The sequence below is a fragment of the Pseudonocardia sp. DxW genome (assembly GCF_058448985.1).
Window position 1 is genome coordinate 1 of record NZ_JBZFLK010000006.1, and the last position, 55133, is coordinate 55133.

At 73.8% G+C, this 55133-nt stretch carries 61 protein-coding genes and 2 pseudogenes (1 of these 63 running past the window's edge); 17 read left to right on the forward strand and 46 right to left on the reverse strand.

Going from position 1 to position 55133, the window contains the following annotated elements; translation table 11 throughout:
• Positions 1 to 348: 348 nt before the first annotated feature.
• The 11 genes from ACVJO7_RS10605 to ACVJO7_RS10655 are packed head-to-tail and all read right to left on the reverse strand — an operon-like array spanning position 349 to position 11865.
• Positions 349 to 1353: an amidohydrolase family protein gene (locus ACVJO7_RS10605; RefSeq protein WP_491672714.1), complete on the reverse strand. Its 1005-nt coding sequence runs from the start codon at positions 1351 to 1353 to the stop codon at positions 349 to 351.
• A 9-nt stretch (positions 1354 to 1362) separates the two neighbouring features.
• On the reverse strand, positions 1363 to 2472 hold the full coding sequence (locus ACVJO7_RS10610; RefSeq protein WP_491672715.1) for a zinc-dependent alcohol dehydrogenase: 1110 nt from the start codon (positions 2470 to 2472) through the stop codon (positions 1363 to 1365).
• Positions 2469 to 3332 carry an SDR family NAD(P)-dependent oxidoreductase gene (locus tag ACVJO7_RS10615; protein ID WP_491672716.1) on the reverse strand — a complete coding sequence of 288 codons (864 nt, stop codon included), beginning with the start codon at positions 3330 to 3332 and terminating at the stop codon, positions 2469 to 2471. Before ACVJO7_RS10615 ends, ACVJO7_RS10610 begins: the two co-directional genes overlap by 4 nt.
• A complete protein-coding gene (locus ACVJO7_RS10620; protein ID WP_491672717.1) occupies positions 3329 to 4189 on the reverse strand; it encodes an SDR family NAD(P)-dependent oxidoreductase in 861 nt (286 codons plus the stop codon). Before ACVJO7_RS10620 ends, ACVJO7_RS10615 begins: the two co-directional genes overlap by 4 nt.
• Positions 4186 to 5238, reverse strand: a complete 1053-nt coding sequence (locus ACVJO7_RS10625) for a hypothetical protein (RefSeq protein WP_491672718.1) — start codon at positions 5236 to 5238, stop codon at positions 4186 to 4188. The genes ACVJO7_RS10620 and ACVJO7_RS10625 overlap by 4 nt, the downstream gene beginning before the upstream one ends.
• A complete protein-coding gene (locus ACVJO7_RS10630; RefSeq protein WP_491672719.1) occupies positions 5235 to 5798 on the reverse strand; it encodes a UGSC family (seleno)protein in 564 nt (187 codons plus the stop codon). Before ACVJO7_RS10630 ends, ACVJO7_RS10625 begins: the two co-directional genes overlap by 4 nt.
• A gap of 15 nt (positions 5799 to 5813) precedes the next feature.
• Positions 5814 to 7112, reverse strand: coding sequence for a phenylacetate--CoA ligase family protein (locus ACVJO7_RS10635; RefSeq protein WP_491672720.1), 1299 nt, complete (start codon positions 7110 to 7112; stop codon positions 5814 to 5816).
• A gap of 26 nt (positions 7113 to 7138) precedes the next feature.
• On the reverse strand, positions 7139 to 8263 hold the full coding sequence (locus ACVJO7_RS10640; protein ID WP_491672980.1) for an NDMA-dependent alcohol dehydrogenase: 1125 nt from the start codon (positions 8261 to 8263) through the stop codon (positions 7139 to 7141).
• 47 nt (positions 8264 to 8310) lie between these two features.
• Positions 8311 to 9252, reverse strand: a complete 942-nt coding sequence (locus tag ACVJO7_RS10645) for a TIGR03560 family F420-dependent LLM class oxidoreductase (protein WP_491672981.1) — start codon at positions 9250 to 9252, stop codon at positions 8311 to 8313.
• A 40-nt stretch (positions 9253 to 9292) separates the two neighbouring features.
• Positions 9293 to 10744, reverse strand: a complete 1452-nt coding sequence (locus ACVJO7_RS10650) for an aldehyde dehydrogenase family protein (RefSeq protein WP_491672721.1) — start codon at positions 10742 to 10744, stop codon at positions 9293 to 9295.
• Positions 10745 to 10755: 11 nt separating this feature from the next.
• The gene (locus ACVJO7_RS10655) at positions 10756 to 11865 is read right to left on the reverse strand and encodes an NDMA-dependent alcohol dehydrogenase (RefSeq protein ID WP_491672722.1); all 1110 of its coding nucleotides are present in this window, start codon (positions 11863 to 11865) and stop codon (positions 10756 to 10758) included.
• 281 nt (positions 11866 to 12146) lie between these two features.
• Here ACVJO7_RS10655 and ACVJO7_RS10660 point away from each other — a divergent pair, with 281 nt between their 5' ends.
• The 5 genes from ACVJO7_RS10660 (at position 12147) to ACVJO7_RS10680 (ending at position 13803) form a co-directional block, all read left to right on the forward strand.
• Entirely contained in the window at positions 12147 to 12431 is a 285-nt protein-coding gene (locus ACVJO7_RS10660) for an AbrB/MazE/SpoVT family DNA-binding domain-containing protein (protein WP_491672723.1), read from the forward strand.
• Positions 12428 to 12814 (forward strand): type II toxin-antitoxin system VapC family toxin, encoded by a 387-nt coding sequence (locus tag ACVJO7_RS10665; RefSeq protein ID WP_491672724.1) that lies wholly within the window; start codon positions 12428 to 12430, stop codon positions 12812 to 12814. Before ACVJO7_RS10660 ends, ACVJO7_RS10665 begins: the two co-directional genes overlap by 4 nt.
• A 140-nt stretch (positions 12815 to 12954) precedes the next feature.
• Entirely contained in the window at positions 12955 to 13089 is a 135-nt protein-coding gene (locus ACVJO7_RS10670) for a hypothetical protein (protein ID WP_491672725.1), read from the forward strand.
• Positions 13073 to 13651 (forward strand): phosphotransferase, encoded by a 579-nt coding sequence (locus ACVJO7_RS10675; protein ID WP_491672726.1) that lies wholly within the window; start codon positions 13073 to 13075, stop codon positions 13649 to 13651. The genes ACVJO7_RS10670 and ACVJO7_RS10675 overlap by 17 nt, the downstream gene beginning before the upstream one ends.
• Positions 13648 to 13803 carry a hypothetical protein gene (locus ACVJO7_RS10680; RefSeq protein WP_491672727.1) on the forward strand — a complete coding sequence of 52 codons (156 nt, stop codon included), beginning with the start codon at positions 13648 to 13650 and terminating at the stop codon, positions 13801 to 13803. The genes ACVJO7_RS10675 and ACVJO7_RS10680 overlap by 4 nt, the downstream gene beginning before the upstream one ends.
• A 41-nt stretch (positions 13804 to 13844) precedes the next feature.
• Here the strand turns inward: ACVJO7_RS10680 and ACVJO7_RS10685 are convergent, their stop codons facing one another.
• The 14 genes and pseudogenes from ACVJO7_RS10685 to ACVJO7_RS10750 all read right to left on the reverse strand — a co-directional run bounded on the left by ACVJO7_RS10685 (position 13845) and on the right by ACVJO7_RS10750 (position 25421).
• Positions 13845 to 14360 carry an RDD family protein gene (locus ACVJO7_RS10685; protein ID WP_491672728.1) on the reverse strand — a complete coding sequence of 172 codons (516 nt, stop codon included), beginning with the start codon at positions 14358 to 14360 and terminating at the stop codon, positions 13845 to 13847.
• 238 nt (positions 14361 to 14598) lie between these two features.
• Complete coding sequence (locus ACVJO7_RS10690; protein WP_491672729.1) at positions 14599 to 14997, reverse strand: integrase core domain-containing protein; 399 nt, start codon at positions 14995 to 14997, stop codon at positions 14599 to 14601.
• Positions 14936 to 15307, reverse strand: coding sequence for an IS3 family transposase (locus ACVJO7_RS10695; RefSeq protein ID WP_491672730.1), 372 nt, complete (start codon positions 15305 to 15307; stop codon positions 14936 to 14938). Before ACVJO7_RS10695 ends, ACVJO7_RS10690 begins: the two co-directional genes overlap by 62 nt.
• A 20-nt stretch (positions 15308 to 15327) precedes the next feature.
• The gene (locus tag ACVJO7_RS10700) at positions 15328 to 15639 is read right to left on the reverse strand and encodes a transposase (protein WP_491672731.1); all 312 of its coding nucleotides are present in this window, start codon (positions 15637 to 15639) and stop codon (positions 15328 to 15330) included.
• 86 nt (positions 15640 to 15725) lie between these two features.
• The gene (locus tag ACVJO7_RS10705) at positions 15726 to 16052 is read right to left on the reverse strand and encodes a hypothetical protein (RefSeq protein WP_491672990.1); all 327 of its coding nucleotides are present in this window, start codon (positions 16050 to 16052) and stop codon (positions 15726 to 15728) included.
• A 26-nt stretch (positions 16053 to 16078) separates the two neighbouring features.
• Positions 16079 to 16327, reverse strand: a pseudogene (locus tag ACVJO7_RS10710) (helix-turn-helix domain-containing protein); the annotation flags it as partial.
• 77 nt (positions 16328 to 16404) lie between these two features.
• A complete protein-coding gene (locus ACVJO7_RS10715) occupies positions 16405 to 17355 on the reverse strand; it encodes an NAD(P)/FAD-dependent oxidoreductase (RefSeq protein ID WP_491672732.1) in 951 nt (316 codons plus the stop codon).
• Positions 17352 to 19028, reverse strand: coding sequence for a UGSC family (seleno)protein (locus tag ACVJO7_RS10720; RefSeq protein WP_491672733.1), 1677 nt, complete (start codon positions 19026 to 19028; stop codon positions 17352 to 17354). Before ACVJO7_RS10720 ends, ACVJO7_RS10715 begins: the two co-directional genes overlap by 4 nt.
• Entirely contained in the window at positions 19025 to 19981 is a 957-nt protein-coding gene (gene trxB, locus ACVJO7_RS10725) for a thioredoxin-disulfide reductase (RefSeq protein ID WP_491672982.1), read from the reverse strand. The genes ACVJO7_RS10720 and trxB overlap by 4 nt, the downstream gene beginning before the upstream one ends.
• A complete protein-coding gene (locus tag ACVJO7_RS10730) occupies positions 19975 to 21567 on the reverse strand; it encodes an ABC transporter substrate-binding protein (RefSeq protein WP_491672734.1) in 1593 nt (530 codons plus the stop codon). The genes trxB and ACVJO7_RS10730 overlap by 7 nt, the downstream gene beginning before the upstream one ends.
• On the reverse strand, positions 21564 to 22490 hold the full coding sequence (locus tag ACVJO7_RS10735) for an SDR family NAD(P)-dependent oxidoreductase (RefSeq protein WP_491672735.1): 927 nt from the start codon (positions 22488 to 22490) through the stop codon (positions 21564 to 21566). Before ACVJO7_RS10735 ends, ACVJO7_RS10730 begins: the two co-directional genes overlap by 4 nt.
• Positions 22491 to 22501: 11 nt before the next feature.
• Positions 22502 to 23488, reverse strand: coding sequence for an ABC transporter permease (locus ACVJO7_RS10740; protein ID WP_491672736.1), 987 nt, complete (start codon positions 23486 to 23488; stop codon positions 22502 to 22504).
• The gene (locus tag ACVJO7_RS10745; protein WP_491672737.1) at positions 23485 to 24447 is read right to left on the reverse strand and encodes an ABC transporter permease; all 963 of its coding nucleotides are present in this window, start codon (positions 24445 to 24447) and stop codon (positions 23485 to 23487) included. Before ACVJO7_RS10745 ends, ACVJO7_RS10740 begins: the two co-directional genes overlap by 4 nt.
• Positions 24444 to 25421 carry an ABC transporter ATP-binding protein gene (locus ACVJO7_RS10750; RefSeq protein ID WP_491672983.1) on the reverse strand — a complete coding sequence of 326 codons (978 nt, stop codon included), beginning with the start codon at positions 25419 to 25421 and terminating at the stop codon, positions 24444 to 24446. The genes ACVJO7_RS10745 and ACVJO7_RS10750 overlap by 4 nt, the downstream gene beginning before the upstream one ends.
• A gap of 565 nt (positions 25422 to 25986) precedes the next feature.
• Here ACVJO7_RS10750 and ACVJO7_RS10755 point away from each other — a divergent pair.
• The gene (locus ACVJO7_RS10755; RefSeq protein WP_491672738.1) at positions 25987 to 26505 is read left to right on the forward strand and encodes a hypothetical protein; all 519 of its coding nucleotides are present in this window, start codon (positions 25987 to 25989) and stop codon (positions 26503 to 26505) included.
• Positions 26489 to 27070, forward strand: coding sequence for a hypothetical protein (locus tag ACVJO7_RS10760; RefSeq protein WP_491672739.1), 582 nt, complete (start codon positions 26489 to 26491; stop codon positions 27068 to 27070). Before ACVJO7_RS10755 ends, ACVJO7_RS10760 begins: the two co-directional genes overlap by 17 nt.
• 397 nt (positions 27071 to 27467) lie before the next feature.
• On the opposite strand, the gene ACVJO7_RS10765 is transcribed toward ACVJO7_RS10760, so the two are convergent.
• From ACVJO7_RS10765 to ACVJO7_RS10780, 4 genes are read right to left on the reverse strand one after another with little or no spacing between them, the layout of a single operon-like run.
• Entirely contained in the window at positions 27468 to 27806 is a 339-nt protein-coding gene (locus ACVJO7_RS10765) for a hypothetical protein (RefSeq protein WP_491672740.1), read from the reverse strand.
• A gap of 4 nt (positions 27807 to 27810) precedes the next feature.
• Positions 27811 to 28818, reverse strand: coding sequence for an ABC transporter ATP-binding protein (locus ACVJO7_RS10770; RefSeq protein WP_491672741.1), 1008 nt, complete (start codon positions 28816 to 28818; stop codon positions 27811 to 27813).
• The gene (locus ACVJO7_RS10775; RefSeq protein ID WP_491672742.1) at positions 28815 to 29867 is read right to left on the reverse strand and encodes a hypothetical protein; all 1053 of its coding nucleotides are present in this window, start codon (positions 29865 to 29867) and stop codon (positions 28815 to 28817) included. The genes ACVJO7_RS10770 and ACVJO7_RS10775 overlap by 4 nt, the downstream gene beginning before the upstream one ends.
• Positions 29864 to 30412, reverse strand: a complete 549-nt coding sequence (locus tag ACVJO7_RS10780) for a UGSC family (seleno)protein (RefSeq protein ID WP_491672743.1) — start codon at positions 30410 to 30412, stop codon at positions 29864 to 29866. Before ACVJO7_RS10780 ends, ACVJO7_RS10775 begins: the two co-directional genes overlap by 4 nt.
• Positions 30413 to 30588: 176 nt before the next feature.
• On the opposite strand from ACVJO7_RS10780, the gene ACVJO7_RS10785 reads away from it, so the two are divergent.
• Genes ACVJO7_RS10785 through ACVJO7_RS10800 form a run of 4 tightly spaced genes read left to right on the forward strand, consistent with a single transcriptional unit; the run spans position 30589 to position 32991 of the window.
• On the forward strand, positions 30589 to 31317 hold the full coding sequence (locus ACVJO7_RS10785; RefSeq protein ID WP_491672744.1) for a PIG-L deacetylase family protein: 729 nt from the start codon (positions 30589 to 30591) through the stop codon (positions 31315 to 31317).
• Positions 31314 to 32015 carry a 4-carboxy-4-hydroxy-2-oxoadipate aldolase/oxaloacetate decarboxylase gene (locus tag ACVJO7_RS10790; RefSeq protein WP_491672745.1) on the forward strand — a complete coding sequence of 234 codons (702 nt, stop codon included), beginning with the start codon at positions 31314 to 31316 and terminating at the stop codon, positions 32013 to 32015. The genes ACVJO7_RS10785 and ACVJO7_RS10790 overlap by 4 nt, the downstream gene beginning before the upstream one ends.
• Positions 32012 to 32716 (forward strand): alpha/beta hydrolase, encoded by a 705-nt coding sequence (locus ACVJO7_RS10795; protein WP_491672746.1) that lies wholly within the window; start codon positions 32012 to 32014, stop codon positions 32714 to 32716. The genes ACVJO7_RS10790 and ACVJO7_RS10795 overlap by 4 nt, the downstream gene beginning before the upstream one ends.
• A complete protein-coding gene (locus tag ACVJO7_RS10800) occupies positions 32716 to 32991 on the forward strand; it encodes a muconolactone Delta-isomerase family protein (RefSeq protein WP_491672747.1) in 276 nt (91 codons plus the stop codon). The genes ACVJO7_RS10795 and ACVJO7_RS10800 overlap by 1 nt, the downstream gene beginning before the upstream one ends.
• A gap of 8 nt (positions 32992 to 32999) precedes the next feature.
• On the opposite strand, the gene ACVJO7_RS10805 is transcribed toward ACVJO7_RS10800, so the two are convergent.
• The 6 genes from ACVJO7_RS10805 to ACVJO7_RS10830 form a co-directional block, all read right to left on the reverse strand.
• Positions 33000 to 33380, reverse strand: a complete 381-nt coding sequence (locus tag ACVJO7_RS10805) for a MerR family transcriptional regulator (protein WP_491672748.1) — start codon at positions 33378 to 33380, stop codon at positions 33000 to 33002.
• Between the two features lie 84 nt (positions 33381 to 33464).
• The gene (gene purU, locus ACVJO7_RS10810; protein ID WP_491672749.1) at positions 33465 to 34337 is read right to left on the reverse strand and encodes a formyltetrahydrofolate deformylase; all 873 of its coding nucleotides are present in this window, start codon (positions 34335 to 34337) and stop codon (positions 33465 to 33467) included.
• Complete coding sequence (locus ACVJO7_RS10815; RefSeq protein ID WP_491672750.1) at positions 34334 to 35260, reverse strand: bifunctional 5,10-methylenetetrahydrofolate dehydrogenase/5,10-methenyltetrahydrofolate cyclohydrolase; 927 nt, start codon at positions 35258 to 35260, stop codon at positions 34334 to 34336. The genes purU and ACVJO7_RS10815 overlap by 4 nt, the downstream gene beginning before the upstream one ends.
• Complete coding sequence (locus ACVJO7_RS10820) at positions 35257 to 36147, reverse strand: methylenetetrahydrofolate reductase (RefSeq protein ID WP_491672751.1); 891 nt, start codon at positions 36145 to 36147, stop codon at positions 35257 to 35259. The genes ACVJO7_RS10815 and ACVJO7_RS10820 overlap by 4 nt, the downstream gene beginning before the upstream one ends.
• On the reverse strand, positions 36144 to 36995 hold the full coding sequence (locus tag ACVJO7_RS10825) for a class III extradiol dioxygenase subunit beta (protein ID WP_491672752.1): 852 nt from the start codon (positions 36993 to 36995) through the stop codon (positions 36144 to 36146). Before ACVJO7_RS10825 ends, ACVJO7_RS10820 begins: the two co-directional genes overlap by 4 nt.
• On the reverse strand, positions 36988 to 37341 hold the full coding sequence (locus ACVJO7_RS10830; protein WP_344020505.1) for a protocatechuate 3,4-dioxygenase: 354 nt from the start codon (positions 37339 to 37341) through the stop codon (positions 36988 to 36990). The genes ACVJO7_RS10825 and ACVJO7_RS10830 overlap by 8 nt, the downstream gene beginning before the upstream one ends.
• Positions 37342 to 37597: 256 nt before the next feature.
• Between ACVJO7_RS10830 and ligM the strand changes: the two genes are divergently transcribed.
• The gene (gene ligM, locus ACVJO7_RS10835; RefSeq protein ID WP_491672753.1) at positions 37598 to 38992 is read left to right on the forward strand and encodes a vanillate/3-O-methylgallate O-demethylase; all 1395 of its coding nucleotides are present in this window, start codon (positions 37598 to 37600) and stop codon (positions 38990 to 38992) included.
• Between the two features lie 51 nt (positions 38993 to 39043).
• On the opposite strand, the gene ACVJO7_RS10840 is transcribed toward ligM, so the two are convergent.
• The 3 genes from ACVJO7_RS10840 to ACVJO7_RS10850 all read right to left on the reverse strand — a co-directional run bounded on the left by ACVJO7_RS10840 (position 39044) and on the right by ACVJO7_RS10850 (position 41251).
• Positions 39044 to 39508, reverse strand: a complete 465-nt coding sequence (locus ACVJO7_RS10840; RefSeq protein ID WP_491672754.1) for a MaoC family dehydratase — start codon at positions 39506 to 39508, stop codon at positions 39044 to 39046.
• Positions 39505 to 40407: an SDR family NAD(P)-dependent oxidoreductase gene (locus tag ACVJO7_RS10845; RefSeq protein WP_344020511.1), complete on the reverse strand. Its 903-nt coding sequence runs from the start codon at positions 40405 to 40407 to the stop codon at positions 39505 to 39507. Before ACVJO7_RS10845 ends, ACVJO7_RS10840 begins: the two co-directional genes overlap by 4 nt.
• Before the next feature lie 157 nt (positions 40408 to 40564).
• Positions 40565 to 41251 carry a response regulator gene (locus ACVJO7_RS10850; protein WP_491672755.1) on the reverse strand — a complete coding sequence of 229 codons (687 nt, stop codon included), beginning with the start codon at positions 41249 to 41251 and terminating at the stop codon, positions 40565 to 40567.
• Positions 41252 to 41430: 179 nt separating this feature from the next.
• Between ACVJO7_RS10850 and ACVJO7_RS10855 the strand changes: the two genes are divergently transcribed.
• Positions 41431 to 43062, forward strand: coding sequence for an AMP-binding protein (locus ACVJO7_RS10855; RefSeq protein ID WP_491672756.1), 1632 nt, complete (start codon positions 41431 to 41433; stop codon positions 43060 to 43062).
• A 337-nt stretch (positions 43063 to 43399) separates the two neighbouring features.
• On the opposite strand, the gene ACVJO7_RS10860 is transcribed toward ACVJO7_RS10855, so the two are convergent.
• Positions 43400 to 44113 (reverse strand): Fe(II)-2OG oxygenase family protein, encoded by a 714-nt coding sequence (locus ACVJO7_RS10860; protein ID WP_491672757.1) that lies wholly within the window; start codon positions 44111 to 44113, stop codon positions 43400 to 43402.
• Positions 44114 to 44454: 341 nt separating this feature from the next.
• Between ACVJO7_RS10860 and ACVJO7_RS10865 the strand changes: the two are divergent.
• The 3 genes and pseudogenes from ACVJO7_RS10865 to ACVJO7_RS10875 all read left to right on the forward strand — a co-directional run.
• Positions 44455 to 44679: pseudogene (locus ACVJO7_RS10865) on the forward strand (helix-turn-helix transcriptional regulator); the annotation flags it as partial.
• A gap of 127 nt (positions 44680 to 44806) precedes the next feature.
• Positions 44807 to 45598, forward strand: coding sequence for a hypothetical protein (locus tag ACVJO7_RS10870; protein ID WP_491672991.1), 792 nt, complete (start codon positions 44807 to 44809; stop codon positions 45596 to 45598).
• A gap of 384 nt (positions 45599 to 45982) precedes the next feature.
• Positions 45983 to 46195: a hypothetical protein gene (locus ACVJO7_RS10875; protein WP_491672758.1), complete on the forward strand. Its 213-nt coding sequence runs from the start codon at positions 45983 to 45985 to the stop codon at positions 46193 to 46195.
• Between the two features lie 212 nt (positions 46196 to 46407).
• Here ACVJO7_RS10875 and ACVJO7_RS10880 read toward each other — a convergent pair whose 3' ends face one another.
• Both ACVJO7_RS10880 and ACVJO7_RS10885 read right to left on the reverse strand, forming a co-directional pair.
• Complete coding sequence (locus ACVJO7_RS10880; RefSeq protein ID WP_491672759.1) at positions 46408 to 47265, reverse strand: alpha/beta fold hydrolase; 858 nt, start codon at positions 47263 to 47265, stop codon at positions 46408 to 46410.
• Positions 47262 to 47660: a DUF6463 family protein gene (locus tag ACVJO7_RS10885; RefSeq protein ID WP_491672760.1), complete on the reverse strand. Its 399-nt coding sequence runs from the start codon at positions 47658 to 47660 to the stop codon at positions 47262 to 47264. Before ACVJO7_RS10885 ends, ACVJO7_RS10880 begins: the two co-directional genes overlap by 4 nt.
• 87 nt (positions 47661 to 47747) lie before the next feature.
• Here ACVJO7_RS10885 and ACVJO7_RS10890 point away from each other — a divergent pair, with 87 nt between their 5' ends.
• The gene (locus ACVJO7_RS10890) at positions 47748 to 48299 is read left to right on the forward strand and encodes a TetR/AcrR family transcriptional regulator (RefSeq protein ID WP_491672761.1); all 552 of its coding nucleotides are present in this window, start codon (positions 47748 to 47750) and stop codon (positions 48297 to 48299) included.
• Between the two features lie 7 nt (positions 48300 to 48306).
• On the opposite strand, the gene proB is transcribed toward ACVJO7_RS10890, so the two are convergent.
• The 5 genes from proB to ACVJO7_RS10915 all read right to left on the reverse strand — a co-directional run.
• Positions 48307 to 49425 carry a glutamate 5-kinase gene (gene proB / locus ACVJO7_RS10895; protein WP_491672762.1) on the reverse strand — a complete coding sequence of 373 codons (1119 nt, stop codon included), beginning with the start codon at positions 49423 to 49425 and terminating at the stop codon, positions 48307 to 48309.
• Positions 49426 to 49432: 7 nt separating this feature from the next.
• Positions 49433 to 50932, reverse strand: coding sequence for a GTPase ObgE (gene obgE / locus ACVJO7_RS10900; protein ID WP_491672763.1), 1500 nt, complete (start codon positions 50930 to 50932; stop codon positions 49433 to 49435).
• Between the two features lie 98 nt (positions 50933 to 51030).
• Entirely contained in the window at positions 51031 to 51288 is a 258-nt protein-coding gene (gene rpmA / locus ACVJO7_RS10905; RefSeq protein ID WP_344020530.1) for a 50S ribosomal protein L27, read from the reverse strand.
• A 12-nt stretch (positions 51289 to 51300) separates the two neighbouring features.
• Positions 51301 to 51606 (reverse strand): 50S ribosomal protein L21, encoded by a 306-nt coding sequence (gene rplU / locus ACVJO7_RS10910; protein ID WP_085913209.1) that lies wholly within the window; start codon positions 51604 to 51606, stop codon positions 51301 to 51303.
• A gap of 175 nt (positions 51607 to 51781) precedes the next feature.
• Positions 51782 to 55133 carry the 3' portion of a translation initiation factor IF-2 N-terminal domain-containing protein gene (locus ACVJO7_RS10915; RefSeq protein WP_491672764.1) on the reverse strand. The gene runs 338 nt beyond the window's last position, so 3352 of the gene's 3690 nt are visible here — the last part of the coding sequence; its start codon lies beyond the right edge, outside the window — the gene reads right to left on this strand; the stop codon is at positions 51782 to 51784.

Sequence of the window (55133 nt, forward strand, 5' to 3'; positions counted from 1 at the left end):
TTGCCTCAAGACCCGAACCGTCTACGACGAAACCACCGCCTGGGCCCACCGCGACACCGCTGCCGCTTGACACCACTACGGCATGGGATGTCTGACCCGCCCCGCCCGCCGCGCGCCGCGCACCCCGCCGCACCGCGCGCTCCGCCGTGCCGGCCCGGCACACCCCGCCATGCCGGCACGCCGCGCCGCACCGGCACGCACGTCGCGCCGGCACACCGCGTCGCACCCCCGTGCCCCGCCGAGATGCAGCTCAGCGGGAATTGTCGATCTCCACAGCCCGCTGAGCTGCATCTCGGCATCTCGGCGACGGGAGGGGTGCGACAGCCGGGCCGGGCCGGACCGGGCGGGTCAGGGCGGCGGGTCGACCCCGAGCCAGCGGAAGGTGTTGTGCCACAGGATGTCGTCCAGCTCGGCCGGGGGCAGGTCCAGCGAGCGCAGGGTCCGCCCGCAGGGCTCCTCCCGGGGCATCGCCGGGAAGTCGGAGCCGGCCAGCAGCCGGTCGTGGCCGAGCAGGTCGACCAAGTAGCGCAGGGCGCGGTGGTCGAAGACCATCGTGTCGTAGAAGAAACGGCGGGCGTAGTCCAGCGGGGACGGGCCGTCGTCGTGCGCGAAGGCCCGCTCCGGCACCGCGGGCTCCTCGTTCCAGGTGCCGCTCCAGAAGTACTGCGCCCGCGGCAGGACGAGCGGGAACCCGCCGGCCGCGTGCGAGAACGACAGCCGCAGGTCCGGGCACTCGGCCGCGGTCCCGCCGGTGATCATCGAGGCGGCCGCGGTGGCGCCCTGCAGGCCGACCACGTGGGTGCCCATCGCGGAGGCCGGGAGCTGGTCGGTCGGGGCGGGCATGGCGTGCACGAAGACCGGCAGCCCGAGCCGCTCAGCCTCGGCGAAGAACGGCCGGAACCGCTCGTCGCCGATCGGCCGGCCGAGCACGCCGGAGGCGATCTCGACGCCGTGCAGGCCGGCGTCGCGGATCTGCTTCAGCTCGGCGGTGGCGGTGTCCGGGTCCTGCAGCGGGACGATGCCGAAGCCGTAGAGCCGGCCCGGGGCGGCGGCGCACAGCGTCGTGGTGAACTCGTTGACGTGCCGGGCGAGCGACAGCCCGTCGGCGACGGGCAGGTCGTAGCGCAGCAGCGGCGGCATCGGGGTGATCACCTCGGCGTCCACACCGGACGCGTCCTGCGCCTCGATCCGCTTCTCGGCGTCGAAGAAGGCGGCCTTCGCGGTGAACCGCAGCGCACCGAACACCAGCAGCCGGGCGTCGGTGCCGTCGACCGGCTCCATCCGCGGGAAGCAGTCCGGGGCGTCGTCGGGGTAGTCGTGCGGCAGCAGGTGGGCGTGCGCGTCGATCAGCACGGCGGCTCCTCAGGGCAGGTGGGGATGGACCGACACGTGCACCGCGCGCTCGCCGGGCTCGTCCCCGGCGAGGGTGCGCAGCGCGAGCGCGGTGTCGTCGAGCCCGAACGTGTGGGTGTGCAGCTTCGCCAGCGGGAACCGGCCGGACTCGATGATCGCGATCGCCTCGGCGTAGCCGCGGGCGTCGACGCCGAACGCGCCGCGCACGGTCAGCGCCCGGTTGATGATCAGGTCGGTGTTCAGCGGGTTCTCCCGGCCGCCCTTGAGCCCGGCGAGCACCACGGTGCCGCCGTGCTTCGCGGCGCGCAGCGCCTGGGTGAGCGGGGCGGCGGCCATCGGGGTCAGCTCCAGGACGACGTCGGCCCCGGCCCCGCCGGTCAGGTCGAGCACCGTCTCGACCGGGTCCTCGGCGCCGTCCCCGTCGACGACGACGGTGTGGTCGGCGCCGAACTCCCTGGCCAGTTCCAGCTTGTGCACGTCGGACTCCAGGCCGGTGACGACGATCGTCCCGGCCCCCGCCGCGCGGGCGGCGATCACCGAGGCGATCCCGCGCTGGCCGGCGCCGAGCACCAGCACGGTGTCGCCGAGCCCGACGCCGCCCAGGTGCACCGCCCACCGGACGCCCGCGCCGAGCGGATTGAACATCACCGCCAGCTCGGCGGGCAGGTTCCGGTCGACCTTGTGCAGCACCGCGTTCGGTGACAGGTAGAGGTGTTCGGCCATCCCGCCGAACAGCGACGGCGCGACGTCGGTCCCGGTGACTCCGTGCGCGTTGCCGCGGTTGCGGCACGACTGGTAGCGGCCGGTGAGGCAGTCGTGGCAGGCCCGGCAGGGCACGATCACCTCGAGCGCGACCCGGTCGCCCGGCTCGACGCCCCAGCGGGCGGCGGCCCGCTCGCCGACCTCCTCGATGATCCCGAGCGGCTCGTGCCCGGGGATCACCGGTCCGCCCGAGCCCATCCGCATGTGGCCGCGGAACATCTCGACGTCGCTGCCGCAGATGCCGTTCGCCTCGACCCGCAGCAGGCCGTCGTCGGCGCCGATCGGCGGGCGCGGGAACTCGCGCAGCTCGATGGTGCCGGGTGCGGTCTGCACGGCGGCGCGTACCTGGTCGGTCATCGGGTGTCTCCTTCGTCGGCGGGTCGGGGCAGCGGGAACGGGCTGAGCCCGCCGCCGTCGAGGACGAGGGTCTGGGCGGTGACGTAGCCGGCGTCCTCGGCGGCGAGGTAGGCGACGGCCGCGGCGACGTCGTCGGGCCGGCCGGCCCGGCCGACCGGGATCGACCGCCCGCGGGCGGCGACCGCGGCGGCGGCGGCCTCGTCGTCCAGCGTGGGATCGAGCACCGCGCGGCTGGTGGCGAGCAGACCGGGGCAGATCGCGTTCACCGTGATCCCCCACCCGGCGACGTCCATCGCGAGCGCCCGGGTCAGGCCGATCACCCCCGCCTTGGACGCCGAGTAGGCGGCCGAGCGCGGCGCCGCGGACAGCCCGGCCATCGACGAGATGTTGACGATGCGGCCGTGCCGCTGCCCGCGCATCACCGGCACCGCCTCCCGGCACATCAGGAAGGTGCCGGTCAGGTTGGTGTGCAGCAGCTCCTGCCACACCTGCAGCGAGGTCTCGCAGATGTCGGCGCGGTCGGCGCCCTGCGGTGCGGCGGCGTTGTTGACCAGCACGTCGAGCCTGCCGAACCCGTCGACGGCGGTGCCGACCATCCGGGCGGCGTCGTCCGGGTGGCCGATGTCGCCGAGCGCGGCGACGGCGCGACCGCCGGTGCCGGTGAGCTCGGCGACGAGCGTCGCGAGCCCGTCGTGGGTCCCGGTTCCGGTGTGGGCCGCCTGCCGGGCGTTGGGCACGCCGCCGGGCACCCGGTCGGTGACGACGACGGCGTACCCGGCCCCGGCGAGCCGGCGGGCGATCCCCTGCCCGGCGCCGTCCGGCTTGCCGCAGCCGGTGACCAGCGCGACCCGCGCGCTCACCGGGCGCCTCCCGCGGACCGGGTGGCGCCGTGCCCGGCGACCGAACGGACCGGCGGCCCGGCCGGGAACCGGTGCGGCGGCCCGCCCTCCACCGCGAGGGTGTGCCCGGAGATCCAGCGGGCGTGCGCGCCGAGCAGGAACGCGGCTGCGGCGGCGACGTCCCAGGCGGTGCCCTCGGTCCTCAGCGCGGTCGAGTCCCGGCGCGCGGCGCGCAGGTCCTCGCTCATGTTCGCGGCGGCGAACGACCCCCAGATCGCGCCGACCTGCACGCAGTTGACCCGGATGCCCTGCGGTCCCAGCGTCGTCGCGGCGCCCTCGGTGAGGTTCTCCAGGCCCGCCTTGGCGACGCAGTAGACCATCCCGGGCCCGCGCATCCGGACCCCGACCGAAGACACGTTGACGATCGACGAGCCGGGCGGCAGCAGCGGCACGGCGTGCCGGGTGACCTGCCAGGCGGAGGTGAGGTTGATCCGGAGCAACTCGTCGAACCGCTCCGGGGTGACGTCGAACAGTCCGGCCCGGTCCCCGACGGCGACGTTGTTGACCAGCCCGTCGAGCCCGCCGAGCAGGTCGGCGGCCCGGGCGACGGCGGTGCCGCACTCCTGGTCGGTGGTGACGTCGGCGACGACCGGGACGGCCCGCCCGCCGTCGGCGGTGATCCGCTCGACGGTGCGGCCCGCGGCGGCCGGATCGCGGTCGAGCACCGCGACCCGGGCGCCCTGGGCGGCCGCCAGCCGGGCCGTCGCGTAGCCGACGCCGGGCAGTCCGCCGTTCTGCCCGGCGCCGGTGACGAGCACGGCGCGCCCGTCCATCGGCCGGTCGCCGGCGGCGAACGGGTTCTCCAGCGGGCCGGTCACCGGGTCACCCCGGCCACCGGGACCGCGGTACCGGACCAGTCGGAGAACAGCCGCACCACCATCGAGATGCCGGCGTTGCGGGCACCGGCGACGGCCAGCAGCAGGTTCTCCCGGCCGGAACCGGCGAGCAGCGGATCGAAGCCGTCGGCGCGGGTGCCGTCGGCGAACCGGACCTGACCGTCCAGCCCGTCCTTCCCGGCCCGGGCCAGGTCGGCGACGCTGCGCCCGCAGCGCTCGGCGAGCCAGGCCCGCACCTGCGCGCGGCCGAACCCGGCGGCGGCGAGCTGCTGGGCGTGCTCGGGGCAGAACACGATCCCCGCGCTCGCGTGCCGGAAGATCCAGGCCCCGGTGCGGGAGATCGTGTCGGCGACGTCGGCGAGCAGCTGCTCGGCCGAGCCGGTGTGCCGGTTGTCGACGTACTCGCAGGTCCGCAGCAGGGTCGCGGACACCGCGGACTCCCCCGACGCGACGCCGGCCTCGACCGACAGCGGCTCCCAGGGGCTCTCCTCCTCGTTCTCGGCGATGCAGATCTGCCAGCGTCCGGGCAGTCCCTGGGTGGCCTGCTCCAGGGCGTGCGGGTGCACGCCGTAGACGTTGCGCACGATCAGCCCGATCGTCCGGGCGACGGTGGCGTTCGGCCGGAAGCCCGGCCCGAACACGCCGCCGGTGGCGTTGAAACCGAGGGCCTCGCGGACCGGGCCGTTGACCACGATCAGCGGGGCCGGGCCGCTGGTCGACTGCCAGCCCCCGCCGCCGGTGGCGCGCTCGGCGGTCAGCGCCGCCCAGGCCGCGAGGACGACCGGGAAGTACTCGGGGCGGCAGCCCGCCAGCACCGCGTTGATCGCGGCCAGCTCGACGGTGACCGCCCGGTCGAGCTGCGGCAGCCTGCCGATCTCGGTGTCCGGGGCGAGATCGGTGGTGGCCAGGAAGCGGTCGACCAGCGCACGAGATGCGGGCACCACCGGCAGCCCGTCGGTCCAGCCCTGCTCGTAGCAGTGTTCGACGGCCGCGGCGGCGAGATCCGGGTCCGGGTCGGTCCCGGCGGTCACCGCTGCGCCCCGGTGAGCAGAGCGGCGGCGTCGGCGGCGAGCCGCGCGGCCCGTTCCCGGACCTGGTCCGGTTCGAGGATCGCGACCGGGTGCGGGGTGATCAGGTAGCGGTAGCCGGTGGCGCCGCGCAGCGCCGCCATCGTGTCGGCGGTGGCGGCGAAGGCGTCGCTGCAGATCACCGCCGCGGGCACCCCGGCACGCTCGAACAGCACGCCGTCGGCGACCGCGGACGCGCTGCACGAGCCGCAGTCCCCGACCCCGGTGACGACGACGTCGCAGCCGTGGGCGTACTCGTCGATCAGCTCGTCGGGCGCCGGGACGGCGAACTGCCGTTTCGTCCGCGCCACGGTGACCCCGGCGGCGCCGTGCTCGGCGACGAGCAACCGGGCCAGCTCGGTGAGCAGCAGGTCGGCGTTCTTCTTGGTGTTCTCCAGGACGCCGATCCGCAGGCCGGTCAGGTCCGGGCGGCGCGGCGCGAGCAGCGCGGCGCCCGGCCCCGGCTCGGTCGCGGCGGCACCCCGGCCGGTCGGGTCGAGGATGGGATTGGACTGTTCAGGCACGTGTCGTCTCCTCCGTCAGCCCGCGAGCCGGGTCAGCCGGGACTTCATCTCGGCGCGTTCCAGCGAGCCGGGCGGCACCAGGGTCACCGCGGCCTTCACCGACAGCCGGGTGCGGATCACGGTCTCGATCTCCCGGCCGAGCTGTTCGGTGTCGCCTGCGGCCTCGCCCCACTCGGCCTCGATCCGCAGCGGCGGATCGACCCGCGGGCCGTGTTCGGGCAGCACGATCTGCACGGCGCCGGTGGTGCGCGGGTGCATCGCGACCACCAGGTCGCGCACCGCGGACGGGAACACGTTGACGCCGAGCACGATCAGCATGTCGTCGGTCCGCCCGATGCACCGGATCAGCGGGGCGTCGTCGGCCGCCCGCCCGGTGACGACCACCCGGTCCCGGGTGCGGAAGCGCACCAGCGCGCAGCACTCGCGGTCCACCGAGGTGTAGACGAGCTCGCCCTCGGCGCCGGGTTCGGCGGTCACCGGTTCCCCGGAGTCCGGATCGATCAGCTCGGCGATCACGTGCCGGCCGCCGGTGAAGCGCATCCCACCACTGCCGGGCTGCTCGGCGAACAGCACCGGGGCCATGTCGGCGTTGCCGAGGCCCTCGGTGACCGGGGCGCCCCACTCCTGCTCGACCTGCCTGCGGAACGCGGGCTCCCCGCCACCGGGCTCACCCCCGACGAAGATCTTCCGCAGACCGAACTCACGCGGGTCGCGACCGGCGGACCGCAGGTACTCGGCCAGGTAGCGGGCGTACGACGGCGTCGAGTGCAGGGCGGTGACGCCGAGCGTCTCCAGCGCCAGCAGTGCCTTCTCCGACGCGCCGGTGCCGATCGGGACCATCGTGCTGCCGATCCGCTCCAGGGCGTCGCGGATCGGGAGGCCGCCGACGAACAGGGTCAGCCCGGCGCCGTGCAGCACGACGTCGTCGCGGGTGGCGCCCATCGTCCGGAACGCCCTGGCGACCAGGTCGGTCCAGGCTCCCGCGTCGCGCCGGGTCACCCCGACCCAGCTGGGCCGCCCGGTGGTGCCGGTGGAGGCGTGCACCCGCACGACCTCCGACATGGCGACGCCGGCGTGCCGGCCCAGCGGCGGCTGCGCGGCCTGCGAGTCGCGCAGCATCTGCTTGCCGGTGAAGGGGAAGCGGGCCAGGTCGGCGAGCGAGCCGAACGCGGACGCGTCGATCCCGTGCTCGGCGAACAGGTCGGCGTAGAGCGGAGAGCGGGCGGGCAGGCCCTCCAGCTGGGCCCGCAGCAGGTCGGTGACGGCCTCGGCGTCGGCGGGCGCGACGAAGCCGGGCACGGGTGCAGGGGACACGGTGGCTCCTCGGATCGCGGCGGGCGTCAGACGTCGTGCACGATCACGCCGCGGATGGTGCGTCCGTCAGTCATGTCGGCGTAGCCCTGGTTGACCTCGTCCAGCCGGTACCGGCGGGTGATCAGCTCGTCGAGCTTGAGATCACCGGCCCGGTAGAGGCCGAGCAGGCGGGGGATGTCGTGCAGCGGGTTGCAGCCGCCGAACAGGGCGCCCCGGATCTGGCGCTGGTAGCTGATCATCATCCCGGCGTGCACGTCGACGGTGTTCTCGCCGAGCCGTCCGACCGCGGTGACGGTGACCTTGCCGCCCTTCCCGACGACCGCGACAGCGTCGTTCACGACCTGCGGGGTGAGCACGCCGGGGGTGCAGATGGCGTGGTCGGCGAGCTGGCCCCAGGTGGCCTCGACGACGAAGTCGTGCGCGCTCGCCGCGTCGGCGAAGGTGTGCGTCGCCCCGAACATCTCGGCGGACTCGCGCTTGAACGCGACCGGATCGACGACGACCACGTTCTTCGCGCCGGCGTAGCGGGCGCCCTGCACGGCATTGGAGCCGACCCCGCCGGCGCCGTAGATCACTACGGTCTCCCCGGCGCGGACCCCGGCGGCGTAGACCGCGGAGCCCCAGCCGGTGGGGACGCCGCAGCCGATCAGCGCGCCGATCTCGAACGGGATGTCCTCGGGCAGCGGGACGCACGCCCACTCCGACACCACCGCGTACTGCGAGAACGTGCCGAGCGTGCAGAACCCGCCGAAGTCGACGCGATCGTCGCCGGTGCCCTCGTGGAACCGGAACGACCCGTCCAGGAACATCCCGGTGCCCGCGTTGAGGCCCTTCACGCACATGTTCTGCTGCCCGGTCGAGCAGGGCCGGCAGGCGCCGCAGGCGGGGATGTAGGAGCAGACGATCCGGTCGCCGGGGCGGACCCGGCGCACGTCCGGGCCGACCGACTCGACGATCCCGGCGCCCTCGTGCCCGCCGACGACCGGGAACCGCACGGGCGCGTCGCCGGCGGTGATGTGGTCGTCGGAGTGGCAGAGCCCGGAGGCGTGGAACCGGACCCGCACCTCGTGCGCGCGGGGCGGTTCGAGCCGCAGGTCGGTCAGCTCCCAGCCGGTGTGCGGGCCGCGGGCCACCGCCGCGCGGGTGGTGATCACGCCGGCGTCCGTGGTGGACGGTCCGGCCGTCGTCTCTGCTGTGCTCACTGCAGGGCCCCCTCCGGTCGCGCCGCGACGTGCGGCAGCACCTCCGCCCCGATCAGGGCGATGTGGTCGAGATCTCCGATGTCGTAGACGTGCAGGTAGACGGTGTCCGCACCGGCCTGCGCGAGCCGGCCGATCCGGTCGGTGACGTGCTCGGGTGATCCGATGGCGGCGTTGTCCCGCATGAAGTCCGAGCCGATCACCGCGCCCCGCCGGTCCACCTCGGCCGGGGTTGCGCCGCAGGCGACCGGCAGCACCGCCGACCGGCGGGCGGTCGCCGGGTCCCGGCCGATCGCCGCGCAGGCCCGGTCGAACACCGCGTAGCGCTCGGCGAGGTCACCGCCGAGGGCGCCGTTGAACTCGTCGGCGAACCGGGCGGCGATCGCCGGGGTGCGCCGCGGCCCGGTCCCGCCGACGATCACCGGCGGGTACGGGTCCTGGACCGGGTGCGGCGGGGTGTGGTTGTCGTCGATCCGGTGGTGGGTGCCGTCGAAGGAGAAGCCGTCGCCGTGGCGCGCGGCGCGCCACAGCCCGGTGATCACGGCGAGCTGCTCCTCCAGCCGGTCGAACCGGTCCCGCATCGGCGGGAACGGGATCCCGAACGCGGCGTGCTCGCGCTCGTACCAGCCGGTGCCCAGGCCCAGCTCGATCCGGCCGCCGCTCATCTCGTCGACCGAGGCGACGATCGTCGCGAGCAGCGCGGCCTCGCGGAAGGTGGCCGCGCCCACCAGGGCGCCGAGCCGGATCCGGCCGGTGTCGCGGGCCAGCCCGCCGAGCGTCGTCCAGCAGTCGGTGGGGCGGTAGGTGCGGTCGTGCGGGTCGACGCCCATCAGGTGGTCGGAGCGGAAGAACGCGTCGAACCCGGCGGCCTCGGACGCCCGGGCGAGGGCGAGGATCGCGTCGTACCGGGAGCCGTGGCGGGGCTCCATCAGCACCCGCATCCGGAGCCCGGTGCTGTCCGTCCGCTCCGGCGAGCTGTGCTCAGCCACGGATCGACACCGTCTTCACCTGGGTGTGCTCCAGCACGGCGTCGGCGCCCATGGTGCGGCCGAAGCCGCTGCGCCGGTAGCCGCCGAACGGCCCGCCGATCACCCCGGCGCCGAGTGCCGCGTTCACCGCGACCTGCCCGGCGGCCAGCCCGCGCGACATCCGCACGGCGCGGCCGACGTCGCGGGTCCAGACCGACGCGACCAGCCCGTAGTCGGTGCCGTTCGCGACGTCGAGGGCCTGCGCCTCGTCGTCCACGGTGAGCACCGACAGCACCGGGCCGAAGATCTCCTCGCGGGCGATCGTCATGCCGGGATCGACGTCGTCGAACAGCGTCGGCTCGACGAAGAATCCCTGGTCCAGGCCGTTCCCGGTCGGCGTGCCGCCGCCGGTGACCAGCCGGGCGCCCTCCGCGCGGCCGGTGCTCACGTAGCCGAGCACCCGGTCCCGCTGCCGGGCGTTGATCAGCGGCCCCATCCGGACCCGCTCGTGCCAGGGGCCGACGGTGACCGCCGCCATCTCGGCGGCGAGCCGGTCCACCACCTCGGCGCGGATCGACCGGTCCACCACCACCCGGGACCCGGCGGCGCAGATCTGGCCGGTGTTCAGGGTGATGCCCGCGACGATCGCCGGAATCGCCTTGTCCAGGTCGGCGTCCGGGAACACCACCTGCGGGGACTTGCCGCCCAGCTCCAGGTGCAGCGGCACCAGCCGGCGGGCGCAGGTCGCCATCACCGCGGACCCGGTCTCCGGGGAGCCGGTGAAGCCGACCCGGTCGACGCCGGAGTGCGCGGGCAGCGCGGCACCGGCCTCGTGGCCGTAGCCGGTGACGACGTTGACCACGCCCGGCGGGATCCCGGCCTCGCGGGCCAGCCGGGCCAGTGCGAGCGGGGTCAGCGGGGCGTCCTCCGCCGGTTTGACGACGACGGTGTTGCCCGCGGCGATCGCGGCGCCGGTGTCGTTGGCGAACATCGGGCCCGGCGCGTTCCACGGGATGATCGACGCCACGACGCCGTAGGGCTCGCGCAGCGTCAGCCCGAGCACGTCCGGGGTGTGTGTGGGCAGCGAGAGGCCCTGCACCTTGTCGGCCTGCCCGGCCAGGAAGGTGAGCATCCGGGCCATCGGTGGCGGGCCCCAGTGCGGGCGTCCGACCTCGCGGGACTCCAGCCGGTCCAGCTCGTCGGCGTGCTCCTCGACCAGCTCCGCCCAGCGCAGCAGCAGCCGTCCGCGTTCGGTGGCGCTGGTGTCGCGCCAGGCCGGGAACGCGGCCCGGGCGGCGGTGACGGCGGCGTCGACGTCGGCGGCGGTGCCGCGCGGCACCCGCCCGACGGTCTCGCCGGTGGACGGATCGAGCACGTCGATGGTGCGGCCGTCGGTGGCGGGCGCCCAGGCATCGCCGATCAGGTGGGTGCCGTCCGTGGCGAGGTCGGTCCGGGTGATCGTCATGGTGCGTCCCCTCAGTGCTCGTGCACGATCACGCCGCGGATGTTGCGGCCCTCGAGCATGTCGGTGTAGCCCTGGTTGACCTCGTCGAGCCGGTACCGCCGGGTGATCAGCTCGTCGAGCTTGAGATCGCCGGAGCGGTACAGGTCGAGCAGCCGGGGCACGTCGTGCAGCGGGTTGCAGGCGCCGAAGATCGCGCCCTGCACCCGGCGCTGGTAGCCGATCAGCATCCCGGACGGTGTCCGGACCGAGCCGTTGCCGACCGCGGTGATGGTGACCTGCCCGGACTTCCCGGTGATCGCCAGCGCGCGGCCGATCACCTCGTCGTGCAGCACGCCGACGGTGATGATCGCGTGATCGGCGAGCTCACCCCAGGTCGACTCGACGACGAACCGGTGGGCCTCGTCGGCGTCGGCGAAGGTGTGCGTGGCACCGAAGACCTTCGCCATGTCCCGCTTGAACCCCACCGGATCGACGACCACGACGTTGCGGGCGCCGGCCAGCCGGGCGCCCTGCACCGCGTTGGCGCCGACCCCGCCGCAGCCGTAGACGACGACGGTCTGCCCGGCCCGCACCCCGGCGGCGTGCACCGCGGAGCCCCAGCCGGTCGGGACGCCGCAGCCGACCAGCGACGCGACGTCGAACGGGATGTCGTCCGGGATCGGGATGCAGGAGAACTCGGAGACCACCGCGTGCTGGGAGAACGTGCCGAGCACGCAGAGCCCGCCGAGGTCCTCGCCGTCGAGGTGGAACCGGAACGTGCCGTCCGGGAACTCGCCGGTGGCGGCGTTCTTGCCGGCGTCGCACAGGTTCTGCCGGGCGGTGGAGCAGTACCGGCAGGAACCGCAGGCCGGGATGAAGCAGCAGACGACGTGATCGCCGACCCGTACCCGGGTGACGCCGGAGCCGACCGCGTCGACCACCCCGGCTCCCTCGTGCCCGCCGACGACGGGCATCCGCATCCGGGCGTCGCCCTTCTGGATGTGGTCGTCGGAGTGGCAGAGGCCGGCCGCGTGGAACCGGATGCGGACCTCGTTGCCGCGCGGGTCGTCCAGCTCGACGTCGGTGATCTCCCACGGTGTTCCCGGTTCGCGGCAGATCGCGGCTCGGGTCGTGATGCCCATGTCGGCTCCTGTGTGTGGCAACGGATGCGGCCGCCTACGGAAGGCCAGGCCCGGATGCGGGATGTGGGCCGGGTCACCGGCTCGTGCGTTCACGATGCCGCCCGCCCGGCGGGTGCCGGGAGGCCGCTTTCACGTCGCGGAAGGACGGTCCGCAAGCAGAGCGCGGCGACAGCCGCGTCGACCTCCTGGCACATATCTGAAATTTATGGCGAAGATAGGTTAGATGCGGCTGATAAGGTCCACCCGTGTCGATTCTTGATGGCCCCGCCACGCCGAACGAGGTGTCCGCCACGCGTGACGGCCGGGTGACGATCCCGGCGCAGCTGCGTCGGGCGGCAGGAATCGAGCCGGGGTCGCGGCTGGTGCTCTACCTCGACCACGGTCGAGTCGTGATCGAGGAACGCACGCATCTGCTCACCCGCGTGCAGCAGGAGGCGATCGACGCTGCCACCGCTACCGGGGTCACCGGCAGCGCCGTCGACGAGCTACTGGCCGACCGGCGCGCCGAGGCCGCCCGCGACGCCACCGACCCGCCCACGTCGGCCGTGGACGGAGGTACACCGTGAGCGTGGTCCTCGATGCCAGCGCGATCCTGGCCCTGATCTACCGCGAACCCGGCCATGAACGGGTCGCTGCGGCACTTCCCGGCGCGAGGGCCTCCTCGGTGAACTGGGCCGAGGTCGTCACCATCCTGACTCGGCGCGGCCACCCCGACCCCGCCACGGCAGCCGAGGCCATTCGCGCACTCGGGATCGACCTCATGCCGTTCACCCCGCACCAGGCGGTACGGGCCGGCATGCTCTGGACCTCCACCCACCCGGCCGGGTCGTCCCTCGGTGACCGCGCCTGTCTCGCCGCTGCCGAATCCGGCGGTGTCGAGGCCGTCCTGACCGGCGATCGCGCCTGGGCCGACCTCGACACGGCCACTCCGATCGAACTCATCCGCTGAGAGCGTGTCTCCGACGCTCGTGGCGAGCTCACGATCGTCGCCAGGACGACCCGCCGCGGCAGGTCGGAGCGAGCTCGTCCTGGCTGTACCCGGTCTGGGCAGCAACCCTCTCGTCGGAGGCTCCCGCTACGGTCGCCCGGGTGACCGCGACCGAGCCCGTGATCACCACCGGCCTCGTCCGCGAGCTGCTTCGGGACCAGCATCCGGATCTGGCCGATCTGCCCCTGCGAGAGGTGGAGGGGCGACTGGGGCAATCAGATGTGGCGGCTCGGTGAGGACCTCGCCGTGCGGATCCAGCGGATGGACACCGATCCCGGCCCGCAGCTCAAGGAGCGGCGGTGGCTACCCCACCTCGCCCTGCACCTGCTGTTGCCGATCCCCGTCCCGGTCCGCACCGGCGCACCGGGCGAACGCTTCGCCAAGCTCTGGACGGTGATGCCCTGGGTGCCGGGTCGTCCACTGGACCGCGGGGCGATCACCCGGCCCGAGCACGCCGCCGACACGCTCGCCAGGTTCCTCCGGGCGCTGCACGTCCCGGCACCGAGCGACGCACCGCCCGATGAGATCGGCATCGGTGCCCACCCCCGCGAGAGCACCGGAGGCTTCGACCGTTTCCTGAACTCGATCGATGCGGCAGCGCTCGGCACCGACGTCACCCGGGTCCGTGCCGTCTGGGCGGACGCTGCCGCCGCGCCCCCTGGGACGGCCCGCGGGTGTAGGTGCACGGCGACCTGCACCCGGCGAACGTCGTCGTCGCCGACGGACGCTCGCGGGGGTCGTCGACTTCGGTGCGCTGTTCGCCGGCGACCCCGCGGTGGACCTCAGCGCCTACGGTGAGATCGACCCGGCGCGCCCGCGGGCTGGCCGTGCTCAAGAGCCCGTTCCTGATCCTGATGGGTCAGAACGGCGACCGCTGCCTGCCCGGTGGGAAACCGGGATGGGGCCCGGCCGGCCGGGCCGCGCTGGACTGGGTCCTGGGCCAGACGTAGCCGCCACCGACGGCCGGGACTCACGCCGACGAATTCGAACCCTATGCGGCCGTACCGGCGGCCGGGTGCACGGCGGTACCGGCCACCCGGTCGTGCAACCCACGGCCCTCGCCCCGCAGCACGGCCAGGATCATCATGGCGAGCAGCGGGTAGGTCACCGCGGTCGCGGCGATCGTGAGCCGGTCCCGGGTCTCGAAGCCGCCGAAGGCCGTCCCGATGGCGACCGTGTGCCCGAGCTGCCATGGCACACCGATCTTGACCGTGTTGCGCAGGAGGGCTCGCCGACGGTCGATCGGCAGGCCACGACGGTCGGCCACGACCAGCCCGTGTCGCCGCTTCCCCCAGGTCGCCCGCGCCGGTCCGGCCTCCTGCTCCGCAGCGAGCCAGGTGGCCACGACCGGTGGGACGGCGCTGGCGGCGAGCACGAACGCGCGGTTCCCGCCCCAGCCGGCCGCGTTCGCCGCCATCCCGAGAGGCACGGTCGCCACAGCGACTCCGGCGTAGACGACGCAGTCGCACAGGTAGGCGCGCCCACGGCGGCCGGCCAACCGGTTCACGACGGCACCGTACCCGGGCCGCTCCCGGTCACGTGCCCACGGCACACCCCTTCACCCCGCCGCACACCCCCTGCTGCGGGTGTGCGGCGCGGTGCAGGGGTGTGCGGCTAGGTGTGATGCCCAGCCAGGTTGTTCAACCTGGTTGTCAACTCCGGCTTAAGTCTGACCCGGCGTGGTCCGGGCGAAGTCTGACCCATCTTGTTGGTCGTTGTGAACCGTCTCGGGTTCGGTGCCGGCTTCATGCTGGTGGCGGCTCCGGTTGGAGCGCCGCTGGTTGAGCGTAGTAGGCAGCTTCGAACTCATCGGGTGGGACATAGCCCAGGAGGCTGTGCAGTCGCCTGTGGTTGTACCAGTCGACCCATTCCATCGTGGCGTACTCGATGTCGTCGACCGTCTTCGCCGGGCGCGCCCGAAACGGACTGTCCCTACCGATCACCTCGGTCTTGAACAGTCCAATAGTGGATTCGGCGGGTGCATTATCGTAGGCGTCGCCGACACTGCCGATCGACGCCGCGATACCCTCGATGCTGAGAGTCTCGGAGAATGCAATAGACGTGTAGTGAGACCCGGCATCGCTATGGTGAATGAGGCCGTCGCTGATTCGCCTCCCTTGGTGGTCGCGTCGCCACAAGGCCATCTTCAGTGGTGCGGTGACGGCCCCCTCGGACCAGCCCGGCCAGGCCCTCGTCGCGCATCAACCGGTCGATCGTGCAGGCCGCCGCACGGTGGCCCTGACGGCGTAGGTGTGCGGTCATCTCTCGTCGTCCGTACATGCCTTCTGGGGTGCCTGTCGTGGCGCGCAGCGCATCGGTCAGATAGGCGTCGGTGATCGTCCGAGCCGATGGTTGGGCGGTTTTCCAGTTGCGATACGTGCGTGGGGTGACCTGGACGCCTTGCTCGGTGAGCACGCGACAGATCGACTCGGCCCGATATCGACATGCACGCATCTGATCGATGAAATCACAGATCAGCGGTGGCGAGGGTCGAGTTCCCTCGCGAAGAAAATCGAAGCAGCTTTGAGAATCTCGTTGGCCTCTTTCAGATCCCGGACCTCACGCTCCAGGTCCTTGATCCGCTGCCGCTCGACCGTGCTCGGCCCAGGCACCTGCTGGGCATCGACTTGCGCCTGCACCGTCCACTGGCGCAGCGACTCGACCCCCACGCCGACCTTCGGCCCGATCGCTTGACACGCCGCGTACACCGACCGGTACTCGTCGAGGTGGTCGAGCACCATCTTCACGGCCCGGGCACGCTGCTCGGGCGGGCAGCGCTCGGACATGATCCACATCCTCCACAAGGAAGGAAGCGGCACCGAACCCGGGACGGTTCAAGGACGGTGTGCAGGTAGCAGGTGCCCAGCAGAGGCTAGTGGTACCGACTCCTGGGCAGACCGGTTCGTGTCGAGGTCACCGCACGGTTCTTCTCGCCTTGTCGGCGGCCGACGTAGCGCCATCCGCCTCCGTCGGGGACCTTGCCGAGCTTCTTGATATCGACGTGGATCAAGTCGCCGGGGGCCTCGTGCTCGTAGCGGCGGATCGGCTCGCCAGTAGCCCGGTCGATGTGGGTGAGCCGGTTGATGCGACAGTGCACGAGCACGGCGTGCACGGTCGAGGACGCCATGTCGAGCCGGTCGCCGATCTCGACCGGTCCCAGGCGCTGCTTCCGGCGCAGGTGCACGATCTTGCGGACCACCGGCGCCGGCGTGCGGTTCGGCTGATGACGGGGGCCGAGGACCGGTCGCGCATCCCGGCCGGGCCTTCATCGCGGTAGCGCTGGGCCCACTTGTTCGCAGTCCGCCACGAGACGTCGTAGCGCTCGGCGGCGCGGGCCACAGACCAGCCTAGATCGACGACCAAGCGAGCGAGTCGGAGCCGGGCACGACAGGTGAGCGCGGCGTTGGAGTGGGTAGCGTGGGACACGAAGGCCTCCTGGGTGCGGAGCGGTTCCTCGACAGCTCCACTCCACACCCGGGAGGCCTTCGCCCATCTCTACAGATAAGACCGTGTCGTCACACGATCTCGACCAACGTGCCTGGGCATCACACCTAGCGGCGGCGGTGGAGGACGGTGTGGGCGGCGCGTTCGCCGTCGGCGGCCGACTCGGCGAGCAGCGCGGCGCTGCCGGCACGGATGTCCCCCGCCGCGATGATCCCGGGGTGCGAGGTCATCAGGTCGTCGTCCACGACGACGTGCCCGGTGGTCGTGCGCCGCACGAGATCGGCGAACCGACCGGTGTCCGGTCGCAGGCCGATCTGCACGAGCACCCCGGCCACCGGCTCCTCCGCCTCGGCGCCGGTGGCGAGATCGCGGACAACGACCGAGCCGACCCGGTCGGCACCGCCGATCGCGGTGACCGTCGCCCCGACCCGGAAGGTGACGTTGCCGAGCGCCGCGGTGCGGGCGACGAGCTCGTCCCGGGCGGTCGGGACGGGGCCGTCGTGCACGACGAGCACCCGGGCCGCGTACCCGGCGAGCACCGCGGCCTCGTCCATCGCGGAGTCCCCGCCCCCGACGACGACCACGTCGAGGTCCCGGAAGAACGGCCCGTCGCAGGACGCGCAGCGGGTCACCCCGCGCCCGGTGAGCCGGTCCTCGCCGGGCACGCCGAGGCGCCGCCGCAGGGAACCGCCGGCCAGCACGACCGCGGACGCGACGAACTCCTCGCCGCCGTCGGCGACCACCCGGAACCGGTCGCCTCCGGCGGCAGCCCGGAGCTCGTAGCCTCCGGGGAGAATGCCGGTCACCTCGGCGAGCGCCACCGCGGCGCCGGCCGCCTCGGCGTCGTCCATCAGCAGGGCGCCCAGGTCGTAGCCGGCGATCGGCTCGGCATGTCCGGGGGCGTTGGTGATGCCGTCCACGGTGGACACCTGGCCGCCGACCGTGCCCCGGTCGAGCACGAGCACGTCGGCGCCGCCCGCGGCGGCTTCGCGCGCGCAGGTGAGACCGGCGATCCCGGCACCGACGACGATCACGTCGTGTCCCGACACCGGGCTCACCGCCACTCGTCGATCGAGACCGTGACGACCGGGCGGGAACCGATGATCTGCCAGTAGCCGTTGGTCCCGCCGCCGACCACCACGACACCGACGTCGCGTTCGAGGAACATCGGGATCTCCGCGTCCGGGGCCGCCGCCAGCCGCTCCGCCAACGGGCTCTCGCCGGAGGTGGCCCGCGGCTCGATGTAGTTGCGCACCAGCTGCAGGTCCCAGTAGCGGTCCGCGCGCATGGTGGCCGTGTCGTGGATCCAGGAGATCAGCGCGGCCTTGTCGGTGAAGCCGCCGCGCTCGACGAACTGGGCGGCCGCGATCGGATCCAGCAGCAGTGTCGGCGCGCCGACCACGTCGGTGCCGCGCAGCATGTCCCGCACGTGCTCGCGCCAGTGGTCCGGGCGCAGGCCGAGGCCGAACGTCGTGGACCGGCCGCCCCGGAAGACGGTCACCGTGCTCTCGTCGGCGCGGTGACCGCGCTGCACGTGCAACGGCTCCCAGGGGCTGCGCTCCTCGTTCTCGGCGAACGTGACGTTGTTGTAGGTGAGGCCGTTGCCCTGCGAGCCCATGTACGTCTCGCCCGGCACCGAGCCGCCCTGCAGGTTCTGCGAGGCCAGCCCGTAGGCGCGGCCGATGGTGGCGTTGGCGTGGTTGTAGGGGCCCATCGCGCCGATCCCGCTGTTCATCCCGATCTCGTGGCGGACCGGCCCGTTCACCACCACCATTGCCGACGCCGAGCTGGACGAGCTGTTGCGCGCCGACTGCCCGCCCGCGGCCAGCGCGAGGATCACCGGCAGGTACTCGGGCCGGGCGCCGGCCATCACGGCGTTCACCGCGACCTGCTCCACGGTGTAGCTCCAGGCGCCGCGGTTCGCCGTGGGCTGCATCCGGCCGACCACCTCGCCGGGGTCGCGGCCGGTGCCGCGCAGCATCGCGGCGACCCGGCGCTGCGTCGGCAGCACCACCGGAAGCATGTCGGTCCAGGCCCGCTCCAGGAACAGCTCGTGCAGCCGGTCCTCGGACGCGGCCGGCAGGAACCGCCGGGCGGCGGAGCGGGCCGGACCGGCGTCCACCGCGGCTGCGGCGGGTCCCGCGGCCGAGGTCAGGCCGTCCACGATCCGCCGCATCACCGGGCCGCCGCGCACCGGATCGTCCCCGTGCACGTAGTCGCGCAGCTGCCCGGCCGAGCGCCCCATCACCGGCTGGGGCACGAACACCTGCGTCAGCTCGGCGAGCCCGCCCATCCGGGCCACCGATCCGACGACCCGGTGGAAGGTCTCGGTGTGGACGGCCACCGCGGGCACCCCGTAGCGGGTCTCCAGGGTGATGGCGTGCGTGGTCACCGCCGGCGCGCAGGTGCTGCAGTGCCCGACGCCGAGGATCGCCACGCCGCCCTCCGCGGCGATCCGGGTCCACAGCTGCGGGTCGTCGGTCGCGTAGGTGCCCGACAGCTGCACCATCGTGGTCCGGACCGCGGGCAGGTGCTCGCCGAACCAGGTCTCGATCTGCCGCAACAGCTCCACCGAGTCGTCGAACCGGCTGTCCACCAGGAACACCGGCCGCCCGTCCAGCGACGGCGGCCGGTCGGCGGCCCGCCGGCCGCGCACCTGCGGCGGTGTGCCGGTGGGGTCGTGGACGACCACGCTGTCCGGCGGATCGGCGCTCATCGGATCGGCGCTCACGAGGCGCGCCGCAGGTCGGCCGGTCCCTGCCCGGCCAGCCAGCGCTCCGCGTCGATCGCCGCCGCGCAGCCCGATCCGGCGGCGGTCACCGCCTGCCGGTAGTTCCGGTCCACCAGGTCACCGCAGGCGAAGACGCCGTCGACCGCGGTCCGGGTGGTCCCGTCCAGGGTGCGGACGTAGCCGTCGGGGTCCAGGTCGAGCCGGCCGGCGACCAGCCCGCTGCGCGGGTCGTGGCCGATCGCGACGAACATCCCGGCGACGTCCAGCACGGACTCCGCGCCGTCCCGGACGTCGCGCATCCGCAGCTCGGCGACGGCGCCGTCGCCGGTGACCGCGACGACCTCGCGGTGGGTCGCCCAGTGGATCGCCGGGTTCGCCCGGGCCCGTTCCAGCATGATCTGCGACGCCCGGAAGGTGTCCCGGCGGTGCACGACGGTGACGCTGCGGGCGAACCGGGTGAGGAACTCCGCCTCCTCCATCGCGGAGTCCCCGCCACCGACGACGGCGACGTCCCGGTCGCGGAAGAAGAACCCGTCGCAGGTCGCGCAGGACGAGACGCCGCGCCCGAGCAGCTCCTGCTCCCCCGGCACGCCGAGGTAGCGCGGCGCGGCGCCCATCGCGAGCACCACGGCACGCGTCCGGTGCACCGCGCCGTCCGCCACGACCTCGGTGACCGGGCCGTCCCACCGGATCTCCTCGACGTCGCGGGCGCGCAGGTCGGCACCGAAGCGCTGCGCCTGCGCCTGCATCCGTTCCATCAGGCCGGGGCCGTCGACGCCATCCGGGAAGCCCGGGTAGTTCTCCACGTCGGTGGTGGTCATCAGGGCGCCGCCGTAGCTGGAACCCTCGAACACCAGCGGGGCCAGCCGGGCCCGGGCGGCGTAGACCGCCGCGGTGTACCCGGCCGGACCGGAGCCGACGACGACCAGGTCGTGCACCGGGGCCGTCACGATGTCTCCGGCTGGTCGCTGAGCCACACCTCGGCCAGCCTGCGGCCCTGGTGGATCGGGCTCGGGTAGAGGTCCTGCACCCGGGACGAGAAGACCGTGTAGTCGAACTTCTGGATCGGCAGCATCCCCTGCACGATCTCGGTCTCCATCCGGGCCTGCATGGCCTTGTGCAGCTCGCGCTGCTCGTTCTCGTCGGTCGAGGTCTGGGTGCGGGCGTAGCTGTCGATCAGCTCCTGGTCGTCGACCAGCGCGTAGTTCTCGATGTAGCCCGGCATGAAGTCGCGCCAGGTCTGGTCGGGCAGGTGCAGCGTGCGCAGCGCCTTGGTCATCGCGAACTCGTGGTTGCGCCTGCGCTCGATCCCGGTGCCGGGGTCGACGGTCTCGATCGTGACGTCGATCCCGACCTCGGCCAGGTCGGCCTGGATCCACTGGGCCTCACGGACGTCCTCGTCGTCGACCCGCTGCACGGTCAGGGTGGTCGTGAAGCCCTCCGGAAGACCGGCCTCGGCGAGCAGCCGCCGAGCCTGGTCGGGATCGAACGGGCGCAGCTCGCGCACCTCGTCGGCGGACAGTGCGGCGTCCGAGATGTCCGGCCGCAGGGTCGAGGTCAGGTTGAACGAGCCGCGGATGGTCTCGCCCATCCCCTCCCAGTCGATCGCCAGCATCACCGCGCGACGCACGCGCAGGTCGTCGAACGGTTCCTCGCGCGGGTTCAGGTAGAAGCTCACCGGCGCACCCGGGGTCTCGTCGACGGTGAAGTCGCCGCCGCGGAACTCGTCGGCCACGTTGACGTCGCTGGTGGTGCCGACGTCGAGGCGGCCGCTGCGCAGGGCGGCGGTGAGCGCCGCGGTGTCGCTGATCACCGGTCGCCGGACCTCGTCCAGGTAGGGACGGTCCGGCACGTGGAAGTCGGGGTTGCGGCGCAGCACCCATTCGACGTCGGGTGAGTGCTCGACCAGCAGGAACGGACCGGTCCCGATCGCGACCGTGTCGAGGTCGTACTGCCCCTCGATCCCCTCCCGGGGAACCATCAGGAAGGTGTGGTAGGCGAGGTACTCCAGCAGCGGGGCGAACGGCCTCGACAGGTTCAGCACGACGGTGTGCTCATCCGGCGCCTCGACGCTCTCCACCGCCTCCAACATGTAGGCCTGCAACCCGCGCTCCTTCATCGCGGTGATCGTCGCGACCACGTCGTCGGCGACGAACGGGCGCCCGTTCACCGGCTCGACGTCGTGCCAGTTGACGTCCTGTCGCAGCGCGATGGTGTAGGTCAGGCCGTCCTCGGAGATCTCCCAGGACTCGGCGAGGTCGCCCTCCAGCTCCATCCCGGTGACGTCCGGCCCGGTCCGCCAGTCGAGCAGCTTCCCGTAGACCGAGCCGGAGATCAGCCCGGTGGCGCTCGGATCGGAGCTCTCCAGCGGGTGCAGGTCGGTGGACACCTCGTTCGGCAGCTGCCAGATCAGCGTGCCCCCGGGGCGCGGGTCGCCGACCGGCTCGTCGCTGCCACCACCACCGCCGCCGCCGGCCCCGCAGGAGGACAGCACCAGTGCGCCGGCCAGTACCAGCGCCGCGGCGCGACCCGGTCTCACACCGACTCCCGGTCGAGCTCGCCGGTCACGTCCAGGGCGACCAGCGGCACCGGGCCGGCGAGGTCACCGGCCGCCGCCGGCACGTAGGCGAAGTTCTTCGCCCGGGCCCCGCCGTCGACGACGAAGTCCTGCCCGGTGATCAGCCGGGCCTGGTCGGAGCACATCCAGGCCACGCAGTGCCCGATGTCGGTCGGCGTCCCGGTGGTGCCCATCGGGACCATCGGCACCCGGTCCCCGCTCCAGCGGGCGGGCCTCCGCCACGGCTCCTGACCGGTGCCGCCGCCGATCCCGTTCCGCGGGCGATCCATGATGGATTTCCCGTCCGGGCCGGTCAGCGCCGGGTTGTCCGGGGTCGGCGCGGTCGGGGTGAAGGAGTTGACCCGGATCCCGTAGGGGGCGAGGTCCATCGCAGCGGCCCGCACGAAGTTGTTCACGCCGCCCTTGTGGAACGCGTAGGCGATCACCCCGGCCGAGCCGGACCAGCCGTTCGACGAGGAGACCAGCACGATCGAGCCGCGGGTGCCGCGCTCGGCCATGTGCCGCCCGACCGCCCGGGTGTTCAGGAAGCTGCCCAGCCCGGCGACCCGCACGGCGCGGTCGAAGAACTCGGCGCTCTCGTCGAGCACCCCCTTGCCGCCCAGCAGGGCGGCGTTGTTGACCAGGATGTCGATCCCGCCCAGCTCGCCGACGACCCGCTCGACGTAGCCGTGCACCTGGTCCTCGTCGGTGACGTCGCCGGGGACCGCGATCGCCCGGCCGCCGTTGCGCTCGATCCGCTCGACCGCGGCGGCCGCGGCCGCCGGGTCGATGTCGTTGCAGGCCACGGTGGCGCCGTAGCGCGCGAGCGCCAGGGCGATCCCGCCGCCGATGTTCGGGCCGGCGCCGGTGACCAGGGCCACCTTGCCGGCGAGTGAGATGTCCACTGTGCACGCTCCTAGTCGGGTCGTCGGTCGGTCGGTCCGGTGGCGTCGATCTTCTCGGCGGCCCGGGCCAGGCCGGGTGCGAGGCGAGCCGGCGGGCGGGGTCGCCACCAGCGCCGGGACTCGGCGAAGGTGGCGTGCTGCAGGCGCGGGTCCAGGTGGTCGCGCAGCGCGTCGCCGAGCAGGTTGAGGCTGAACACGGCCAGCGAGAGCAGGATCGCCGGCACCACGATCAGCCACGGCGCGCGTTCGACGTACCGGACTCCCTCGGAGAGCATCAGCCCCCAGGACGGGGTCGGCGGCGGCGCGCCGATGCCGAGGAAGCTCAGCGCCGACTCGGCGATGATCACCCCGGCGAAGATCAGGCTGGCCAGCGTGAACACCGGGGCGACGATGTTCGGCAGGACGTGCCGGGACAGGATGCGGCCGGTCCCGGCGCCGGTGGCACGGGCCGCCTCGACGTAGCGTTCCTCGCGCACCCGCAGCGTCTCGCCGCGGGCGATCCGGTTGAACGACGGCGTGATCACCACCGTCAGCGCGATGATCGTGTTGCGTACCGACGGCCCGAGGATCACCGCGATGAACAGCAGCAGGATGATGCCGGGGATGGCCTGCACGGCGTCCATCACCCGTTGCAGGACGATGTCGACGCCGCGGCCCGCGTAGCCGGAGACCACCCCGATGGTGGTCCCGAGCAGCAGGCTGACCGCGGTGGTCACCACGCCGATCAGCAACGACGTCCGCGCGCCGTGCAGCGAGCGGCTCAGCACGTCCCGGCCGAGATCGTCGGTGCCGAGCAGGAACCGGGCGGACGGACCGTCCAGGATGTCGCGGCGGAACTGCTCCAGCGGGTCGTGCGGCGCCACCAGCGGCGCCAGCAGCCCGGCCAGCACGAACAGCGTCAGCACGGTCAGCGCGATCCCGCCGAGCGGCTGGGCCCGGAACCGGCCGATCGCGCCGGGGACGGCGCGCAGCCGTCCGGGGGTGGCCGGGGCGGTCACGAGAGGGCCCTTCCGGTCCGGATCCGCGGATCGACCAGCGCGTAGAGCAGGTCGATCACGATGATCGTCACCACGAACAACGCCGCGTAGAAGATCGTGCAGGCGACGACGACCGGGTAGTCGCGTTCCAGCACCGCGGAGTAGATGAGCTGCCCGGTCCCGGGGATCCCGAACATCTGCTCCAGGATCACGGTGCCGCCGAGCACCGTCGCCAGCTCCAGCCCGAGCAGGGTGAGCACCGCGATCGTCGAGTTCCGGGCGGCGTGCTTGCCGACGACGGTGCGCTCCCGGGCCCCCTTCGCGCGGACGGTGCGCACGTAGTCCGATCCGAGCGACTCCAGCAGCGACGAGCGCGCCATCCGCGCGGTCCCGGCCATCCCCGCGGTGCCCAGCGCGATCACCGGGATGGCCATCTGCTGGATCCAGTTCAGCGGGTCCTCGGTGAGCGGCCGGTACGCCAGCGGCGGCGACCAGTTGAGCCAGAGCGCGCAGGCGGTCAGCACCAGCAGCGCGACGACGAAGTTGGGCACCGACAGGAACGCGACCGCGAAGGTCCGCACGGCGCCGTCCAGCAGGGATCCGCGGCTGACGGCGGCCAGCACGCCGAGCGCGATCCCGGCGACGGTCGCGAACAGCATCGCGAGCAGGCCGAGCGTGACGGTGACCGGCACCCGTTGCAGGAACAGCTCGGTGACCGGGGCCCCGCCGCCGTAGAACGACGTGCCGAGGTCGCCGCGCACGGCGCCGGCCAGCCAGCTGCCCAGCTGCGTCCAGACCGGCACGTCCAGGCCGAACTCGGCACGCAGCGCGGCGATCTGCTCCGGGCTCGCGCCGGAGTCGGCCAGCTGCATCGTCACGGCGTCGCCGGGGACCAGCCGCATGAGCACGAACACCAGCGTGGTCACCAGCGCCATCACCACACCGCCGTAGGCGAGCCGGCGCAGCACGTAGCGGATCACGGGTGCACCGCCTCCGCGGTGCGCGGCCGGGCCAGCAGGCAGGCGACGTCGCGGCCGGTGGCCACGGTGCGCAGCGCGGGCCGGTCGTCGCGGCAGGCCGGTTCGGCGTGCGGGCAGCGGGTGTGGAACCGGCAGCCCGGCGGCGGGTCGATCGGGCTGGGCACCTCGCCGACCGGCGCGACCTCGTCGGCCGGTCCGGCGGTGGCGAGATCGGGCACCGCGGAGACGAGCATCCGGGTGTAGGGGTGCTGCGGGTCGCGCAGCACCGCGTCGCCGTCGCCGCGCTCGACGATCTCGCCGAGGTACATCACGCAGACCTCGTCGGACATGTACCGGACGACGTTCAGGTCGTGCGCGATGAACAGGTAGGACAGCCCGCGCTCGACCTGCAGACCGCGGAGCAGGTTGAGCACCTGGGCCTGCACCGACACGTCCAGCGCGGAGACCGCCTCGTCGCACACGATCAGGTCCGGATCGGTGGCCAGTGCGCGGGCGATCCCGATCCGCTGGGCCTGGCCGCCGGAGAACTGGTGGGCGTAGCGGTGCAGGTCGCGGGCGCCCAGGCCGACCCGCTCGAGCAGTTCGACGACTCGGTCGGCGAGCGCGGCGCCGCGGGCGACCCGGTGCACGACGAGCGGCTCGCCGACCGCCTGCAGGACGGTCATCCGCGGGTTCAGCGAGCCGTGCGGGTCCTGGAAGACGATCTGCATCCGGCGGCGCAGTCGGCGCAGCGTCGCACCCGATGCGGTGCCGAGATCGGCGCCGTCGAAGGACAGCTCCCCCGAGGTCGGTTCGAGCAGCCGCAGCGCGAGCCGGGCCACCGTGGACTTGCCGGATCCGGACTCGCCGACCAGGCCGACGGTGCGACCACGCGGGATGCTCAGCGAGACGCCGTCGACGGCCCGCACGACCCCGCGCCGGCTGCGGAAGTGCTTCACCAGGTCGCGGGCCTCGAACAGCGGCGGACCGGTCACCGGGCACCGGCCGGGCTGCCCGCCGGAGCGCACCCGGTCCGGTCGGTCGTGGTCTGACACATGCGGTCTCCCTCGGACTCCGTCGGCCGTGTGCTGCGGGCACGCTAGGAATCGGGTCCGCCCGGCCGCCAGACCGCCTTCCACCAGGGAGAAGAGCGCGTGCAGGTTACGGATCGTGTCGCAGGCCACACCACGACGGATGACGTAGCAGGGCAGACCGCGCCCGTCCGACTACTCTCAGTGATTAGTCAGTGCGACATTTCGGATTGCTGCCACACCGCAGTCGACGGGCCGAGGGGCGACGCGGACCTGCTAACGAGCGTTACATGACCACTCCAGCGCACGGACTACGTTACTGCTGAAAGAGCAATGAGCCTGGGACATTCCCGGTCAGGCTCATCGCTCGAATGTCGGTATCCATGTCACGATTTGTGTGGTTTTGGGCGCGACTCTGTCGCAAAGTAGTCGAACGAGTCCAACGGCGAGGGGCAATAGTTTCACTCGCAATTACAGGTTGTCATGCTCCGTGTTTAATCCGGTGGAGTCCCTCATACCGCTCGCACTGGTGGCCGTCCCGGCCACGTCCGACCAGTCCGGCCCGGCCACCCTTCCGGCCCCGCGCACCGCGCCGGCCGGTGCGCCGGCGCCGTCCCGCCGCACCCGCACCGTGCCGACAGGCACCGCCGGCGCGACGGCCCCGGCGACCGTCGGGATCGTCGGGCTCGGCCACGTCGGCCTCCCCACCGCACTCGCGCTCGGCGAGAGCGGTCACCACGTCGTCGCGCACACCGTGCCCGGCCAGACGATCGTGCTGACCTGCACCACCTACGTCGGCTCCACCCGCGACCTACTCGTCGGGCCGCTCGCCGACCGGGGCCTGGTCGTCGGGCGGGACGTGTTCGTCGCGTTCAGCCCCGAGCGCATCGACCCGGGTGTCGCCGACCACCTGCTCGAGCGCACCCCGCGAGTGGTCGGCGGCATCACCCCGAGTGCGGCCGCCGGGCCGCCGCTGCGCTGCTCCCGGCGTCGGCGGCGGTGCACACCGTCTCCTCCCCGAGGCCGCCGAGATGACCAAGCTGCTTGAGAACACCTTCCGCGCGGTCAACATCGCACTCGCCAACGAGTTCGCCGGGATCGCCCGGCAGTTCGCCACCACCAAGCCCTACAGGTTCATGGCCTTCCGCCCCGGGCCCGGCGTCGGCGGGCACTGCATCCCCTGCGACCCGCATTACCTGCTGCGGCAGCTGCGGTCCGGCCCGGTCGCCGCGCCGGTCACCGAGGCCGCGATGGTCTCCATCGCGACCCGGCCGCACGCCGTCGTCGCCCGCGCCCGCGAGGTACTGGCCGGGGCGGGCCGGCCGGTCACCGGGGCCCGGGTGCTCGTCGTCGGCGTCGCCTACAAGCCCGGGTCACCGATGTGCGCGAGTCCCCCGCGCCCACCGTCATCGACGAGCTGCGCCGGCTCGGCGCCGACGTCGCCTTCACCGATCCGCTGGTCGACCGGCTGCCGACCGCGAACGGCCCGCTGGACCCCCCGGAGCCGGCCCGTGCCCGGCTCACCGCGGACGCCGACACCGCGATCGCCACGCTGGAGCAGCACGGCCACGACCGGCCCGCGCTGTTCGCCTACCCGTACAGCGCCTCGCTGACCCCGAGCAACGATCCCGAGCTCGCCCTGGCCGGCCGGGAGATCCTGGCCGACCGCTACCAGCTGCTGTTCACCAACGACAGTGCGCGCCGCTGGGCCGGCCGGTCGGACCTGGCCGGTGGGTTCGTTCCCCGGATCGGGGTGGACGCGCACACCACGACCGACGACCTGTTCGACGCGATCGTCGCCGGGCTGCCCGTGCCCGCACCGCAGGACGCCGATCCGCTCGACCCGGCCGGCTGGACCGTCGACGGCGATCCCGGGCTGACCGTCGGGCCGGACGGGATCGTGCTGCGCGCCACCACCGGGGCGGGCACGACCGCCCGGCTGTACCGGGACCGGGCCGCCGTCTGGCGGGACCACACCGGGTCCGGGACCTGGACGGTGCAGCGCGGCGGCTACTCGGCGCTGCTGCTGCGCGAGGGGTCCCCCGGCGCGCTGCGGATCTCCGTCGGGCACAGCAGGATGAAGATCAGCACCGCCGACGGGGTGGAGCTCGCCACCGCACGGTTCCCGGACTCCGCGACGCACGCGGTGACCGCGACGCTCACCGGGACACTGCTTCGGATCGAGGTGGACGGGCAGCCGCTGCCGGTCGTGACCGTGCCCGATCCGGGGCCGGGCGGTGGCGGGGTCGGGCTGCGCGCGGCGGCGGCGCCGTCGGAGACGGTCGTGCGCGGGCTGCGGATCTCGGTGCCCTGCGGAGGTGCCGGGCCCGGCACCGGCGGGCGGGACACCGGCTCACCGGCTCGCCGGGTCACCGGCCGGCGCCGGTACCCGGTCGGCGCCCTCGGCCAGCCAGCACCGGCTGATCCGACCCTCCCCCGTCCGCACGACCGGCGGCCGTTCGGTGCGGCACCGGTCCACCGCCTGCGGGCAGCGCGGATGGAATCGGCAGCCGCCCGGGACGTCGGCCGGGTGCGGCACGCTGCCCGGGATCACCGTCAGCGGCTCGTCCCGTCCGGTGTGGACGGTCGGCACGGAGCCGATCAGCGCCCGGGTGTAGGGGTGCGTGGGCGCGGCCAGCACGTCGGCGGCGGCGCCGCGCTCGACGACCTGCCCGGCGTACATCACCACCACCCGGTCGGCCATCCGGGCCACCACCGACATGTCGTGCGTGATGAGCAGCAGCGCCGCGCCGTGCTCGCGCTGCAGCCGGCGCATCAGGGCCAGGATCTGCGCCTCGACGGTCACGTCCAGCGCGGTCGTCGGCTCGTCGGCGATCAGCAGCTCCGGATCGCAGGCCAGCGCCATCGCCACCCCGACCCGCTGCTGCTGGCCGCCGGACAGCTCGTGCGGGTAGGACCGCATCCGGCGCTCCGGATCGGGCAGCCCGACCTCGCGGAGCAGTGCGACGGCGCGCTCCCGGGCCTGCGCCCGGCCGACCGGCCGGTGCACCCGGATCGCCTCGACGACCTGGTCGCCGACGCTGAACAGCGGGTCCAGCGCGCTCATCGGGTTCTGGAACACCATCGCGATCTCGGCGCCGCGCAGCCGGCGCAGCCGTTCCGGCCCGGCGCCGGCGATCTCCTCGCCGCGGAACGACACCGACCCGCCGGCGACGCGCCCGCTGCCGAGCAGCCCGAGCACCGCCAGCGAGCTGACGCTCTTGCCCGATCCGGACTCGCCGACCAGCGCGACCGTCTCGCCCGGCCCGACGTCGAACGAGACGCCGTCGACCACGCCGAGCGCACCGGCCGCCGTCGGGAACTCGATGCGCAGGTCCCGGACGTCCAGCACCGGGTTCACGCCGCGCCCCCGGGCGCGTGCACCGGGTGCGTGGTGCGTGACCAGCCGCCGAACCCGAACGGCCGCACGACCAGCGACATCCCGGCGTTGCGGGCGCCGGTGACCACGATCGGCAGGTGCTCGGGCTCGGGCACCATCGGGAACGGGGCGTTGTCCGGGGTGTCCCCGGCGGTCCGGCCCTTCCCCGCGGCGCGCAGGTCGGCGGCGGTGCGGACGGCGTGGGCGCTGATCCAGGCGGCGACGTCGGCCTTGCCGAACCCGCCGTCGGCCAGCAGCGTGGCGTGCTCGACGCCGAGCAGCAGCCCCGCCGACGACCGGCCGCCGACCACCGCGCCGGTCCGGGCGACCGTGTCCGCGATGTCGCGCAGCAGGTCCGCCGGATCGGTCGAGTCCCGGTTGTCGACGAACTCGCAGGTCCGGATGAGCATGGCCGAGACCGATCCGGCGCCGGGCGCGGCGCCGAGCTCGACCGAGAGCGGCTCCCAGGGGCTCTCCTCCTCGTTCTCGCCCACGCACACCGCGAACCGGCCGGGCAGGCCCTGGGTGGCCTGGTCCAGCTCGTGCGGGCGGATGCCGAGCACGTTGCGAACGGTCAACCCGATCGCGCGGGCGATCGTGGCGTTCGCCCGGAAGCCGGGCCCGACCGAGCCGCCCGCCGAGTTGATCCCGAGCCGGGCCCGGACGTCGCCGTTCACCACGATCAGCGGGGCCGGGCCGCTGGTGCTCTGCCAGCCGCCGCCGGTGACCACCCGCTGGGCCATCAGCGCGTCCCACGCGGCCAGCACGACCGGCAGGTGCTCCGGCCGACAGCCGGCCATCGCGGCGTTCACGGCGACCCGTTCGACGGTGCACTCGCGGCCCAGGCTGCCGGCGTGCGCGACCACCTCGGCCGGATCGCGCGGGGTGGCCGCGAGGAACTCGTCGCGGGTCGCCGCCGAGACCGGGACGACCGGGAGGCCGTCGGTCCAGTCCCGGTCGTAGGCGTGCTCGATCGCGGCCCGCGCGACGTCCACCGGGTCCGCGGTGGACGTCGCGCCCGCCGCGCTCATCGGGCGTCCGCCGGGGCGCGCAGCAGCCGGACCAGCTCGGGCAGCACCTCGCCGGCCCGGGCCGCGATCCCGACCGCGTCCAGCGCCGCGACCGGATGCGGCACGACGGCGTAGTCGTAGCCGGGGCTGCCACGCAGCCGGGCCATCGCGTCGGCGGTCGTCCGGAACGCCTCGCTGCACAGCACCGCGGCCGGGACACCCGCGGCCTCCAGCGCGATGCCGTCGGTGACGGCGGACGCGCTGCACGATCCGCAGTCGCCGACCCCGACCAGCACCACGTCACACCGGGCCACGAGATCGGCGAGGACGTCCGGCGGGACCGGGTCGTTGATGTGCGGCTTGGTGTGCCGGGCGGCCGGCACGGTGCCGTGCCGCTGCGCGAACCGCTCCGCGACCGCGTCGAGCAGCTCCGCGGCGTTGCGTTTGGTGTTGAGCAGCAGGCCGAGCCGCAGCCCCGCCAGGTCCCTCGGGCGGGCGGCGAGCGCTCCCCCGGCCGGCACGACCGGATCGGGTGCCCCGGTCGGGTCGATCATGGTCTCGAACATGGCGGGTCCCGTCGTCGGAACTGGGTCGCGCCGCACGCTAGGAAGCCTGCCGCCGGACCCACCAGACCACCTTCCACCAGGCAAAAGAGTTCGGTACCTGGTGCGACGGATGACGTAGTGCTCCCGGGTCGTCCGGGCGTCGCCCGCCGCCCGCGGCGCTGCCTAGCGTCGGGCCCATGACCTCGCCCGACCGGCCGGCCGTCCAGGTGATCAGCGCGCACTCCGGGGACTTCGTGTGGCGGGCGGGCGGCGCGCTGGCGCTCTACGCCGAGCGCGGTCACGACGTGCGCGTCGTCTGCCTGAGCTACGGCGAGCGCGGCGAGTCACCCGGGTTGTGGCGCCGGCCGGGGATGACCGTCGACGCCGCGAAGGCCGCCCGGCGCGAGGAGGCCGAGGCCGCCGCCGCCGCACTCGGCGCCACGATCACCTTCCTCGATCTCGGCGACTACCCGCTGCGGATCGACGACGCCGGCCTGTCCCGGATCGTCGCGCAGATCCGGGACGCGGCGCCGGAGGTGCTGCTCACCCACGTCGCGAACGACCCGTACAACCGCGACCACGACGCCGCGCACGAGGCGACCCTGCTGTCCCGCCAGGTCGCGCAGGCCGCCGGGCACGATCCGTCGACGCCGCCGATCGGCGCGCCGCAGGTGCTGCAGTTCGAGCCGCACCAGCCCGAGCAGTGCGGCTTCGTGCCGAACCTGCTGCTCGACATCACCCCGGTGTTCGAACGCAAGCGCAAGGCGATGGAGTGCATGGGCGCCCAGTCGCACCTGGTGCAGTACTACACCGACCTGGGACAGCGCCGCGGCGTGCAGGCCGTCCGCAACGGCGGCGCCCCCGCGATCGTGCACGCCGAGGCCTACCAGCGGGTCTTCCCGGTCGTCGGGGACGTGCTGCGGTGACCGGGCACGTGATCGTCCGGACCCGCCGCGGACCGGACCCGGACGTGCTCGCCGGACTGGCCCGGCTCGGCGTCGCGACCGTGCACGAGGCGCACGGCCGGCGCGGCCTGCTCGGCCCGGCGATCCGGCCGGTCCAGCGCGGGGCGCGGATCGCCGGGCGTGCGGTCACCGTGCTGTCGCACCCCGGCGACAACCTGATGATCCACGCCTGCGTCGAGCAGTGCGGGCCGGGCGACGTCCTCGTCGTCGCCACCACGTCGCGGTCCACCGACGGGATGTTCGGCGAGCTGTTCGCCACCCAGCTGCAGCACCGCGGGGTGCTCGGCCTGGTCAGCGACGCCGGTGTCCGCGACGTCGCCGAGCTGGCCGCGATGGGTTTCCCCGCCTGGTCACGCGCCGTGCACGCGCAGGGCACCGCGAAGGCGGTGGCCGGCTCGGTGAACGTCCCGGTCGTCGTCGCCGGGCAGCGGATCGACCCCGGCGACGCGGTGATCGCCGACGACGACGGCGTGCTCTGCGTCCCGCGCGCCGAGGCCGCCGCGGTCGCCGGGACCGCCGCGGCGCGGGCCGCGAACGAGGAGGACAAGCGCCGCCGGTTCGCCGACGGTGTGCTCGGCCTGGACCTCTACGACCTGCGGCCCACCCTGGACCGGCTGGGCGTGCGCTACGTCGACGACCCCGAGGGGGACCTCCCATGAGCACGTTCGTCCTGCTGCACGGCGCCTGGCACGGGGGCTGGGTGTGGCAGCGCGTCGCCCCCGGCCTGCGGGCGGCCGGGCACGACGTCCTCGCGCCGACGCTGACCGGGGTGAGCGACCGGGCCCACCTGCTCCACCCGCAGGTCGGACTCTCCACGCACGTCCAGGACGTCGTCGCGCTGCTGGAGGCGCACGACGCCCGCGACGTCGTGCTGGCCGGGCACAGCTACGCCGGCCAGGTCGTCACCGGGGTCGCCGACCGCGTCCCGGACCGGGTGGCCCGCCGGGTGTACCTGGACGCCTTCGTCGGCGACGACGGCGACGCCGCGATCGACCTGCTCCCGCCGACCGTCGCCGGGCACTACCGGGAGGCGGTCGCCGGGCCCGGCTTCGGCTGGCTGGTCCCGGTCCGCCCGCTGGAGCGGCTCGGCGTCACCGAGCAGGCCGATCTGGACTGGCTCACGCCACGCCTGACCCCGCACCCGTGGCTCACCTACACCGAGCCGCTGCGGCTGACCGGGAAGGGCGACGCGGTGCCCGCGGCGTTCGTCGAGTGCACCGACTGGATGCGGGTCTTCCGCGAGCACGCCGGGCGGGCGGCCGACCGGGGGTGGCCGGTCCACGAGATCGCGACCGGTCACGAGGCCATGGTCACCGCCCCCGCCGAGCTGACCGCGCTGCTGCTGGAGCTGGCCCGCTGATGGAGTTCCTGGTCCGCACCCAGAACCTGCTGCCGGTCGACACCCCGGCCGGCAGGCGCGACGAGCTGAAGGCCGGTGAGCGGGCCCGCGCCGCCGAGCTGCGCGAGGCCGGGATCCTCAAGCGGCTCTGGCGGGTGCCCGGGCGCAACGCGACCGTCGGGCTGTACGAGGCCGACGACCCGGCCGCCCTGCACGACGCTCTCGCCTCGCTGCCGATGTTCCCTTGGATGGACGTGACCGTCGAGGCACTGGCGACACACCCGCAGGAGCGCTGAGCGCCGGTTCAGGAGGGGCCTGCGGCGGGGCCCAGCCGGGCGCGGTGGTCCCGGTTGCCGGTGATCATCCCATCCAGCAGGGTGCGCGCCCGGGCCAGCTCGGCGATCTCCCGGTCGATCCGCTCCCGCTCGCCCGTCATCACCTCGTACGCCTGCTCCGAGGTCGCGACGCTCGGCGCGCTCACACACGGCAGCACCTGCGCGATCCGCCGGCTGGACAGGCCCGCCGCGAACAGCGCCTGCAGCAGCCCGACCCGGTCCGGCATCGTCGGCGGGTAGGTCCGCTGACCGGTCCCGGTGCGCTCGCTCGCGATCAGCCCCTGCTGCTCGTAGTAGCGCAGCATGCGCACCGTGACCCCGGTCCGGCGGGACAGCTCACCGATCCGCACACCCGTTCCCCCGTCCGCGACGTCTCCGCTCTCCTGGTTCGACGACGTGGGCGGCCGCGTTCTTCCCGGCCCGGGCCCGGCGGGTCAGGGGAACACGACGGTGCGGTTGCCGGACACCGCGACCCGGTGCTCGCTGTGCCACCGCACCGCCCGGGCCAGCGCGAGTCGTTCGGCCTCCCGGCCCCGGGCGGCGAGCTGCTGCGGGCTCAGCGAGTGGTCGACGCGCAGCAGCTCCTGCTCGATGATCGGCCCCTCGTCGAGGTCCGCGGTCACGTAGTGCGCGGTGGCCCCGATGAACTTCACCCCGCGCTCGTGCGCCTGGTGGTAGGGCCGCGCCCCCTTGAAGCTGGGCAGCATCGAGTGGTGGATGTTGATCGCCCGGCCCTGCAGGGCCGCGCACGCGTCGTCGGACAGGATCTGCATGTAGCGGGCCAGCACCACCAGCTCGACGCCCTCGGCGCGGACCAGGTCGAGCAGCTCCGCCTCCGCGGCCGGTTTCGTCTCCCGGGTGACCGGGATGTGCCGGAACGGCACCCCGTACCCGTCGGCGAGCCGCCCCAGGTCGGGATGGTTGGACACGACCGCGACGACGTCGAGTGCCAGCTCGCCGATCGAGTTCCGGAACAGCAGGTCGTTGAGGCAGTGCGCGAACCGGCTGACCATGATCACGGTGCGCGGGCGGTGCCCGGTGTCGGCGAGGCTCCAGGTCATCCCGAACCGCGCCGCGATCGGCGCGACGCCGGCGCCGAGCCGGTCCAGGTCGGGCCGGGCGCCGTCGGTCCGGGCGAACTCGATCCGCAGGTAGAACGTGCCGGTGGTGGCGCTGCCGAACTGGTGGCTCTGCACGATCGTGCAGCCCTGCCCGGCGAGCAGACCGGTCACGGCGTGCACGATGCCGGGCGCGTCCGGGCAGCTGAGCAGCAGCACCGCGCGCGGGCCCGGCGCCGAGGCGGTCACGACGCGGCCCGCGATCCGGCGGCGGCCGTCGCGGCCCGGCGCGCCGCGAGCACCGTGCTGCGCAGCAGCAGCACGTCGGTGACCGGCCCGACGCCGCCGGGCACCGGGGTGAGCGCCGCGGCCCGCGCCGCGACGGATCCGGCGTCGACGTCGCCGACGGTGCGGACCGTCCCGTCCGGCCCGGTGACGGCGTTGATCCCGACGTCGAGCACGACGGCGCCGGGTGCGACGTGCTCGGCGCGGACCAGCCCGGCCCGGCCGGCGGCGACGACGAGCACGTCCGCCCAGCGGGTGTAGCGGCCGATCCCGCCGGTCCGGTCGGCCCACTCGTCGATCGAGGAGACGGTCGCACCGCGGGCGCAGCCGAGCGCGACCGCCGGGACGCCGACGGTCGCCGACCGCCCGACGACGACGATCCGGCTGCGGTGGTAGAAGCCGTCCCGGTCCTGTCCGGTGCCGTCGATCCAGGTGTCGAGCAGGTCGAACACCGCGGCCGGGGTGGCGGGCACGAACCGGGGCGCGCCGAGCGCGAGCAGGCCGACGTTCTCCGGGTGCAGCGCCTCGACGTCCTTCGCCGGGTCGAGCGCGCCGAACGCCGTCGCCTGGTCCACGCCCGGCGGGAGCGGGCGCAGCAGCAGGACCCCGGAGACGGCCGGATCGTCGTTGCAGGACCGCACGGCGTCGAGCACCGCCGCCTGCGACGCCCCGGCCGGGAGCTCCACCGTCCGGTGGCCGACGCCGAGCTCCGCGGCGAGCCGGTGCAGCCGCCGCCGGTAGGCGCGGGCGCCGAAGCCGGCGTCGCCGGGCAGCACGGTCGCGAGCCCGGGCCGGATCCCGGACGCGTGCAGCGCGGCGACCTCGTCGGCCAGTGCGGCGCCGAGCTCGCGGGCGCGGGCGCGGCCGTCGATCGGGCGCGCCGTCATCGGTCCAGGCGCTCGAGCAGCCGACGTCGCCACGTCTCGGTGCTCTCGAGGTCGTTGAAGGTGAACACGTGGATCCCGGCCAGGCCGGTGTCGCCGGCGGCCAGTGCCGGGGCGATGCCGTCCAGCACCCGGTCCGGCCGGTAGCCGCCGGGCAGGAAGAACCGCCGGAGCATCCCCTGCTGCTTGCGCAGGAACCGGGCCGACTGCCCGAGCCCCAGCCCGGCGGAGACCCGGATCAGCTTCTGCCTGCTCACCGCGCCGGGCACGCCGACCCGGACCGGCAGCCGCACCCCGGCGGCGGCGATCCGGCGGGCCCACCGCACGGTGGCGGCCGGATCGAAGCACAGCTGGGTGACGATCTGCGTGGCGTAGGGCGCCTTCGCGGTGAGCGCGCCCGCGATCAGCTCGTCGGCGATCCCGCCGTGCCCCTCCGGGTAGCCGCCGATCCCGATCCGGTCGAACCGGTCACCGGCGATCTCGTGCAGCTCGGTGAGCAGAGCAAGGGCGTCCGGATAGCGGCCCACCGGCTCGGCGGCGTCACCGCCGACGACGAACAGCGCGCGGACCCCCGCGTCGGTGAGCCGGTCGGTGAGATCGGCCAGGTGCGCCCGGTCCCGGACCAGCCGGGCCGCGAGGTGCGGCGCCACCCGGTAGCCGTGCCCGGTGAGCCGGACGGCGAGCTCCACGGTCGGGTCGAGCCCCTTCGCCTCGGTGGTCGTGACGCTCAGCCCGGTGCCGGTGGGGACGTGGGCGAGCACCTTGTCCGCGGCACTCGGGAACGGCAGCACCTCGTAGGTGGCCGCGCGCAGCACCCGGGCGAGCACGGACCGCCGGTCCGCACGCGGCGCCGCGCCGTCCCGGTCGGGGGGGTCCAGCAGTGACGTCACGGGGCGCTCCGGTTGTCGAGCAGGGCCAGCCCGGCGGCGGTGTTCGACGCCGGCACGTGATAGGCGGTGTGCACCGTGCGGACGCGGGTGTTCATCGCCCCGCGCATGACCAGCCACATGATCAGCTCGATGCCCTCGGACCCGGCGAGCCGGATGTACTCGTCGCGGTGCAGGGCGGTGAGCTTCTGCGGGTCGTCGGCGATCGCCTCCAGGAACATGTGGTCGAAGCCGGGATTGACGAACCCGGCCCGGGCGCCGGCCAGCTGGTGCGACATCCCGCCGGTGCCGAGGATCCCGACGGTGCGCGCGCCGTCGTAGGACGCCAGTGCCCGGCCGATCGCCTGCCCGAGCGCGTAGCAGCGGGCCGCGGTCGGCTGCGGGTAGCGGATGACGTTCACCATGATCGGGACGACCGGGCAGGGCCAGGCGTCGCCGGGCTCGGGCGTCCACACCGACAGCGGCACGGTGAACCCGTGGTCGACGTCGAGCTCGGCGAACACGGTGAGGTCGAAGCCGTCGTCGACCAGGTGCTCCAGCAGGTGGAACGACAGGTCCGGGTCCCCGACGACGTCCGGCACCGCACGCCGGCCGTACCCCTCGTCGGCGACCCGGTACTCCTCGGCGGTGCCGATCGCGAAGGTCGGCACGATGTCCAGGTCGACGCCGTTGGCGTGGTCGTTGTAGATCAGGATCGCGACGTCCGGGGTGCGTTCGGCGAGCCAGGCCCTGGCCGGGGCGTAGCCGTCGAACAGCGGCGCCCAGCGCGGGTCCGCGGTCAGGTCGCGGTCCATCGCGGCGCCGATCGACGGCACGTGCGAGGTCCCCAGGCCCCAGATGACCTCAGACATCGGTACGTCCCCCCGCCGCCATCGCCGCCGTGAACTCGTCCTCGCTCATGCCGGTGAACACGCCGCCCAGGTACTGCATGGAACGTCCGTCCATCATGGCCAGCTTGTAGACGTAGAAGATGCTGCCGCCCAGATCGAGCATCGCCTGCCAGTCCCGCTCCAGGACGGCCGCGGTCTGCTCGGCGGACAGCCCGAACCGCGCGCAGCAGGCGGCCTCGTCGGCGCGGAATCCGGCCCGGGCGTCCTCGGTGCGCAGCGACTGCAGCAGCCGGTTCAGCGGCCGCCCGCGGCGTCCGGCGGGGCCGTCGAAGACGTAGGTCCCCGGCAGGTCGTTCCTGCTGGTCATCCTGGTTCCCCCTGCGCTCGGCCGTGGCACCGACGCTAGGAGCCGGACGGGCCGCGGCCATCGCCCGGATGTCCCGACCGGCGGTCACCGTCCCGCCCCGTCCGGCACGGGACGGATGACGTAGCGGGCATCCGCTACGTCATCCGTCGCGCCCGGTGCGGCCGTCGCGGCAGGCCCGCTGCCGTCGTTGGGCGCTGCCACGACCGCTCGCGGCGTTCCTAGCGTTGGTCCGATCGTCGTCGAGGACTGGAGCACCATGAGCGCGAGGAACCTGCAGGACGTGCTGGACCGGGCGGGCGACACCGTCGACCTGCTGCGGAACGCCCAGCTCGGCGCCTACATCTACCCGGTCGTCCCGTCGGAGTTCAGCAACTTCCGGCGCGAGGTGCGCGCCTGGCAGCGCACCGCGGTGCTGTTCGACCAGACCCACCACATGGTCAACCTGTGGGTGTCCGGGTCGGGCGCGCTGCAGCTGTTCACCGACACCGGCATCAACAGCACCGCGAACTTCCCGGTCGACTCCGCCAAGCAGTTCGTGCCGGTCGCGCCCGGCGGCGGGGTGATCGGCGACGGCATCCTGTTCCGGCTCGCCGAGGACCGGTTCGTCTTCGTCGGGCGCGCCCCGGTCGCGAACTGGCTGACCTTCCAGGGCCAGGGCTACGACGTCGACATCCGGCGCGACGAGCGCTCCCCGTCCCGCCCGTACGGCCGCGAGGTGACCCGCGACGTGTGGCGGTTCCAGATCCAGGGCCCGCGCGCCTGGGAGGTCATCGAGAAGGTCAACGGCGGCCCTCTGGAGAAGGTGAAGTTCTTCCGGATGGGGCACATGACGATCGGCGGGCAACCGGTGCGGACCCTGCGGCACGGGATGGCCGGCGCGCCCGGACTGGAGATCTGGGGACCGTACGAGAGCTACGGCGCCGTGCGCGAGACGATCCTGGAGGCGGGCCGCGAGTTCGGCCTGGAGCCGGCCGGGGCGCGCGCCTACTCGTGCAACACCCTGGAGTCCGGCTGGATCCCGTCGCCGCTGCCCGCGATCTACACCGGCGACGAGCTGAAGGGCTACCGGGAGTGGCTGGGCGCCGACTCCTACGAGGCGAACAACGCGCTGGCCGGCAGCTTCGTCTCCGCCGACGTCGAGGACTACTACACCAACCCGTGGGAGCTCGGCTACGGCGGCTTCGTGAAGTTCGACCACGACTTCGTCGGCCGCTCCGCGCTGGAGAAGATCGACCCGGCGACCGAGCGGCGCAAGGTCACCCTCGCCTGGAACGCCGAGGACGTCGCGACCCTGCTCGCCTCCCCCGTCTCCGACGGGCCCGAGTACCAGTTCTTCGACCTGCCGAACGCGAACTTCGGCTCGTCCAACTTCGACTCGGTCCTCGACGCCGACGACAACGTCATCGGCCTGTCGATGTTCACCGGGTACAGCGCGAACGAGCGCAAGGCGCTGTCGCTGGCCACCGTCGATCCCGGTGTCCCGCACGGCGCCGAGGTGCGGGTGGTCTGGGGCGAGCCGGACGGCGGCAGCCGCAAGACCACCGTCGAGCCGCACGAGCAGTTCGCCGTGCGCGCGGTCGTCAGCCCCGCCCCGTACAGCGAGATGGCGCGCGACGACTACCGGCCCGGCTGGCGCACCGCGACCTCCTGACCGCCGGGGCGGGCGCGGCCCGTTGCGCCCGCCCCGGTGCTCACGCCGTGCTCAGACCAGGTGCCGGGTCAGGAACGTGACCACGCAGGCCGGCTTCGCCGCCCCCTGCACGGTGATCGTCATCGTGATCGTGACCTGCAGCCCGCCGGTCACCTCGGCGACGTCGTCGAGCACCGCGGTCGCCCGCAGCGTGGAGCCGGTCGGCACCGGCGACGGGAACCGCACCTTCTCGCAGCCGTAGTTCACGACCATCGAGAAGCCATCCAGCCGCAGGATCTCCGGCAGCAGCCGCGGCACCAGCGACAGCGTCAGGTAGCCGTGCGCGATCGTGCCGCCGAACGGTGTCCCGGCGGCCCGCTCCGGATCGACGTGGATCCACTGGTGGTCGCCGGTGGCCTCGGCGAACAGGTCGACGTCGCGCTGGGTCACCGTCACCGGGCCGCTCTCCCCGAGCACCTCGCCGAGCGGCAGCGCGCGGACGCCGTCGGTGCCGGTCGCGACCGTCGGCGCGCTCACCGGGTGCCGCCGGTGGCCGCCGCGGGCAGCGCCTGGGTGAAGTCCTGCAGCGGTGCGTCGGCGAGCTCCGCGGCCACCGCCTCCGGGCTCCAGCCGCCGTCGCGGAACCGCTCGGCGACCTCCTGCGGGTGCGTCCACAGCGCGATCCGGTCCCCGCCCGCGGCGATCGCCTGCCCGGTGACGTGCGCGGACGCCGCCGACGCCAGCCACACCACGACCGGCGCCGCGTCGTCCGGGGTGCCCAGTCCGGTGCGCCGGACCTCCGGCGGCACCGGTTCGCCCCGGTCGACGGCCTCGACCAGCTCGCCGAGCCCGGGGATCGTCGCGACCATCCTGGTCAACGCAGTCGGCAGGATCGCGTTGACCGTGACCCCGATCTTCGCGTGCTCCACCGCCCAGGTCCGCATCATCGCGACGATCGCGCCCTTGGACGCCGAGTACGCGCTCTGGCCGAAGCTGGCCCGCTGCCCGGCCGGTGACCCGACGAGGATCAGCCGGCCGCCGTCGCCCTGCTCGCGGAACCGGGCGGCCGCGGCCCGGCCGCAGGTGAAGGTGCCCCGCAGGTGGCTGCCGACGACGAGATCGAAGTCCTCGTCGGTGGTCCTGCGCAGCGTCCGGTCGCGCAGTGCGCCGGCGTTGGTGACCATCGCGTCCAGCCGGCCGTACTCGCGCACGGCCCGGTCGACCAACGCGTCGGCGACCTCGGCCGGGCCGACGGCGCCGGGCTCGGCGACGGCGCGGCCGCCGGCGTCGGTGATCAGGTCGGCGGTCTCCTGCGCGACGTCCGCGTCGAGGTCGTTCACCACCACCGCCGCACCGGACGCGGCCAGCGCGTGCGCGTACGCCCGGCCCAGTCCCCGGCCCGCTCCGGTCACCACGGCGACCCTGCCGTCGAGCATCGGTATCTCCTCACCGGCGCCGCCGTGGCAGGCACCAGCCCCGGCGGGCGCGTCTCCGACCGTGGGCGTGGTCCGCCCCCGACGTCCGACGCTAGGGATCTCGCGGTGGCCGGGGCGGCGGTCGGCCGTCCCGGCCGCGCTACGTCATCCGTCACGGTCAGCCGGGTGGCGGGACCAGCCCCTGCCGGACGGCGACCAGCGCCGCCTGGGTACGGGAGGTGAGCTGCAGCTTGCGCAGCACGTTGCTGACGTGCGTGCGCGCGGTCCGCTCGCTGATCACCAGATGGTCGGCGATCTCCTGGTTGGACCGGCCCTGGGCGACCAGGATCAGCACGTCCCGCTCGCGGTGGGTGAGCGCACCGAGCCCGCTCGGCGGGGAGATCATCTCCTTGGTCAGCCGCCGGGCGACGCTCGGATCGAGGAACACGTCGCCGCGGGCGGCGGCCCGGACCGCGGCGACCACCTCGCCGGGATCGGCGCTCTTGAGCAGGTAGCCCGACGCCCCGTTGCCGAGCGCGGTGTGCACCCGTTCCATCTCGCCGAAGCTGGTCAGCACGACGACCCGCACGCCGGGGAAGCGTTCGGCGATCAGCGCCGTCGTCGCGGCACCGTCGAGGCGCGGCATCAGCAGGTCGATCAGCACGACGTCGGGCAGCTCCCGGTGCACGGCCATCGCGGCGAGCCGGTCCAGCGCCTCCTGGCCGTCCCCGGCCTCGGCCACGACCTCCACGTCGTCCAGCGCTTCCAGGTAGGCCCGGATCCCGCGCCGGACGACGGCGTGGTCGTCGGCGACGAGCACCCGCACCGGGGTGGTGGTCGTCGGGGACTCGGTCGGTGCCTTCACGCGCAGCGCCTCCGCTCGGCCGTCCCGGGCTCCGCTGCCCGGGGGTCCAGGATGCACATCCGGAGCGGGCCCGTCACCGGATCTACGTCATCCGTCGCGGTCCGCCGCGGCCGGACGACCGGCCCGCCGACGGTCATCGGCCGATCGCGGCCCGCACCGGCGCTCTCTACGGTGACCGCATGGACGTCGCGTTCAGCACCGTGTGGGAGGCGGTCGCCGCCCGCCTCCCGGACGCCGTCGCCGTCTGCGAGCCCGCCGCCCGGTGGACCTGGGCCGAGTTCGACGACCGCGCGTCCCGGCTGGCGACCGCGCTGGAGTCGGCCGGGGTGCGGGCCGGCGACACGGTCGCGTGCTACCTGTACAACGGCTCGGCGTACCTGGAGACGGTGTTCGCCGCGTTCAAGCTCGGCGCGGTCCCGGTGAACGCGAACTACCGCTACACCGCCGCCGAGCTGACCTCGCTGCTCGACGACGCGGGCGCCGCCGCGATCGTGTTCAGCGGTGCGCTGGCCCCGAACGTCGCGCACGCCGCGACGCACCTGCGCTCGCTGCGGCTGCTGGTCCGCGACGGCGCCGCCCCCGAGGGCGGTCCCGGCCCGGACGCGGCCGACCTGGCGGAGATCCGCCGCGCGACCCCGCCCCGCCCGCACGCCCCGCGCCCCGGCTCGGACCGGCTGTTCATGTACACCGGCGGCACCACCGGACGGCCGAAGGGCGTCGTGTGGCAGCAGGCCGATCTGCTGCACAGCATCGCGGTCGCGGTGTTCGGGCCGCTGGGCCGCGACGCGCCGCCCGCCGATCTCGACGACGCCGTGGACCTCGCGGTGGCCGCCCGCACCGGCGGCCGGTCGCCGGTCACCCTGCCGGTGGTGCCGCTGATGCACGGCACCGGCCTGTTCAACACCCTCGGCGCGCTGCTCGTCGGCGGCCGGGCGGTGCTCACCCGGCCGGGCCGGCTCGATCCGCGGCACGTCTGGGAGACGGTTGCCGCGCAGCGGGCCGGAACGATCGTGGTGGCGGGCAACGCGATCGCCGTCCCGCTGGTCGACGAGCTGGTCCGCGCCGAACGTGCGGGCACCCCGCACGACCTGTCGTCGCTGCGGGTGCTGCTGAGCTCGGGGACCGCGCTCGGCGACCGGACCAAGCAGGCGTTGCACGAACGCGCCGAGCTGACGATCACCGACGCGATCGCGGCCAGCGAGGGCGGCCCGTTCGCCTTCGCCGTGACCCGCTCGGTGCACGACCTGCCGGCCCGGTTCCGGCCGGTGCCCGCCACCCGGCTGATCACCGACGACGGCCGGGTGCTCGCCCCGGGCGAGCCCGGTACCGGGATGCTCGCCTACCGCGGCCCGCTGCCGCTGGGCTACCACCGCGACGCCGAGCGCACCGCCGCCACGTTCCGGTTCGTCGACGGCGTGCGCTACGCGGTGCCCGGCGACCTGGCCGAGCTGGGCGCCGACGGTGTGCTCCGGTTCCTCGGCCGCGGTGCCGGGGTGATCAACACCGGTGGCGAGAAGGTGCACCCGCAGGAGGTCGAGGACGTGCTGCTCGCCGATCCGGCGGTGGCCGACTGCGTGGTCGTCGGGGTGCCGGACCCGCTGTGGGGCGAGCGGGTGACCGCGGTCGTCGCCTCCCCCGGCGCCGGCCCCGAGCTGCCCGGACGGCTGCGCGAGCGGGTCCGCGCGGTGCTGGCCGGCTACAAGGTGCCCCGCGTCGTGGTCGTGGTCGACGAGCTGCCGCGCACCCCGACCGGAAAGATCGAGCTCACCAGGGCCCGGGAGCTGGCCGGGGCGGTACCGGCGGGCGGCTGACCGGTGACGGCCCGGCGCGGGAACGGCGCACGGGTCGCGCCGTCGGATCGGGCCGGTGGAGCTTCCCGGCTCACCGGCCGGCGCCTGCGGACCTGTAGCAGAATCGGCAGTTCGGACCCGGCACTGACGACATGGGTGCGGCGACGACCACCGCACCGCAGATCGCGACGTAGTGGCCGGTTCCTCGCCGGATGCCGTCATCGAAGGCCGCAGCAGTGAGCAGGTGAGAGCGGCCGTCGGAGACCGACGTCATCGCCGACTCGTCCGGTCTGACGGCATCCGCACAGCGTCCGCGCGCCCGCCGTAGCCGGTTCAGAGTCTTCCGGTCGGGCAAGGCTCAGCTCGCCGTCCTGCGGACGACCCTCTCCGGCACACCACCGACGATCATGTCGGCCCGACAGGCTCCCGCGGTGATCCGATAGACGACACGGGGACCGGTGTAGGCCCGGCGGCCGTGCAGCCATCGCCGGTTGTCCACGACGTAGCCTGTCGACCTGTGGGCGGGCACCGTCCAGGAGTGCCGTTCGATCGCCGCGCGAAGAGTCGGAACGTACGGTTCGGCCAGTAGCCCGAACTCTGCCAACGAATCGAGCCGGAAGCGCACAGACACCACCCCGCCCGCGACCCTGAACACCGATGTCCAGTGGCCGCCGGCACCGCCGAACCTCGCCGACCGTGGCGCGGAGAAGGCTGCCAGAGCGGCCGGCTCGTACTCGGCAAGATCGAGATACACGGCGTAGCCGTCGACCAGCACGAACTCGCCCCCGCTGATCGGATCCCGTCCGCACACGGTGATGAGGAGGGGCGGTCCTCGGGTGAAACCGGCGAGCTCAGCGGCGCCTGCCCCGCGGTCCTCGATGACCGTCACACCGTCCGGCCCGCTGTCGCGGTGCGGCACGACGACCGCTCCGAGTCGCCTGGCCAACATGAGCAAGCTCGAGCGATCGGGCACGGTGTCGATGAGGGCCAGGCCGGTGCAAGCGAGATCGGTGAGGATCTCGCCGGGCGTCGTCGATCGGCGGACAGGCACATCCGAGAGCAAGTCGACCACCTCCTTCTACGATGCCGCAAACACTGATCCGCACATGTCACGCGTGTCCAGTGACGGATTGTCAACCGCGCGAGCCCGAGATGACTGCTAGTTTCGCCGAGGCCACGCACCCGCCGCCGAGAGGATGTCCATGTCCCCGCCGTCCAAGTTCTCCATTTCAGTCAAAGGCGTGGTCCTCGATTCGCGACATCGAGTCCTGCTACTGAAGAACGAGCGCGACGAGTGGGAGCTTCCGGGTGGTCGAGATTGGCCTGTTCTCGCAATCCGAGGTGGCGAGCCTGAACATGCCCGACGGGTACAGGCGATCGATCAGCACATGGTTCGACAAGGCGGGCTGACGCGTGCCGAGCTCGGCCCTGTGGCTCTGGTCGAGCCCGGACGCGTCGCGTGCCCTGCGCACCCGCGAGCTGAGCCACATTCTGCGCGTCTATCGGCGGATCAACGGCCTCAACCAGGAGCGACTGGCTGCTCTTCTCGGCTATGACAAGACCTACATCTCCATGATCGAGACCGGGCGTCGGGTGATCAACGACGTGGGCGCCCTCCGCCGGATCGCGCGGACGCTTGGCATCCCCGTCCACGCGTTGGGAGTCACCGAGGCCGACGACACGACATATGCCACCGTGCTGCAGCTCGCCGATTCAGTGCTCTCACTCGCCGAGATCGCACGGAAGTCCGGGCACGCCGCAGGCGGTGGAAGCACTGTGGCCTCTCGTCGTCCGCCTCGAATCACGAGCAAGGGAGGGCCTCCTCGACCGGGAATTCGTTGCCGTGCTCGGACGTGCTCGACTCAGCCTTGGCATCGCACTGGGAAACCTTCTCCCCGAGGAGAAGCTGACCAGTGCGGCCACCTGGACCGGGCGGGCGTTGCACATCGCGACACACCTCGGCGAACCGGCGTTCATGACGGAGGCACTCATAATGCGCGGAAACGAGCTTCGAAAAGCTGGACGCATTCCTGCAGCGATCACCCGCTTGCGGCACACCGTCGCCCGATCGACCGCCACCGGCACTGCTACGACGGCGAGCGCCCTGCTCGCTCGCGCCGCCGGCGAAGCCGGGCAGGCCGAACTGTTCGACGACTCCATGAACCACTACCGCCGGCACCTCGACGGTGCGCAGGACTCCGGAATGCTGACCAACGAGTTCGTTCACCGCGAGATACACCTACGCGGTCTCGCCGATACGGGGCGCGCCACGCGGGCGATCGAGATCCTGCGAAGGTCGAGAGCAACGGTCACGCCGACAGCGCCGCAGTGGGCGGCCATCGAGCGGATCACTGTCGCCACTGTGCTGCTCGCCGCGCATCAGCGCGATGAAGCCGAAGTAGCGCTGACCACCGGTCTCCGGCTCGCCGAGGCGGCCCGCCTCCCCCACCAGGTGCAGCGGGCCGTTCGGATTGCGGACGAGGGCGGGCTGCAGACTGTGGCGGACGCCGGACGGGCCCTGCTCACACGTCTCGCCGATCTCGCCGCGAGCCACTAGGCCCGCCGGCACCATCTCGATCTGACCGGCGGGCCCCTCCAGGGGCACGTGACCAGCGATCTCCCGCCGCCCGACCCCGCCGAACCCGGGGCCGACCAGGCCATGACCATGACATCCGTCAGGTGGTCTGGCCCCCATGGAGCACCTGGTCGTGGAACTGGATGCCTCGACGTACGAGCACGTCCGCACCTGTGCCGCGCGGGCCGGCGCGCCGTCGCCGGCCGCCTACCTGGCCAAGCTCGCCCGCCACGATGCTCTTCGTGCCGAGGCCGAGAAGATGGCCGCCTGGTACGCCGAGCACGAGGGATACGCCGACCACCAGGTGCTCGAAGCCGGACTGCCCTGGCAGAGGCCCACTAGCCGCGGCTCCGCACTGTCCCGGCCGTGCGCCGTGGCGAGATCCACTCGTACAACCCGGTGGTCCCGAGACCTGGCCAGAGCGTTCGTCGCCTCATCATCAGCTCGGATGCCCTGCACGTCGAAGGTGTGCCGGTGGTCCTCGGCATCCACCTCGTGGACTCGGACCCCGGCACGCTGCTCGCACCGGCGGTGGGCGACTACTGGGCGCCCGCCTCACGCTCGAGCGTGTGCTCGTGAGCCGGCTCGGGGAACAGCTGGGAGAGGCAACGCCCGACGAGCTCACGGCCGTCGGATCGGCCCTCAAGGCAGCTCTCGACCTGGACTGATCACCACGCTCACCCGGGGCAGCGACCGGGCTGGCCGGGCCTGACCGGTTCGCACCCCGTCGCCGCGGTTCGCACCCGTTGCAGCAGGTGTTGACCGCAGCGACGGGGTGCGAACCCGGCCGGTCACGGCCGCGTGTGCTCCACGATCGCCGGGAGCACCACGTCCCACCGCGACCGCGGGGGCGGCTCGTGGCCCGCCCCCGGCACCGGGACCAGCCGTGCCCCGGGTATCTCCGCGGCGAGGGCCTCGCCGTGGCCCGGCGGCAGGAACGGGTCGTCGGTGCCGTGCAGCACCAGCGTCGGTGCGGTGATGCGGGCGAGCCGGTGCCGCCAGGGCTCGCCGGCGTCGAGCACGAAGTGGTTGGTGAAGCTCGCCGCGCTGTCGGCGGTCCGGTCGAAGGTCCGCCCGGCGAGCGCGCGCCATCCCTGCTCGTCGAACGGCAGGCTGCCGGTGTAGGCACGTTCGCCCGCGACGTGGTACTCGACGACGGCGTCGCGGTCGGACCAGTCCGGCTCGGCCTGCTCCCCGGTGAACATCGCCGCGAGCGCCGCCGACATCGGCGGCAGGTCCGGCGCGTCGTGCCCGGGCCCGCCGGGGGTGCCGGACATCAGGGTCAGCGTCCGCACCCGGTCGGGGTGATCGAGTGCCAGCAGCTGGCCGATCGCGCTGCCCATCGACATCCCGACGACGTGCGCAGGACCCGGCCCGAGCCGCTCGACCAGCCCGGCCGCATCGGCGACCAGGTCGCGCAGCACGTAGTCCGGCGCCCCGGCGGGCGTGCTGGTGGACCGGCCGGTGTCGCGGTGGTCGTAGCGGAGCACGCACCGCCCGGCCGCGGCCAGCCGGGCGCAGAACTCCGCCTCCCAGTACAGCATCGACGCCGCCGCCCCCATCACCAACAGCACCGCCGGGTCGGCCGGGTCGCCGAACGTCTCGGTGCACAGGTCCACGCCGTTCACCCGCTCGATGCGTTCGCTCACGGCCGCGGCTCCCGGTCCCCCGCGACGAGCAGGGCGCCGGTCACCGGGACCAGCCAGGCCGGCGAGCGCGGCAGCATCGCGGCGAACGGGATCCCCCAGGCCAGCATGGTCCAGCCGACCGCGGCCGGGACCCGCTCCCGGCGGCGGGCGGACCGGAGCAGGTGCACCCCGAGGGCCACCATCGGGCCGCCGAAGCTGCCCAGCGTCCGCCACAGCACGACGGTCCGCTCGGCCTCCAGCGGCGTCTCCGGTTCCGCGAGGCGGACGGTGTCCCACCAGCCGTCCGCCCACGCCCCGGCCAGCGTCCTCCGGTCCTCCAGCGGGGCGACGACCATGTGGACCGCGCCGAGCCCCACCGCGATCCATCCCGCCGTCGTCGTCAGTCGCCTGCCCATGACCACTCCCATCTATACGGTTGCGTATATTTCGCACCGTAGCGCCGATATACGCTGCCGTACAGATCCGACGGCGAGGAGAGTGCGATGGCGAGGGCCCGGACCCCGCGGACGGCGTGGATCGACGCCGGCCTGGCTGTGCTGGCGGCGCGCGGGCCGGACGCGGTGCGGGTCGAGGCACTGGCCCAGCAGCTGGGCGTCACGAAGGGCGGCTTCTACGGCTACTTCGACGACCGCCCGGCACTGCTGGCCGAGATGCTCGACACCTGGGAGTGGCGGAGCATCGGCGACGTCCTCGACCGGGTCGAGCGGGAGGGCGGCGACACGCGGACCCGCGCCCGCCGGGCCGGTGAGCTGACCTTCTCCCCCGAGCTGCTGACCCTCGATCTGGCGGTGCGCGACTGGGCCCGCCGGGACGCGGCGGTGGCCGAGCGGCTGCGCCGGGTCGACGACCAGCGGCTGGGCTTCCTGCGGACCCAGTTCGCCGACCGGTTCCCCGATCCGGTCGAGCTGGAGGCGCGCTGCCTGCTCGCGTTCTGCACCGCCATCGCCTCGGACCTGATCCTGGCCCGGCATCCCGGGAACACCCGCGGGGAGATCGTCGACCGGGCCGAGGCGCTGCTGTTCGGCGGCGGCTGAGCGGCCGCTACTGGACCAGCACGAGATCGTCGGCGTGCACCAGCTCGCGGCGCTGCTCGGGCGGCAGCTCCCGGGTCCGGCGACCGATCATCGACGGCAGCTCGGCGGCGTCGTAGGAGACGACGCCGCGGGCGATCGGCCGGCCGTGCGGCGCGAGCAGCTCGACGACGTCACCGGCGACGAAGTCCCCGGAGACGCCGTGCACCCCGGCGGCCAGCAGCGAGCGGCGCCGGGTCCGGACGGCCTCGACGGCGCCGTCGTCGAGATCGAGGGCGCCCCGGACGTCGGCGGCGTGCCGCAGCCAGAACCGCCGCGCGCTCATCCGGCGGCCGGAGGCGCGGAACGCGGTGCCGACCTTCGGGCCGTCCGGGCCGGTGTCGACGGCGGCGGCGGCCTCCTCGGCCGAGGTCAGCAGCACCGGGATCCCGGCAGCGGAGGCGGTCGCCGCGGCGGTCACCTTGGTCGCCATCCCGCCGGTGCCCAGGCCGGAACCGGGCCGGGTCACACTGATCCCGGCCAGCTCGGCCGGCTCCTCGACCTCGCTGACCAGCGACGATCCGGCGGCCCGCGGGTCGCCGTCGTAGAGCCCGTCGACGTCGGAGAGCAGCACCAGCGCGTCGGCGCCGACGATGTGCGCGACCAGCGCCGCGAGCCGGTCGTTGTCGCCGACCCGGATCTCGGCGGTCGCGACGGTGTCGTTCTCGTTGACGACCGGCAGCGAACCGAGCTGGAGCAGACGCTCCAGGGTGCGCTGGGCGTTGCGGTAGCTGGCCCGGCGGATCATGTCGTCGGCGGTGAGCAGCACCTGCCCGATGCCCTGGCCGTGCCGGGCGAACGACGCCGAGTAGGCGTGCGCCAGCAGCAGCTGCCCGACCGAGGCGGCGGCCTGCTGGGTGGCGAGATCGCGGGGCCTGCGGCGCAGCTGCAGCGGTGCGAGCCCGGCCGCGATCGCCCCGGACGACACCAGCACCACCTGGCTGCCGGCGTCGCGACGGGTCATCAGGGCGTCGACCAGGGCGTCCAGCCGGGCCGGATCGAGACCGCCGGTGAGGCTGGTGAGCGACGACGACCCGACCTTGACGACGATCCGGCGGGCCGCACCGATCGCGGACCTGGTCGTGCTCATGCCACGTTCACCGTTCGATCTCGTGGTCCGATGCGTAGCGGGCGCCGGCCGCGAGCTCGGCGTCGGACAGGTGCGCGCGGCGCGCCGCACGGGCCTGCTTGCGCTCGGAGGCGCCGACCCGTTCGGTGTTCTCCAGCCGCACGTCGGTGCCCCGCCCGGTGAGCAGCGCCGCGACCCCGGCAGGCGTCGAGGGCTCCCAGTCGAAGGTCATGTCGCCGATGGTGACCGGGCAGCCGGGCACCGCGCCCGCCTTCGCCAGTGCCTCCTCGACGCCGAGCCGGGCGAGCCGGTCCGCGAGGTAGCCGACGGCCTCGTCGTTCTCGAAGTTGGTCTGCCGGATCCAGCGCTCGGGCCGCTCGCCGCGCACCACGAACCCGCCGTCGAGCCCGGTGTCCGGCTCGATCGTGAATCCGGAGTCGTCGACCGCCCTCGGCCGGATCACGGTGCGGGTGGGCTCGGCGTCGGGCTGCGCGGCGCGGGCCGCCGCGACCCGCTCCGCCATGGCGAAGCTGAGCTCGCGCAGCCCGGTCCGGGAGGCGGTGGAGATCGCGAAGATCGGCCAGCCGAACCGATCGGCGAGATCGGCGCGGACCATCTCGACGAGATCGGCGGCGTCCGGCACGTCGATCTTGTTCAGCGCGATCATCCGGGGCCGCTGGTCGAGCCGCTCGCCGAGCGCGCTGGTGCCGAGCTGGTCGGCGTAGTGCGCGAGCTCGGCCTCCAGGGCCTCGATGTCGGAGACCGGATCGCGCTCGGTCTCGAACGTCGCGCAGTCGACGACGTGCACCAGCACCGAGCAGCGCTCGATGTGCCGGAGGAACTCCAGGCCGAGCCCGCGCCCGTCGGCGGCGCCCGGGATCAGCCCGGGGACGTCGGCGACGGTGAACGTCGCGTCGCCGGCGCTGACCACGCCGAGCTGCGGGACGAGCGTGGTGAACGGGTAGTCGGCGATCTTCGGCCGGGCCGCGGACAGCGCGGCGACCAGCGAGGACTTGCCGGCGCTGGGGAACCCGACCAGCCCGACGTCGGCCAGCGAGCGCAGCTCCAGGGTGAAGCTGACCTCCTCGCCGGGCTCGCCGAGCAGTGCGAACCCGGGCGCCTTGCGCGCGGTGGAGGCCAGCGCGGCGTTGCCGAGCCCGCCGCGGCCGCCCTCTGCGGCGACGAACCGGGTGCCCGGGCCGACCAGGTCGGCGACGATCTCGCCGTCGGGATCGAGGATCACCGTGCCGTCCGGGACCCGCAGCTCCAGATCGGGGGCGTTGGCGCCGTTCTTGAACGAGCCCTGCCCCTGGGTGCCGCTGCGGGCGGTGGCGTGCGGGCGGTGGTGGTAGTCGAGCAGCGTGTGCACGCCGGGATCGACGACCAGCACGACCGAGCCGCCGCGGCCGCCGTTGCCGCCGTCCGGCCCGCCGAGCGGCTTGAACTTCTCGCGGTGCACCGAGGCGCAGCCGTTGCCCCCGGCGCCCGCGGTCGCGTGCAGCACGACGCGGTCCACGAAGCGGGACATGGGTGCCTCCTCGTTACAGTGATGACACGACGAACGGCGGGTCCCCCAGTAACCGGGGTGACCCGCCGTCGGCGTCGTGGACGTGCTGGGCGGGTCGCTCAGACCTCGGCCGGCACGATGTTGACGGTCTTGCGGCCGCGCTTGGAACCGAACTCCACGGTGCCGGCCGCGAGGGCGAACAGCGTGTCGTCCTTGCCGCGACCCACGTTCACACCCGGGTGGGTGCTGGTGCCGCGCTGGCGGATCAGGATCTCGCCGGCCTTGACGGTCTGGCCGCCGAAGCGCTTCACACCCAGGAACTGCGGGTTCGAGTCGCGACCGTTGCGGGAGCTGGACGCACCCTTCTTGTGTGCCATGACGCAGGCTCCTTACTTGCCGATCGCGGTGACCTGGACCTTCGTCAGGGGCTGACGGTGGCCCTGACGCTTGTGGTACCCGGTCTTGTTCTTGAACTTGTGGATCCGGATCTTGGGACCCTTGGTGTGCTCGACGACCGTGGCGGTCACCGCAGAGGTGAGGCCCGACACGTCCGTGGACACCTGGTCGCCGTCGACGAGCAGCACGGCGGGCAGGCTGATCTCCGCACCGGGCTCACCGTCGAGCTTCTCGACGGTGACCACGTCGTCGACGGCCACCTTGTACTGCTTTCCGCCGGTCTTGACGATCGCGTACATCGCTGACGCACGACTCCTGAAATTCGGGGGCGCTTGCTTGCGCTCGGTCTTCACAGCTCGCGCCGAACCCGGCGCGCACGCCACTGGACTGTGTCGATCCCGGCCAGGCAGGCCGGGACACAGAGGCGTGGCTTCTGTCGGTCAAGGGTACGCGACCCCGTCGCCGGGGCCACACTCACCCCCCGTCCTGGGGCGGACCCCCGGGACGGGAGGCCGCCCTGCGTGCACGACGCGGACGGGACACCACCGCCGGCGGCTCCGGCTGGTCGGGGACGGCAGGTGCGGCGGGGCCGTCCTGTCGCTCCGACGCGTCCGGGCCCGGGGTGGGGGTCGTGATGACGACCGGTTCGACGGTCGCCGCCGGGGCGCCCGCCGTCCGGCTGACCCGGCGACGGCGCGGGGCGGGCTCGGCCGCGCTCCCGCCGGTGTCGCCGGTCGTGAGCCCCGCAGGCGGGGCGGCGGTCGCCTGCTCCGCGGGGGGCGCAGCGGGAGCCGCGGGGGGCGCAGCGGGATCGGCCGGGGCGGCCGAGGCCGCGGTGCCGGTCACCGCCGCTGCGGGGCCGGCGGTACCGGCGTCGGCCGCGGCGGAGCCGGGCGCGCCGACAGCACCGACGGGAGCGTCAGCCGCACCGGACTCGGCAGTGCCGGACCCAGCCGCACCGGAACCGGCGGTGCCGCTCGCACCGGCCGTGGTTCCGTCGGCGGCCGTACCCGCGGCAGCGGGCGCACCCGCGGATCGCGTCGCGGCGCGGCGGCGCCCACCGGCCCGCCCGGTCCTCGGCGCCGAGCCGGTCAGCTCGCCGACCGGCTCGGCCACGGAGGCGTCGTCCGGATCGGTGGCAGGCGCGGGCGCCGGCGCCGGGTCGGTCGCCGTCGCGGCGCCACCCCCGGCAGCCGGTCCGGCGGAGACTCCCCCGGCACCCGGACCGGCCGGGGCGCCACCGGCCCCCGGGCCGGCCGGGGCACTACCGGCCCCCGGGCCGGCCGGGACGTCATCGGCCCCCGGGCCGTCGGTGCCGGGCTCGTCGTCGCCGCGCACACCGAGACCGGCGGCGACCGCGGCCACCCCGGCGACGGCCGAGCTGGTGTCGACGGCCCGGTCACCGTTGCCGTTGCGCTCGGAGCCGTTGCGGTCCGCGGTGGTCTCCTGCGACTCGTCCGGCTGCCCGTTCCCGGGCTCGCCGTTCGCGCTGCCGCCCCGGCGGCGCCGGCGGCGACCGCCGCCGTCCTCACCGCTGCCGCTGCCCCGGCCACTGCCGCTGTCCCGGCCACTGCCACTGCCACTGCCACTGCCACTGTCCCGGCCACTGTCGCGGCCGTTGGCACTGTCGCGGCCGTTGCCGTTGCTGCTTCCGTTGCCCTGGGAGCCGTTGCCCTGGGAACCGTTGCCCTGGGAGCCGTTGCCGCCACCGCCGGACCCGCGGCCGTTGCCGTTGGCGCTGCCGTGCTCGACGGGGTCGGTGGAGACGATCACGCCGCGCCCGCGGCAGTGCTCGCACGGGGTGGAGAAGTGCTCCAGCAGGCCCCCGCCGACCCGCTTGCGGGTCATCTGGACGAGCCCGAGCGAGGTCACCTCCGCCACCTGGTGGCGGGTGCGGTCGCGGGCCAGGCACTCGGTGAGCCGGCGCAGCACCAGGTCCCGGTTGGCCTCGAGCACCATGTCGATGAAGTCGACGACGATGATCCCGCCGATGTCGCGCAGCCGCAGCTGGCGGACGATCTCCTCGGCCGCCTCCAGGTTGTTCCGGGTGACGGTCTCCTCGAGATTGCCGCCGGAGCCGGTGAACTTGCCGGTGTTGACGTCGACGACGGTCATCGCCTCGGTCCGGTCGATCACCAGGGTGCCGCCGGAGGGCAGCCAGACCTTGCGGTCCAGCGCCTTGAGCAGCTGCTCGTCGATCCGGTGCTCGGTGAACACGTCGGACGGGCCGGTGTGCCGGTGCATGCGTTCCGCCAGTTCCGGTGCGACGTGCCGGACGTAGCCGGAGACGGTCTCCCAGGCGTCGTCACCGGAGATGATCAGCTTCGAGAAGTCCTCGTTGAACTGGTCGCGGACGACCTTGACCAGCATGTCCGGCTCCTCGTAGAGGAGCGTCGGCGCCTTCGGCGCACCCTTGCCGGTCCGCTCGGACTTCTCCTTGACGATCTCCCACTGCGCCTGCAGCCGGCGCACGTCGCGCTCCAGGGCCTCGTGCGAGACGCCCTCGGACGCCGTCCGGATGATCACGCCCGCCTCGGCCGGGACGATCTCCTTCAGCATGTCCTTGAGCCGCTTGCGCTCGGTGTCGGGCAGCTTGCGGGAGATGCCCGCGGCACCGCCGGAGGGCACGTAGACCAGGAACCGGCCGGCCAGCGAGATCTGGGTGGTCAGCCGGGCGCCCTTGTGGCCGACCGGGTCCTTGGTGACCTGAACGAGCACCTGGTCGCCGGAGGACAGCGCCTGCTCGATCTTGCGGGCCTTGCCGTTCAGGCCGGCCGCGTCCCAGTTCACCTCGCCGGCGTAGAGCACCGCGTTGCGGCCGCGGCCGATGTCGACGAACGCCGCCTCCATCGAGGGCAGCACGTTCTGCACGCGGCCGAGGTAGATGTTGCCGACCATGCCGGCGCCGGTCGAACCGCCGCCGGTGATGAAGTGCTCGACGAGGACGTCGTCCTCCAGCACGCCGATCTCGGTGCGGTCGGCGAGCTGCCGGATGACCATCTGCCGGTCGACCGACTCGCGGCGGGCCAGGAACTCCGCCTCGGACAGGATCGGCGGGCGGCGCCGGCCGGCGTCGCGGCCGTCCCGGCGGCGCTGGCGCTTGGCCTCGAGCCGGGTGGAGCCGCGGACGCTCTGCACGCCGTCGTCGGCGGCCGAACCGCCGCCGGACTGCTCCTGCCGCGCCTCGCGGACCTTCGTGACGGTGTTCGGCGGGTCGTCCTCGGAGCGGTCCTCGACCTCGGAACCGCCACGCCGGCGGCGCCGGCGGCGGCGCCGCGAGCCGGACGACTGATCGTCGCCCCCGCCGTCGGAGCCGTCGGAGCCGTCGCTCCCGCGGTCGGAGCCGTCGTCGGTGTCGTCGTCGCCGGCGGACCGCTCGGCCTCGTCGGCTGCGCCGTCGTCGTCGCCGGACTCGCCGTCGCCGTCGTTCTCGCCCAGGTCGTCGCCGCCCTTGCCGCGGCCACGGCCACGGCGGCCGCGCCGGCGCCTGCGGCGGGCGCCCTCGTCGTCGTCGTCATCGGTGCCCGCGTCGGGGCCCGGGTCGGGCTCACCGGTGGTCGTGTCGCCTGCGGCCGGGGCGTCCTGCTCGTCGGCGGACGGCGCGCCGGCCCGGTCGTCGTCCCGCTTGCTCTTGCGGCCCCGGCGCTTCCTGCCGCCGGTCTCCTCCTCGGCGGCGGGGGCCTCCGGCTCGGCGGGAGCCGCGGGAGCAGGCGCCGGCGTGGTGGGCGCCTGGAACATCGGCATCGCGAACACCGGGGCGAGCGGCGCCGCGGCCGGCTCCGGCCGGTCGCCGGACCGCCCGGACGGCTCGGGCGTCCCGGACGGC

Excerpts from the sequence above, each read along its gene's own strand:
- ACVJO7_RS10610 (WP_491672715.1), bottom strand. The coding sequence starts at position 2,472 with ATGACCGACCAGGTACGCGCCGCCGTGCAGACCGCACCCGGCACCATC.
- ACVJO7_RS10645 (WP_491672981.1), bottom strand. The coding sequence starts at position 9,252 with ATGCGGGTGCTGATGGAGCCCCGCCACGGCTCCCGGTACGACGCGATC.
- ACVJO7_RS10650 (WP_491672721.1), bottom strand. The coding sequence starts at position 10,744 with ATGACGATCACCCGGACCGACCTCGCCACGGACGGCACCCACCTGATC.
- ACVJO7_RS10655 (WP_491672722.1), bottom strand. The coding sequence starts at position 11,865 with ATGGGCATCACGACCCGAGCCGCGATCTGCCGCGAACCGGGAACACCG.
- ACVJO7_RS10675 (WP_491672726.1), top strand. The coding sequence starts at position 13,073 with ATGTGGCGGCTCGGTGAGGACCTCGCCGTGCGGATCCAGCGGATGGAC.
- ACVJO7_RS10690 (WP_491672729.1), bottom strand. The coding sequence starts at position 14,997 with ATGGCCTTGTGGCGACGCGACCACCAAGGGAGGCGAATCAGCGACGGC.
- ACVJO7_RS10695 (WP_491672730.1), bottom strand. The coding sequence starts at position 15,307 with ATGCGTGCATGTCGATATCGGGCCGAGTCGATCTGTCGCGTGCTCACC.
- ACVJO7_RS10700 (WP_491672731.1), bottom strand. The coding sequence starts at position 15,639 with ATGTCCGAGCGCTGCCCGCCCGAGCAGCGTGCCCGGGCCGTGAAGATG.
- ACVJO7_RS10760 (WP_491672739.1), top strand. The coding sequence starts at position 26,489 with ATGACCAAGCTGCTTGAGAACACCTTCCGCGCGGTCAACATCGCACTC.
- ACVJO7_RS10775 (WP_491672742.1), bottom strand. The coding sequence starts at position 29,867 with ATGAGCGCGGCGGGCGCGACGTCCACCGCGGACCCGGTGGACGTCGCG.
- ACVJO7_RS10780 (WP_491672743.1), bottom strand. The coding sequence starts at position 30,412 with ATGTTCGAGACCATGATCGACCCGACCGGGGCACCCGATCCGGTCGTG.
- ACVJO7_RS10785 (WP_491672744.1), top strand. The coding sequence starts at position 30,589 with ATGACCTCGCCCGACCGGCCGGCCGTCCAGGTGATCAGCGCGCACTCC.
- ACVJO7_RS10795 (WP_491672746.1), top strand. The coding sequence starts at position 32,012 with ATGAGCACGTTCGTCCTGCTGCACGGCGCCTGGCACGGGGGCTGGGTG.
- ACVJO7_RS10800 (WP_491672747.1), top strand. The coding sequence starts at position 32,716 with ATGGAGTTCCTGGTCCGCACCCAGAACCTGCTGCCGGTCGACACCCCG.
- ACVJO7_RS10815 (WP_491672750.1), bottom strand. The coding sequence starts at position 35,260 with ATGACGGCGCGCCCGATCGACGGCCGCGCCCGCGCCCGCGAGCTCGGC.
- ACVJO7_RS10825 (WP_491672752.1), bottom strand. The coding sequence starts at position 36,995 with ATGTCTGAGGTCATCTGGGGCCTGGGGACCTCGCACGTGCCGTCGATC.
- ACVJO7_RS10830 (WP_344020505.1), bottom strand. The coding sequence starts at position 37,341 with ATGACCAGCAGGAACGACCTGCCGGGGACCTACGTCTTCGACGGCCCC.
- ligM (WP_491672753.1), top strand. The coding sequence starts at position 37,598 with ATGAGCGCGAGGAACCTGCAGGACGTGCTGGACCGGGCGGGCGACACC.
- ACVJO7_RS10845 (WP_344020511.1), bottom strand. The coding sequence starts at position 40,407 with ATGCTCGACGGCAGGGTCGCCGTGGTGACCGGAGCGGGCCGGGGACTG.
- ACVJO7_RS10855 (WP_491672756.1), top strand. The coding sequence starts at position 41,431 with ATGGACGTCGCGTTCAGCACCGTGTGGGAGGCGGTCGCCGCCCGCCTC.
- ACVJO7_RS10885 (WP_491672760.1), bottom strand. The coding sequence starts at position 47,660 with ATGGGCAGGCGACTGACGACGACGGCGGGATGGATCGCGGTGGGGCTC.
- ACVJO7_RS10890 (WP_491672761.1), top strand. The coding sequence starts at position 47,748 with ATGGCGAGGGCCCGGACCCCGCGGACGGCGTGGATCGACGCCGGCCTG.
- proB (WP_491672762.1), bottom strand. The coding sequence starts at position 49,425 with ATGAGCACGACCAGGTCCGCGATCGGTGCGGCCCGCCGGATCGTCGTC.
- obgE (WP_491672763.1), bottom strand. The coding sequence starts at position 50,932 with ATGTCCCGCTTCGTGGACCGCGTCGTGCTGCACGCGACCGCGGGCGCC.
- rpmA (WP_344020530.1), bottom strand. The coding sequence starts at position 51,288 with ATGGCACACAAGAAGGGTGCGTCCAGCTCCCGCAACGGTCGCGACTCG.
- rplU (WP_085913209.1), bottom strand. The coding sequence starts at position 51,606 with ATGTACGCGATCGTCAAGACCGGCGGAAAGCAGTACAAGGTGGCCGTC.